At 68.7% G+C, this 55102-nt stretch carries 68 protein-coding genes (1 of these 68 cut by a window edge); 8 read left to right on the forward strand and 60 right to left on the reverse strand.

Annotation, left to right across the window (positions count from 1 at the left end; translation table 11 throughout):
- The 3 genes from IT182_09150 to IT182_09160 all read right to left on the reverse strand — a co-directional run.
- A partial coding sequence (locus IT182_09150) for a UbiD family decarboxylase (protein ID MCC6163501.1) occupies nt 1–618 on the reverse strand: 618 nt, incomplete at its 3' end.
- Nucleotides 619–620: 2 nt separating this feature from the next.
- On the reverse strand, nt 621–1262 hold the full coding sequence (locus tag IT182_09155) for an RNA polymerase sigma factor (GenBank protein MCC6163502.1): 642 nt from the start codon (nt 1260–1262) through the stop codon (nt 621–623).
- A 4-nt stretch (nt 1263–1266) separates the two neighbouring features.
- The gene (locus IT182_09160; GenBank protein MCC6163503.1) at nt 1267–1752 is read right to left on the reverse strand and encodes a GNAT family N-acetyltransferase; all 486 of its coding nucleotides are present in this window, start codon (nt 1750–1752) and stop codon (nt 1267–1269) included.
- Between the two features lie 126 nt (nt 1753–1878).
- On the opposite strand from IT182_09160, the gene apaG reads away from it, so the two are divergent.
- The gene (gene apaG, locus IT182_09165) at nt 1879–2268 is read left to right on the forward strand and encodes a Co2+/Mg2+ efflux protein ApaG (protein MCC6163504.1); all 390 of its coding nucleotides are present in this window, start codon (nt 1879–1881) and stop codon (nt 2266–2268) included.
- Here the strand turns inward: apaG and IT182_09170 are convergent.
- The gene (locus IT182_09170; GenBank protein MCC6163505.1) at nt 2262–2645 is read right to left on the reverse strand and encodes a (2Fe-2S) ferredoxin domain-containing protein; all 384 of its coding nucleotides are present in this window, start codon (nt 2643–2645) and stop codon (nt 2262–2264) included. The genes apaG and IT182_09170 overlap by 7 nt on opposite strands.
- Before the next feature lie 41 nt (nt 2646–2686).
- Complete coding sequence (locus IT182_09175; GenBank protein ID MCC6163506.1) at nt 2687–3115, reverse strand: DUF4920 domain-containing protein; 429 nt, start codon at nt 3113–3115, stop codon at nt 2687–2689.
- Nucleotides 3116–3467: 352 nt separating this feature from the next.
- Between IT182_09175 and IT182_09180 the strand changes: the two genes are divergently transcribed.
- Entirely contained in the window at nt 3468–3998 is a 531-nt protein-coding gene (locus tag IT182_09180) for a hypothetical protein (protein ID MCC6163507.1), read from the forward strand.
- A 14-nt stretch (nt 3999–4012) separates the two neighbouring features.
- Here the strand turns inward: IT182_09180 and IT182_09185 are convergent, their stop codons facing one another.
- From IT182_09185 to IT182_09260, 16 genes are all read right to left on the reverse strand, one after another.
- Entirely contained in the window at nt 4013–4375 is a 363-nt protein-coding gene (locus IT182_09185) for an Hpt domain-containing protein (GenBank protein MCC6163508.1), read from the reverse strand.
- 20 nt (nt 4376–4395) lie between these two features.
- Nucleotides 4396–5781, reverse strand: a complete 1386-nt coding sequence (locus tag IT182_09190) for a response regulator (GenBank protein ID MCC6163509.1) — start codon at nt 5779–5781, stop codon at nt 4396–4398.
- Nucleotides 5782–5813: 32 nt separating this feature from the next.
- Nucleotides 5814–6680, reverse strand: coding sequence for an OmpA family protein (locus tag IT182_09195; protein ID MCC6163510.1), 867 nt, complete (start codon nt 6678–6680; stop codon nt 5814–5816).
- 10 nt (nt 6681–6690) lie between these two features.
- On the reverse strand, nt 6691–7560 hold the full coding sequence (gene motA, locus IT182_09200; protein MCC6163511.1) for a flagellar motor stator protein MotA: 870 nt from the start codon (nt 7558–7560) through the stop codon (nt 6691–6693).
- Between the two features lie 12 nt (nt 7561–7572).
- On the reverse strand, nt 7573–8262 hold the full coding sequence (locus IT182_09205) for a hypothetical protein (protein ID MCC6163512.1): 690 nt from the start codon (nt 8260–8262) through the stop codon (nt 7573–7575).
- A gap of 86 nt (nt 8263–8348) precedes the next feature.
- Nucleotides 8349–9977 (reverse strand): NAD+ synthase, encoded by a 1629-nt coding sequence (locus tag IT182_09210; protein MCC6163513.1) that lies wholly within the window; start codon nt 9975–9977, stop codon nt 8349–8351.
- A gap of 40 nt (nt 9978–10017) precedes the next feature.
- Entirely contained in the window at nt 10018–10821 is an 804-nt protein-coding gene (locus tag IT182_09215) for an OmpA family protein (protein MCC6163514.1), read from the reverse strand.
- Nucleotides 10818–11561 (reverse strand): flagellar motor protein, encoded by a 744-nt coding sequence (locus tag IT182_09220; GenBank protein ID MCC6163515.1) that lies wholly within the window; start codon nt 11559–11561, stop codon nt 10818–10820. Before IT182_09220 ends, IT182_09215 begins: the two co-directional genes overlap by 4 nt.
- Before the next feature lie 69 nt (nt 11562–11630).
- Complete coding sequence (locus IT182_09225) at nt 11631–11864, reverse strand: flagellar FlbD family protein (protein ID MCC6163516.1); 234 nt, start codon at nt 11862–11864, stop codon at nt 11631–11633.
- Nucleotides 11861–12565 carry an NTP transferase domain-containing protein gene (locus tag IT182_09230; GenBank protein ID MCC6163517.1) on the reverse strand — a complete coding sequence of 235 codons (705 nt, stop codon included), beginning with the start codon at nt 12563–12565 and terminating at the stop codon, nt 11861–11863. Before IT182_09230 ends, IT182_09225 begins: the two co-directional genes overlap by 4 nt.
- A 1-nt stretch (nt 12566) precedes the next feature.
- Nucleotides 12567–13583 carry an ATP-grasp domain-containing protein gene (locus IT182_09235; GenBank protein ID MCC6163518.1) on the reverse strand — a complete coding sequence of 339 codons (1017 nt, stop codon included), beginning with the start codon at nt 13581–13583 and terminating at the stop codon, nt 12567–12569.
- A complete protein-coding gene (locus IT182_09240; protein ID MCC6163519.1) occupies nt 13580–14638 on the reverse strand; it encodes an N-acetylneuraminate synthase family protein in 1059 nt (352 codons plus the stop codon). Before IT182_09240 ends, IT182_09235 begins: the two co-directional genes overlap by 4 nt.
- Nucleotides 14622–15311 (reverse strand): HAD-IA family hydrolase, encoded by a 690-nt coding sequence (locus IT182_09245; protein MCC6163520.1) that lies wholly within the window; start codon nt 15309–15311, stop codon nt 14622–14624. Before IT182_09245 ends, IT182_09240 begins: the two co-directional genes overlap by 17 nt.
- Nucleotides 15304–16287 (reverse strand): hypothetical protein, encoded by a 984-nt coding sequence (locus IT182_09250; GenBank protein MCC6163521.1) that lies wholly within the window; start codon nt 16285–16287, stop codon nt 15304–15306. The genes IT182_09245 and IT182_09250 overlap by 8 nt, the downstream gene beginning before the upstream one ends.
- Nucleotide 16288: 1 nt before the next feature.
- Entirely contained in the window at nt 16289–17470 is a 1182-nt protein-coding gene (locus IT182_09255; GenBank protein ID MCC6163522.1) for a DegT/DnrJ/EryC1/StrS family aminotransferase, read from the reverse strand.
- A gap of 11 nt (nt 17471–17481) precedes the next feature.
- Entirely contained in the window at nt 17482–18069 is a 588-nt protein-coding gene (locus IT182_09260) for a hypothetical protein (GenBank protein MCC6163523.1), read from the reverse strand.
- 244 nt (nt 18070–18313) lie between these two features.
- On the opposite strand from IT182_09260, the gene IT182_09265 reads away from it, so the two are divergent.
- From IT182_09265 to IT182_09285, 5 genes are all read left to right on the forward strand, one after another.
- Entirely contained in the window at nt 18314–19129 is an 816-nt protein-coding gene (locus IT182_09265; protein MCC6163524.1) for a flagellin FliC, read from the forward strand.
- 210 nt (nt 19130–19339) lie between these two features.
- On the forward strand, nt 19340–20143 hold the full coding sequence (locus IT182_09270) for a flagellin FliC (protein ID MCC6163525.1): 804 nt from the start codon (nt 19340–19342) through the stop codon (nt 20141–20143).
- Between the two features lie 167 nt (nt 20144–20310).
- Complete coding sequence (fliD, locus tag IT182_09275) at nt 20311–21645, forward strand: flagellar filament capping protein FliD (GenBank protein MCC6163526.1); 1335 nt, start codon at nt 20311–20313, stop codon at nt 21643–21645.
- A gap of 19 nt (nt 21646–21664) precedes the next feature.
- Nucleotides 21665–22099, forward strand: a complete 435-nt coding sequence (gene fliS, locus IT182_09280) for a flagellar export chaperone FliS (protein ID MCC6163527.1) — start codon at nt 21665–21667, stop codon at nt 22097–22099.
- An 18-nt stretch (nt 22100–22117) separates the two neighbouring features.
- Nucleotides 22118–22588, forward strand: coding sequence for a hypothetical protein (locus IT182_09285; protein MCC6163528.1), 471 nt, complete (start codon nt 22118–22120; stop codon nt 22586–22588).
- 4 nt (nt 22589–22592) lie between these two features.
- Here the strand turns inward: IT182_09285 and IT182_09290 are convergent, their stop codons facing one another.
- From IT182_09290 to IT182_09480, 39 genes are all read right to left on the reverse strand, one after another.
- The gene (locus IT182_09290) at nt 22593–23540 is read right to left on the reverse strand and encodes a GNAT family N-acetyltransferase (protein MCC6163529.1); all 948 of its coding nucleotides are present in this window, start codon (nt 23538–23540) and stop codon (nt 22593–22595) included.
- Nucleotides 23537–23776 (reverse strand): carbon storage regulator CsrA, encoded by a 240-nt coding sequence (gene csrA, locus IT182_09295; protein ID MCC6163530.1) that lies wholly within the window; start codon nt 23774–23776, stop codon nt 23537–23539. Before csrA ends, IT182_09290 begins: the two co-directional genes overlap by 4 nt.
- A gap of 15 nt (nt 23777–23791) precedes the next feature.
- Entirely contained in the window at nt 23792–24241 is a 450-nt protein-coding gene (gene fliW, locus IT182_09300; GenBank protein ID MCC6163531.1) for a flagellar assembly protein FliW, read from the reverse strand.
- A complete protein-coding gene (locus tag IT182_09305; GenBank protein ID MCC6163532.1) occupies nt 24238–25134 on the reverse strand; it encodes a hypothetical protein in 897 nt (298 codons plus the stop codon). Before IT182_09305 ends, fliW begins: the two co-directional genes overlap by 4 nt.
- Nucleotides 25135–25143: 9 nt before the next feature.
- Nucleotides 25144–26508, reverse strand: coding sequence for a flagellar hook-associated protein FlgK (flgK, locus tag IT182_09310; protein ID MCC6163533.1), 1365 nt, complete (start codon nt 26506–26508; stop codon nt 25144–25146).
- A complete protein-coding gene (locus IT182_09315) occupies nt 26508–26870 on the reverse strand; it encodes a hypothetical protein (GenBank protein MCC6163534.1) in 363 nt (120 codons plus the stop codon). Before IT182_09315 ends, flgK begins: the two co-directional genes overlap by 1 nt.
- Before the next feature lie 32 nt (nt 26871–26902).
- Entirely contained in the window at nt 26903–27196 is a 294-nt protein-coding gene (gene flgM, locus IT182_09320; protein MCC6163535.1) for a flagellar biosynthesis anti-sigma factor FlgM, read from the reverse strand.
- 60 nt (nt 27197–27256) lie between these two features.
- On the reverse strand, nt 27257–28126 hold the full coding sequence (locus IT182_09325) for a peptidoglycan DD-metalloendopeptidase family protein (GenBank protein ID MCC6163536.1): 870 nt from the start codon (nt 28124–28126) through the stop codon (nt 27257–27259).
- Between the two features lie 18 nt (nt 28127–28144).
- On the reverse strand, nt 28145–29251 hold the full coding sequence (locus tag IT182_09330; GenBank protein MCC6163537.1) for a flagellar basal body P-ring protein FlgI: 1107 nt from the start codon (nt 29249–29251) through the stop codon (nt 28145–28147).
- 114 nt (nt 29252–29365) lie between these two features.
- Complete coding sequence (locus IT182_09335; protein ID MCC6163538.1) at nt 29366–30064, reverse strand: flagellar basal body L-ring protein FlgH; 699 nt, start codon at nt 30062–30064, stop codon at nt 29366–29368.
- Complete coding sequence (gene flgA, locus IT182_09340; protein MCC6163539.1) at nt 30054–30755, reverse strand: flagellar basal body P-ring formation protein FlgA; 702 nt, start codon at nt 30753–30755, stop codon at nt 30054–30056. Before flgA ends, IT182_09335 begins: the two co-directional genes overlap by 11 nt.
- Entirely contained in the window at nt 30745–31533 is a 789-nt protein-coding gene (gene flgG / locus IT182_09345) for a flagellar basal-body rod protein FlgG (GenBank protein MCC6163540.1), read from the reverse strand. Before flgG ends, flgA begins: the two co-directional genes overlap by 11 nt.
- Nucleotides 31534–31626: 93 nt before the next feature.
- Nucleotides 31627–32373: a flagellar hook basal-body protein gene (locus tag IT182_09350; protein ID MCC6163541.1), complete on the reverse strand. Its 747-nt coding sequence runs from the start codon at nt 32371–32373 to the stop codon at nt 31627–31629.
- Between the two features lie 15 nt (nt 32374–32388).
- Nucleotides 32389–33165: a hypothetical protein gene (locus IT182_09355; GenBank protein MCC6163542.1), complete on the reverse strand. Its 777-nt coding sequence runs from the start codon at nt 33163–33165 to the stop codon at nt 32389–32391.
- A gap of 38 nt (nt 33166–33203) precedes the next feature.
- On the reverse strand, nt 33204–33503 hold the full coding sequence (locus tag IT182_09360; protein ID MCC6163543.1) for a hypothetical protein: 300 nt from the start codon (nt 33501–33503) through the stop codon (nt 33204–33206).
- A gap of 13 nt (nt 33504–33516) precedes the next feature.
- Nucleotides 33517–34308 (reverse strand): FliM/FliN family flagellar motor switch protein, encoded by a 792-nt coding sequence (locus IT182_09365; GenBank protein MCC6163544.1) that lies wholly within the window; start codon nt 34306–34308, stop codon nt 33517–33519.
- Nucleotides 34301–35305, reverse strand: coding sequence for a flagellar motor switch protein FliM (gene fliM, locus IT182_09370; GenBank protein ID MCC6163545.1), 1005 nt, complete (start codon nt 35303–35305; stop codon nt 34301–34303). The genes IT182_09365 and fliM overlap by 8 nt, the downstream gene beginning before the upstream one ends.
- The gene (locus IT182_09375; protein MCC6163546.1) at nt 35302–36048 is read right to left on the reverse strand and encodes a FliA/WhiG family RNA polymerase sigma factor; all 747 of its coding nucleotides are present in this window, start codon (nt 36046–36048) and stop codon (nt 35302–35304) included. The genes fliM and IT182_09375 overlap by 4 nt, the downstream gene beginning before the upstream one ends.
- A 38-nt stretch (nt 36049–36086) precedes the next feature.
- The gene (locus IT182_09380; protein ID MCC6163547.1) at nt 36087–37040 is read right to left on the reverse strand and encodes a hypothetical protein; all 954 of its coding nucleotides are present in this window, start codon (nt 37038–37040) and stop codon (nt 36087–36089) included.
- Nucleotides 37041–37092: 52 nt separating this feature from the next.
- Nucleotides 37093–39135 (reverse strand): flagellar biosynthesis protein FlhA, encoded by a 2043-nt coding sequence (gene flhA / locus IT182_09385; GenBank protein ID MCC6163548.1) that lies wholly within the window; start codon nt 39133–39135, stop codon nt 37093–37095.
- Between the two features lie 16 nt (nt 39136–39151).
- Nucleotides 39152–40213: a flagellar biosynthesis protein FlhB gene (gene flhB, locus IT182_09390; GenBank protein MCC6163549.1), complete on the reverse strand. Its 1062-nt coding sequence runs from the start codon at nt 40211–40213 to the stop codon at nt 39152–39154.
- A gap of 1 nt (nt 40214) precedes the next feature.
- Nucleotides 40215–40970: a flagellar biosynthetic protein FliR gene (locus tag IT182_09395; GenBank protein ID MCC6163550.1), complete on the reverse strand. Its 756-nt coding sequence runs from the start codon at nt 40968–40970 to the stop codon at nt 40215–40217.
- Complete coding sequence (locus tag IT182_09400; GenBank protein ID MCC6163551.1) at nt 40971–41240, reverse strand: flagellar biosynthetic protein FliQ; 270 nt, start codon at nt 41238–41240, stop codon at nt 40971–40973. It lies immediately after the preceding gene.
- Nucleotides 41241–41247: 7 nt separating this feature from the next.
- Nucleotides 41248–41988: a flagellar type III secretion system pore protein FliP gene (gene fliP, locus IT182_09405; protein MCC6163552.1), complete on the reverse strand. Its 741-nt coding sequence runs from the start codon at nt 41986–41988 to the stop codon at nt 41248–41250.
- Nucleotides 41988–42398 carry a flagellar biosynthetic protein FliO gene (locus IT182_09410; GenBank protein ID MCC6163553.1) on the reverse strand — a complete coding sequence of 137 codons (411 nt, stop codon included), beginning with the start codon at nt 42396–42398 and terminating at the stop codon, nt 41988–41990. Before IT182_09410 ends, fliP begins: the two co-directional genes overlap by 1 nt.
- Nucleotides 42395–42697, reverse strand: coding sequence for a FliM/FliN family flagellar motor switch protein (locus IT182_09415; protein ID MCC6163554.1), 303 nt, complete (start codon nt 42695–42697; stop codon nt 42395–42397). The genes IT182_09410 and IT182_09415 overlap by 4 nt, the downstream gene beginning before the upstream one ends.
- On the reverse strand, nt 42663–43190 hold the full coding sequence (locus tag IT182_09420; protein MCC6163555.1) for a flagellar basal body-associated FliL family protein: 528 nt from the start codon (nt 43188–43190) through the stop codon (nt 42663–42665). Before IT182_09420 ends, IT182_09415 begins: the two co-directional genes overlap by 35 nt.
- Before the next feature lie 234 nt (nt 43191–43424).
- A complete protein-coding gene (locus tag IT182_09425; GenBank protein ID MCC6163556.1) occupies nt 43425–45185 on the reverse strand; it encodes a flagellar hook-length control protein FliK in 1761 nt (586 codons plus the stop codon).
- Nucleotides 45186–45191: 6 nt separating this feature from the next.
- Nucleotides 45192–46451 carry a flagellar hook protein FlgE gene (locus tag IT182_09430; GenBank protein MCC6163557.1) on the reverse strand — a complete coding sequence of 420 codons (1260 nt, stop codon included), beginning with the start codon at nt 46449–46451 and terminating at the stop codon, nt 45192–45194.
- Nucleotide 46452: 1 nt separating this feature from the next.
- A complete protein-coding gene (gene flgD, locus IT182_09435) occupies nt 46453–46782 on the reverse strand; it encodes a flagellar hook assembly protein FlgD (protein ID MCC6163558.1) in 330 nt (109 codons plus the stop codon).
- A gap of 11 nt (nt 46783–46793) precedes the next feature.
- Nucleotides 46794–47249 carry a flagellar FliJ family protein gene (locus tag IT182_09440; protein MCC6163559.1) on the reverse strand — a complete coding sequence of 152 codons (456 nt, stop codon included), beginning with the start codon at nt 47247–47249 and terminating at the stop codon, nt 46794–46796.
- Nucleotides 47250–47330: 81 nt separating this feature from the next.
- Nucleotides 47331–48659, reverse strand: a complete 1329-nt coding sequence (locus tag IT182_09445) for a FliI/YscN family ATPase (GenBank protein MCC6163560.1) — start codon at nt 48657–48659, stop codon at nt 47331–47333.
- Nucleotides 48659–49405: a hypothetical protein gene (locus IT182_09450; GenBank protein ID MCC6163561.1), complete on the reverse strand. Its 747-nt coding sequence runs from the start codon at nt 49403–49405 to the stop codon at nt 48659–48661. Before IT182_09450 ends, IT182_09445 begins: the two co-directional genes overlap by 1 nt.
- A complete protein-coding gene (fliG, locus tag IT182_09455) occupies nt 49395–50432 on the reverse strand; it encodes a flagellar motor switch protein FliG (GenBank protein ID MCC6163562.1) in 1038 nt (345 codons plus the stop codon). Before fliG ends, IT182_09450 begins: the two co-directional genes overlap by 11 nt.
- Before the next feature lie 3 nt (nt 50433–50435).
- Nucleotides 50436–52100 (reverse strand): flagellar M-ring protein FliF, encoded by a 1665-nt coding sequence (gene fliF / locus IT182_09460; GenBank protein MCC6163563.1) that lies wholly within the window; start codon nt 52098–52100, stop codon nt 50436–50438.
- Nucleotides 52101–52137: 37 nt separating this feature from the next.
- Entirely contained in the window at nt 52138–52458 is a 321-nt protein-coding gene (gene fliE, locus IT182_09465) for a flagellar hook-basal body complex protein FliE (GenBank protein ID MCC6163564.1), read from the reverse strand.
- A 3-nt stretch (nt 52459–52461) separates the two neighbouring features.
- Nucleotides 52462–52893, reverse strand: a complete 432-nt coding sequence (flgC, locus tag IT182_09470) for a flagellar basal body rod protein FlgC (protein MCC6163565.1) — start codon at nt 52891–52893, stop codon at nt 52462–52464.
- Between the two features lie 11 nt (nt 52894–52904).
- A complete protein-coding gene (gene flgB / locus IT182_09475) occupies nt 52905–53312 on the reverse strand; it encodes a flagellar basal body rod protein FlgB (protein MCC6163566.1) in 408 nt (135 codons plus the stop codon).
- Nucleotides 53313–53497: 185 nt separating this feature from the next.
- Nucleotides 53498–54025 (reverse strand): response regulator, encoded by a 528-nt coding sequence (locus tag IT182_09480; protein MCC6163567.1) that lies wholly within the window; start codon nt 54023–54025, stop codon nt 53498–53500.
- Nucleotides 54026–54244: 219 nt separating this feature from the next.
- On the opposite strand from IT182_09480, the gene IT182_09485 reads away from it, so the two are divergent.
- A protein-coding gene (locus IT182_09485) for a sigma-54-dependent Fis family transcriptional regulator (protein MCC6163568.1) crosses the window boundary here: on the forward strand, nt 54245–55102 show its 5' portion. The gene runs 558 nt beyond the window's last position; 858 of the gene's 1416 nt are visible here — the first part of the coding sequence; its start codon is at nt 54245–54247; its stop codon lies beyond the right edge, outside the window.

Below are 55102 nucleotides of genomic sequence, written 5' to 3' on the forward strand. Positions count from 1 at the left end.
CGGAAGCGCGTGACCGCGCTCCTCCGCCACGCGATAGTGGAAGCCGCCGCCTTTCCCGATCTGCCAGTGCATGCCCGTACGCGACGGCCCATGGATCTGCAGGCGATACATGCCGAGGTTGTGCCCGTGCCCTTCGGGATGCTCGGTGTGGACGAGCGGCAGCGTGATGAACCGCCCACCGTCTTCCGGCCACAACTGCAGCGCTGGCAACGTATCGATCCGCACCTCGGAGGTCATCACCTCCGTGACGGGACCGCGCGCCACGCTGCGCAGGCCCACGTGCGCCGCCGACGACACGAGATCGCGCGCCTGCCACAGCTTCGTGGGCGTGGGCGGCATGTCCTGCACCAGTCGCACGACATCCCTGATGACCGCGAACGGACGATCCCCGAATGCCTGCTCGGCGCGCGATGCCGTCCCGAACAGGTTGGTCACGAGCGGGAATGCCGCGCCCTTCACGTTCGTGAAGAGCAGCGCCGGACCATCGGCCGCGATCACGCGGCGATGGATCTCGGCGACTTCCAGCCGCGCGTCGACCGGCGCGGTGACGATCGCCAGATCGCCGTCGCCCTTGAGGCGGCGCAGAAAGCTGCGGAGGTCGCGATGCGGTTCAGACACGCTCAGCGGGGCTCGCCTGGCGGAGTCGACGCCTTGCCCATCTCCTGGGCGAGCTTGACCAGTGCGCGCGCGACCGCCATGCGCGCGGCGTCGGGGGAACTCTTGCCGAGCGCCTGCGCGACCTCGGCGTACGAGAGGCCGAGCTCGACGCGCGCCACGACGGCCTGACGATCCTCTTCGCGCAGACGCGACAGCGCGCCTTCGTAGCGCTCGACGGCCTGCGATCCGATCGCCGATTCGAGCGGCGACGCCGTGTTGTCGGTGTGCTGATCGGCATCGAGTTCGTCGGGCGGCGGACGACGCTGCGCGCGGCGCACCTCGTCACGGATTCGGTTGATCACGGCCTGACGCAGGTACGCGTGCAGCGCGCCGTCGTGGCGCATCTCGAAGCCCTTGAGGCGCCGGAATGCGTGTACGAGCGTTTCCTGCACCAGGTCTTCCGTTTCGAGCAGATCTCTCGCGTATTGCGGCAGCCGTCCGCGCGCCCACCGCCGGAGGGGCGGCAGGTATCGGCTGAAGAGCAGGTCGACGGCTTCCGCGTCGCCCTGCTGGGCGCGGGTCAACAACTCGACCGTGGCGTCAAGCGCCGGGTCGTTGTCGAAGGCCTCATCGTCGGTCGGGGGGGTACCGGGCGAATCAGTCATGGGGCTAAGAGGGTGGACCGCCGGCCGCGAGGGCGCGGATGCCTTCCCGATCTAGTCGGTAGGTCTGCCATTCGTCAAGGGGAAACGCTCCGAGCTGACGATAGATCCTGATGGCGGGCTCATTCCACGTGAGCACGGCCCACTCGAGCCGCCCGCAGTTGCGCGCTTCGGCAATCGTGGCGAGCACCTGGAGCAGCGTGCGGCCCACGCCCTGGCCACGCGCGGCGGGGACGACGAACAGGTCCTCCAGATGGATGCCGGGACGCGCGAGGAACGTGGAATACGTCTGGAAGTAGAGCGCGAACCCGACGTCGGCGCCGCCCTGCGAGGCGATGAGCACCTCGGCGGCAGGATGCGTCCCGAAGAGCGTCTTCTCGATCGCCGGTGCCGTGGCCTCCACTTCGTGACGCAACCGTTCGTAGTCGGCCAGTTGTTCGATGAAGCCGAGGATGACGGGCACGTCGGCCTTCGTCGCGGTGCGGATACGCAAATCGGAGGGCGAGGACGAGTCTGTCACGGCGGTACGTTGGAATCGGAAGGCAGGCAGAGCCCGCGCGTCGCGGGCACCATACTACAATCCGGCCATGAGCGCGGCCTGCACGATCGGACTGACGCGATGAGCACGTCGACGGCCACCACACGCGGCATACGCGTCAGCGTCGACGCACGCTTCTCGCCCGAGCACTCGACGCCCGAGCGTCAGCACTGGTTCTTCCTCTACACGATCCGGATCGAGAACGTCGGCGATCTCACCGTCCAGTTGCAGCGGCGCCACTGGATCATCACCGACGGCGAGGGGCATGTGGAGGAAGTGCGCGGTCCTGGCGTGGTCGGCGAGCAGCCCGTGTTGATGCCCGGCGATGCGTTCGAGTACACGTCGGGGTGTCCGCTCACCACGCCCATCGGATCGATGGCGGGGACCTACCAGATGGCCACGCCCACCGGCGAGTCGTTCGACGTCGAGATCGCGAAGTTCGACCTGCGCGGGCCCTTCACGGTTCACTGAGTGGTCAGGCCGATGGTGTCGGGCACCAGCGGATGTACCGCGATGGCGTATTCCTCGACCACGCGGCCTCCGATGAGATGTTCCTGGATGATGCGTTCCAGGACAGGCGGGTCGCAGGCGGCGTACCACACGCCTTCGGGATAGACGACGGCCACGGGACCGCCCACGCAGATCCGCAGGCAGCTCGCCTTCGTGCGCGCCACGCCACCCTGGTCGGCCAGGCCCAGTTCCACGAGACGCCGCTTGAGATAGTCCCACGCGACGATCGAGCGCTCCCTGTCGCAGCACTTCGGCTTGGCCGCGTCGGTGCACAGGAGAATGTGCCGCCGCGTGGCCGGCAGGCCGATCGCGTCGGCCTTGTGGCGCTGCGCCTCCAGGACGCTCGTGGGTACGCCGGCCGCCTCGGGCCAGTACGTCATCAGTGCAGCACGGCGCCCGTGACGCGCACCCAGTAGATCTTCTCCGTGGGCGTTGCGGCGGCGGGCTTGCCGATGCTGTCGTCGGACTTGCCGTGCGCGGCGTGGGTGGCCCCTTCGATCGGCTCGAACCGGCCCTGCGCCGACACCTTGCGGCCCGGGGCGTCCTTCGGGAACACGATGACACCATCTTCTGCCTTGAAGCGGACGCCGCGACCGATCGCCGGGTCGGCGATTTCGATCCAGCAGCCCATCATCTGGCAGACCTTGGTGACCACCCCGTCGACGCGGACGGTCTTGCCGGCGTGGGTGTCCGGTGCCTCGAGCAGCGAGGCGATCGGCACGGCGCGCGTCAGCGTCACGCCGTCGCCGTATGTCTTCTCTTCGGCGCGAGCCAGCCCGCCAGTCAACATGACCCCGAGACCCAGCATGAGTGCGAGAGAACGATACGCGTTCGTCATCCTGCGATCTTTCGCCTGCGCGCAGGTATCGTCAATCGAAATCCGCGAAGCTGCCGTTCAGTCGTACGTGGCTGTCGGAACGTCGACACGTCGCGCAGCCGAGTCCTCGCCGGGAGGGCCGGGTCTCCGAGTCCGGCCGCTTCGCGAATCGCCATGAGCCTTGCCGCCTGACGTCCTGTTCTGCCCGATACGGCTTCAATCGGCCGATCGGCGCGGGGCCTGAATCTCGCGCCACACCGACTCTGGCCGGTCTGGCACCGGCCTTGCTCCTGTGACTGGCAGTCACATTGGGGGCCGGCGCTCCCGGGAGGCATGGAAGACCATGAGTACAGTGCAGGCCACGTCGGCCACCGCAGTCCAGGATCTGGCGTCGAGCCTGATCAAGTCATTCGACGCCAACGGCGACGGGCAGCTTGCGCAGGACGAGTTCGGCGCGTTCCTGTCGCAGTTGATGAACGGCATCCAGACCGCGAGCGGCACGCTGGCGGCCTCGACGCAGACGGGTGGCGGGCTGCAGACCCTCTCGAAGGGGACGCTGCGGCGCGAGCTCTTCGAGGGCTTCAACTTCGATCGCGAACAGAACGTCGAGAAGTCGGCCAAGGACGCGTTTGCCAGCATCGCGAGCGGCGTGGGCAGCGTGCCGTCGACCAAGGCGGAGGCCGAGAGCTGGTTCAACGCCAACATCAAGTCGGGCATGGAAGCCCTCGGCCACAAGATCGACTGGGTGCAGGGCGACAAGTTCCAGTTCACCAACTGGCAGGGCTCGTGGGTGGTGGACTTCGTGCGCGGCGCCGACGGTCCGAACCCCGCGCTCTCGTGGCTGGCCGATCCGGCCGGGGCCCAGTTCACGTAGGCGACGTCGTCAGCCTATTCTCTGAGATCCAGCATCTCGCGCAGGCAGACCGCGGCGCGGGCGTACTCCTCGAACACGGCATCGGCCAGCGCCTCGAGCGTCTCGGCCGAAGCGCCGTCATGGCCCGCCGCTTCGAGCGCGGCGGCCTGTGCCTGCAGTGCCACGGCGCCGATGTTGCCTGCACTCCCCTTCACCGTGTGTGCCGCGCGCACCGCGTCTGCGGCGTCGATTGGACGTGTCTCGAGCACGCGGAGCCGCTCCGGCGTGTCGCGCAGGAACAGCTCCACGAGTTCCGACACGAGATCCGGTTCGCCTGGCGCCTGCAACTCGGCGAGCATCTCCAGTACGTCCTTGTCGATTGGTGAGGCGAACGGCAAGGGGTCTGTCCTCGACAATCTTATGCCGCGAGGCGCGACGCCCGCACGTCACGCAGATGGCGTTCGACCCGCCGGAACTCGGCGTCGACGTCAGCCACGAGCGTGCGCAGGGTGTCACCAACCTGCCCTTCCTGAGCAGCGGTCTCCAGACGCGCGGCGAGTGCCTGCAGGCCTGACGCACCGAGGTTCCCCGCACTGCCCTTGATCGAGTGCGCGACACGCGCCGTCGAGGGCGCGTCGGTCGGTTCGCCTGCCAGATCGGCCAGGCGTGCGGACGTCTCCTGCAGGAACAGGGTGATGAGCTCGACGAGCAGGTCAGGCTCCCCGTCTTCCTGCAGCGACGCGAGCATCTCGAGTACGAGTGGGTCCACGGGCTGGACCGTGGCTGACGTCGATTCCATTTGAACCGCTCCTTCCCGGTCGCCGCCGACAGGTGTCGGGCGTACCTCGGGCGTCTCGCGCGGCGTCTCATGCGACACGGCGCACAGGCGTGCCGTGACATGGACGCCACCGGTGTCCGATGTGAACGACACATGAAGGCCGCCGGGGGTGTTGTCGGCCTCGACGTCGTGCGTGACCACGACCTGGTCCAGTTGGACGACCTCGTGACGCTCCCGCAACGTCGACTGGAGCCGCCGCGCAACGGCGGTGACCATCGTGCCGAGTGCCGCAGCCACGTCTGCGTCGGTGACCGCCAGACCCGCATGGAGATACGGAGCCGTCATCCTTGCACTGACCGGACGCGCGGCAGCGATCGCGATCTCGAAGTTCGACCGACCGCGCGGAACTCGCAACACCACGCGCGCCACATCGGACCGGATCGCCTCCCTCATGCCCTCGACGGCGCTCAGGCTGAAGCCGAACGTCATGGCGAGGCATTGTTGCGTGGCCTTGACCAGTTGCGCCCGCAACTCGGGAGGTGCGGTGAGCGCCTGATCCAGCGCCCCTCTGTCGCCCGTGCCCGTGCCCGTGCCGAACGACTCGACGGACAGCGTGTCGAGGATGTGCTGGACGCGCTCGGCAACGTCGTACGGACGTTGCGGTTTGGCGAGATACGCGGCGATGCCGTGGCACGCGAGTTGCCTGATCTTCTGCTCGTCGCGCACGGCAGACAGCACCACGACGCCCAGGTGCTGGCACTGTGGCAGGCGGCGCAGCGCGTCGAGCATCTCGATGCCGTTCATGACCGGCATCAACACGTCGAGGATCACGAGATGGAACGGGTGGCGACCGAGCAGGTGCAGGGCTTCGAGTCCGTTGGTGGCCTCGAACACCGAGCAGCCGACGTGCTTGCGAAGCACGGTCGACAGCGGCAGGCGGACGTCGGCCTGATCGTCGACGACCAGCACCTTCATGCCCGCGTAGCGTTCGCGCGTTCCGGGCCGCGACACCCCGTCGGTGGTCACGGATACGAAATCGGCATGCCGCGAAACGACCTTCAATGCGTGGCTGACGAGGTCGCGGCGGCTGTTTCCGGCCGCGCGGCGGCCTGCCTTTGAGATGGCATACCTCCGGGGACGGCTGTCGTGTCGGCGGCCGCCTTCACGGGCGTGCGGTTCTGCACGACAATCGACACGCGCCTGTTGCGCGGATTGGCCGGCGTCTCCGGCGTCCTGAGGATCGTGTCTGCAAAGCCGCGTACGGCCTTCACGTGCGCGGGCGGCAGTCCCGCCTCCTCCATGATGCGGCGGGCGGCGTTGGCGCGATCGGCCGAGAGCTCCCAGTTGGTGTAGGACCTGTCGCGCCCGTACGGCGTGGCATCCGTGTGGCCCTCGACGGCGATCGACTGCGGCAACGGGGCCAGTTCCCTCGCGATCACCTGCAGCACCTGACGCGTGGGTCCCTTGACGTGCGCGCTGCCTGAGTCGAAGAACGTCTCCTGCCCGCCTTCCTGCAACTCGATGCGCAGGCCTTCGGCGGTCACCGTCACCTCGATCTGCCCCTCGAGGTTCTTGAAGCCCGGAATCGTCTTGAGCTGTTCCCTGATGCGTTCGGCCGCGCGTTCGAGCGCAGCCGTCGCAGACGACACGTCGGTGGTCTGCGTCGTCCCGGCACCCATCACGCCGGCGCCACCGACGATCGGCGATCGTCCGCCTTCATGCGTGAAAATCCCGGGGTCCTTGAAGTAGGCCGCCACGGCGTCCTTCACCTCCTGCGGCTGGTTGACGAGCCACATCACGAGGAAGAACGCCATCATGGCGGTCACAAAGTCGGCGTACGCCACCTTCCAGGCGCCGCCATGGTGGCCGCCGTGGCCGCCCTTCTTCTTCTTGACGATGATGACCGGCGCGTGTTCGTGAGCCATCGTCAGGTCCCTAGGCCGCCGCCGCGTCGGACTTCTGGCCCTTGCAGGCCTGCTCCGTCTCGGTGAACGTCGGTCGTACGTCCTCGGGCAGCGTACGGCGCGCGAACTCCACGGCGATGGCCGGCGGGAACCCCTTGTACACCGCGAGCAGGCCGGCCTTGATGCACCTCAGGTAGCGGCCCTCCGCCTCCACCATGTGTTCCATGCTCGATGCCATCGGCTGCACGAACCCGTACGACGCGAGAATGCCGAGGAACGTGCCCACGAGCGCGGCAGCCACGCTGTGCCCGATCTCTTCCGGCGGACCGCCGATCGCCTGCATCGTGATGACGATGCCCAGCACGGCGGCCACGATCCCGAGGCCGGGAAGCGCGTCGGCGACCTTTGCGAGCGTCTGCGCGGGCTTGAGACTCTCGTGATGGTGGACCTCCAGGTCCTCGTCCATCAATGCTTCGAGATCGTGCGGCGTCACGCCGCCGAGAATGATCACGCGCACCGAATCGGAGAGGAACGACACGGCATGGTGATTGGCCAGGAACGTCGGGAACTTGCTGAAGATGGCGCTCTTGTCCGGCTCCTCGACGTGCGCTTCGAGCGCCATCACGCCTGACTGCTGCGTGAGGCGATAGAGCTGATACTGCAGCGAGAGCAGATCGAGGTACACGTCCCTGCCTGGAGGGCTCTTGAAGAACCCGCCCATTCGCGCCAGGAGCTGCTTGATGAGCGGCATCGGCGTGCCGATGACCAGTGCGCCTACCGCCGCGCCGCCGATGATGATCAGCTCGTTCAACTGCCACAGCGCGCCGAGCACGCCTCCGTGCATCAGGTATCCCCCGGCGACGGAAGCCAGGACGATGACCGCGCCGATGATGAGCAACATGATCCGGAACCCTCAGCCTGCCAGAGGCACGTCGATCGCGACCTGTCGGTCGAGGACGCGCAACCACGTGTGAACGAGAGCGGGGTCGATGGTCTGCCCCGCCAGTGAGACCAGGCTTGCGCACGCGTGGGCGCCCACCACAGGCGGCTGCCCGGGCCACCAGCCGTGACTCGCGCGATCGAAGTCCCGCACCAGACGCGCGATGCGCGCCGCCAGTGGAATCTCTTCGCCGCGCAGGCCCATCGGCAGCCCGTCGCCGTCGAAGCGCTCGCTCACCGACAGGATGGCGGGCGCCAGGTGCGCCAGCGAGGGCACGGCGTGGGCAAGGTCGTGGGATGCCCGCCGGCGTTGCCATTCGAGCCACGGGTTGTCACGCGACGGGGCGACGGCGAGTTGCCCGATGTCGGCCAGCAGGGCGACGTCGTGCGCCTCGCGTACCAGATGCGGGAGGCCCAGCGACTCTGCCAGCAGGCGCGCCCATTCAGCCGTCCGCCGCGCGCGCGCGGCCGTGGCGCGATCGTGACGGGCCAGCGCCGACAGGAGCAGCGACGTGGGCGAGACGCCCGCTGCGGCGGCGACCATCAGCAGGCCGTTGACTCGGTGGAGAACGCCCGTCGGGTCTTCGGCCGCACGACTGCGATCGGCCGCGGGCGGCGGCGACACGAGGGCCAGCAAGGACGAGGCGTCAGGAAGACCGTACATGCACGCTCCGGAACTGGGGATCGAACCGTCGATCCGTCCGGACGGGCAATCGGCCGCGCCGAGCCGGCCCTTCAATCGCGTGCGCGTCAGCGGCGCGCGATGGGCATGCGCCACCCCGTCCCGAAGGCGCGCGGCGTCACCTTCAGCACGGGCGCCGCCTGCTTGCGCTTGAACTCGGAGATGCGCACCAGGTGCAGCACGCGCGCCACGACGCCCGGATCGAATCCTTCCGCCGTGAGCGTGTGCGCATCCGCGCACTGTTCGACGTGGCGCTCCAGGATGGCGTCGAGGAGCGCATACGGCGGCAGGCTGTCCTGGTCGGTCTGGTTCGGGCGCAGTTCCGCCGAGGGCGCCTTGACGACTGACGACGCCGGAATGACCGTGCCGCCGCGGTTCACCCATCGGGCGATGCGATAGACGAGCGTCTTGTAGACGTCGGCGATGACGGCCAGCGCGCCGTTCATGTCGCCGTAGAGCGTGCAGTACCCGGTCGCCAGTTCCGACTTGTTGCCCGTCGTGAGCAGCAGCGCGCCCGTCTTGTTGGAGAGGGCCATGAGCAGCGCCCCTCTGATGCGCGCCTGAAGATTTTCCTCCGTGACGTCCGGTGCCAGGCCGGCGAACGGCGTCGCAAGGACGTCGTCGAAGGCCGACATCACCGATGCGATGGGCAGCGTGTGCGTGGCGATGCCGAGCGTCGTGGCCAGGGCTTGCGCGTCGATCAGACTGCCCTCGCTCGAATACGGCGATGGCATCAGGACGCCCGTCACGCGATCGCGTCCGAGCGCCTCGACGGCGATCACGGCCGTCAGCGCGGAGTCGATGCCACCGGACAGCCCGAGCACGGCGCGGCTGAACCCGCACTTGCGTGCGTAGTCGCGCACGCCGAGCACCAGCGCGTCGAACACCTCCTGTTCGACAGGCGCATCCCAGGGAGCGACAGGCGCGACAGGCAGCATGGTGTCGACGATCACCATGTCCTCGGCGAATGCCGCGCCACGCGCCACACACGTGCCGTCGGGCGCGAACGCCAGGCTCCTGCCATCGAACACCAGGTCGTCGTTGGCGCCCACCTGGTTGGCGTACAGCGCCCAGACGCCGTACTTCCGCGTCAGGTGCGTGAGCAGCGTCTCCCGTTGTGCGAGCTTGCCCTGTGCGTAAGGCGATGCGGACATGTTCAGCATCACGGCCGTGCCGCTGCCGCGCAGCACCGCCATCGGATCGCCCTCGTAGCGGCGCGTGGCCCAGACGTCGGGGTCGTTCCACACGTCTTCGCAGATGCTCACCGCGGCGCGCTCGCCGCCAATCGTCACGGTCCCGACGCGTGGGCCCGGTTCGAAGTAGCGGTCCTCGTCGAAGACGTCGTAGGTCGGCAGCAGCGTCTTCGCGAAGCGCTCCCCCACCCGGCCGCCGGACAGGTGAACCGCGGCGTTCAGGAGCGGGCGCCCGGCTTCGACACCAGACGGGACAGGCATGCCGAGCAGCACGTCGGGCCCGTCGGCGAGTGTCGTCGCGAGTCGTTCGGCAATCGTCTGCGCCTGCGCGATGAATCCGGGGAACAACAAGAGGTCGCGCGGCGGATAGCCGGTCAGCGCCATCTCCGGCGTGACGCACACGTCGACCGTGCCGCGCACGGTCTTGACCACCGCCTCGATCCGCGAGGCGTTGGCCTCGAGGGCCCCGACCGTAGGATTCAACTGCAGCAGCGCAATCCGCATGCAACGGAGGAGTGTATCGTCCCCGGCCCGTGAGGCGCCTTCAGCCCGCGAAGACGCGGCCTGTGGGCATGCCTGTGGGACCTGGGCGGGCGCCTGGCGCGGACGGGGTGCGGGGTGCGGGCTCTTCGGTGGCCGCCGTTTCTTCGTTCAGAATGACGATGTCGACGCGACGGTTGGTGGCACGGTCGGCGTCGGTGAGGTTCTGGACCCGAGGATGGAACTCGGCGTAGCCGGCGGCAGACAGGCGGCGCGGCTCCATGGCGGCCTCCTGGACGAGGAACGCCACCACCGACGTCGCCCGCGCGGTCGACAACTCCCAGTTGGACGCGAACCGTCCGCCCCTGATCGGCACGTCGTCGGTATGCCCTTCCACGCGCAGCGGCATCGCGGCGCCGGTACCCAGTGCATCGACGAGATCGCGCAGGACGCGTCGCGCCTGCTCGGAGAGATCCGCCCTGCCCGTGGAGAAGCTTCCCGCCTCGCGGAGCGAGACGACGACGCCGCGGTGGTCGATGGCGACGTCGACCGCCGCACTGGACAGCCGCGTGCGCAGGTGGTCCGCGAGCTGCCGCTCCGTGTCGACCAGCGGCGCGGGAGCTGCGGGCGTTGATGGCGGCATCACCGGTGAGCCACTCCCCCCCGCCGTCTGGCGCGACGCGAACGCGGTCTGCATCGAATCCACGACCGTGGCGAGCTTGCGCGCGTCCACTGTGGAAATCGCGTACATCGTCGTGAAGAACGCGAACAGCAGCGTGATGAAATCCGCGTAGGAGACCAGCCAGCGTTCGTGATTCGGCGCGTGTGCCGCATCGGCCCGCCGGCGCCGCGACCGGCGCTCCGTCATGCCGCCCTCCGCCTGACACCGGGCGCGGGCATCGCGTCTTCAGCGGTCAGGAGTCCCCGCAACTTCTGGTCGATGACGCGCGGGTTCTGCCCTTCCTGGATGGCGAGCACGCCTTCGAGAATCATCTCCCGTCGGCGCGCGCGCTTGATCGCACGCGCCCGCAACTTGGCCGCGATGGGCAGCAGGACGAGATTGGCCGACCCCACGCCGTAGACGGTGGCCACGAACGCCACGGCGATGCCGGCGCCGAGCTTGCCGGGATCGCTGAGGTTCTCCATCACGTGGATGAGTCCCAGTACCGCGCCGAGAATGCCCACCGTGGGTGCGTAACCGCCAGCCGCCTCGTAGACGCGCGCGGGTGCGGACTCGTATTCCTCGCGGCCGTCGTTCTCGGCCTCGAGCATGTGGCGCAGCGTGGTGGGGTTGGTGCCGTCGACGGCCAGGCGCAATCCGCGCTTCAGGAACGGGTCCGACAGCGTGTCGAGGTCATCGTCCAGCGAGAGGATGCCTTCCCTGCGCGCCTTGATCGACAGGCGGCCAATCGTGTCGAGCAGCTGTCCCGGCCCTGGCAGATCGTCGACGAAGACGTAGCGCAGGCTGCGCCACGCCTGTTTGACGTCGGCCAGGGTATGGCTCAGAAACACGGCGCCGAGAGTGCCGCCGAACACGATGATCGCCGCCGCACCCTGGAGCAGGGAGCCGATCTGGCCACTCTCCATGACGTGGCCCCCCGCGATCATCGCGACGCCGAGTGGCAGCCCGATCAGCGAAAGCGCGTCGTACGCGCGTCCCTTCCGCGCCGCCACGACTCACTCCACGGCGCGCAGCGCCGTGACCTCCGCACGCTTCTCGCGCAGAGGTGCCGCGAAGAGGCTGCGCTTGAATTCCTTGACGCGCGTGACGATGTCGTCAGGTGCGTCACGCACGATCAGCTTCTCGCCGTTGACGAGTGCGATCACGGTGTCCGGGTGGAATTCGATCCACGTGACCTGATCGATATTGACGAACAGGCTGGTGCCATCGAGCCGCGTGACGCGAATCACGCGCTCGCTCCGCCAGAGAGTCGTCGCGCGAGTGCGATGACGTCGCGCAAGGGGGCAAGACGCGGATCGATCCCGGCCTCGGCGAGACCCTCGGCGATCAGTCTGACGCATGCGAGATCCGCCGGGGTATCCACCGTCAGCCGCAGGTCCGCCGCACGCACGTCGGCCGGCGCGAGCGGCTGCGCGCGGACGACATCCGCGTGCTGCCGTGCCCACGGCGTCACGTGCTCCCTGTCATATGGCGACGTGGCCTGCCGCTGTGCGCGCAGCAGTACATCGCGTCGAATGCCTTCAACGGCGGCGCCCATCGGCAGCCCCTCCTCGACGGCGTAATCGGCACCGGCGGAAAGGGCCTTGAGCACGCGCGTCGGGGCATCGATGTCGACGAAGGGGTTGTCAGCTGTCGCACGAATGACGTACGTGGCCTCACGGTGTCGTTCGGCCACCGCGGCGAATCGCGCCAGCACATCGTGGGAGGGGCCGCCGAACGCCTCGACGCCCATGTCGATCGCCAGATCGACGAGAACACCATCGTCGGCCTGCGTCGTGGTCGCGAGGACGACAGGGCCCACGTCAGCGGCGAGGAGGCGCAGCAGGCAGTACTCGACGAGTGGATGGCCGGCCAGGGCGGCCATCACCTTTCCCGGCAGTCGCTGCGACCCCATGCGGGCCTGCAGGACCACCACGGCACGGCCCGTCATGTCACACACGCGCGGGGACGAGCGTCTGCTCCGGCGTCGCGAGCACGCCCGCATCGGCGTCGGTGAGGAACAGCGAGGCTTCGTAGCTGCTCATGCGCAGTCCGTCGGTGAACGCGCCGATGCGCGGGGTGAGCCTCTCTCCCCGCGCCGCGCGCACCGTCCATTCCGCGAAGTCGGCACCTGCGGCGAGCGTGAGCTGGATGCCGCCGCTGAAGCGGGGATTGATCTCGAACACCACCGGGACGCCCGCAACCACGCGACACTGCACGTTCACGGCCCCGCGGAACCGCAGCGCGCTCGCACACTCGAGCGCGAGATCGATGAGCGCCGCATCGCGCACGGTTCGCCCGCGGTCGGTCACCCCCGATCGAATCACCTGCCGTTCACGCGGCACGGCGGCGATCGGTGTCCCAGTCATGTCGCAAAACAGGTCGATGGTGTACTCGGGCCCATCGAGAAATTCCTGCACGACGGGATCCGGCACGTACGCGAGGAAGAAGCGCAGGTGCTCCTCTGTGTGGACCGGGAACGCCGCCACGCTGCCCCGCCCGCGTCTGGGCTTGATGAAGAGCGGCACGCGCGGGTGCCGCGCGCGCGCCTCGGCAGGGGTCCACGTGGCCGCCGCGCGAATGCCGTGCTGCTGGAGGTGCGCCGCCGTGGCGCGCTTGTCACGGCAGATGCGGGCCGTCTCCACGGGCGGCCCCATCACGGTGACGCCTGCCGCAGCGAAGCGCGGGGCTGCTGCTGCGATCGTCTCCAGTTCGTCGTCGATCGTCGGTACCAGGACGCCCGCGTCGTGCGCGTTGCAGACGGCGATGAGCGCGTCCACGTACTCGGGATGGTCACTGCGCGGCACCGCCTGCGCGACATCGGCGACGTGCACGGCCGGCGAGAACGGATCGATGTCGGTCGCGATCACGCGGCCGCGCGGTGACACCCGAGTGAGCGCCTGCTGCAGTGCGTGCACCAGCGCGACGCGGCGCGACGCGGCCGTCACCACGACGTTCGGTGCCGTCATGCCGTCTGCTCCACGTCGACGAGTCCGAGATCGCATGGCTCGAATGGCGCGCCGGCCGGAATCGGCCGGGTGGCCCGACAGCCAATCAGCGCGCGCGCGTATTCGGCGCCGAGCGACCCGGCAGGCCGCAATGCGGCGAGATCGCCGACGCGGATGATCGCGCCCCGGCGGATCGCGCGACGCGCATAGAGACCGCGACGGCTTGGCACGATGTTGGGGCGCTCGGCGGGCATGGGCTTCCGCCGCCCATCCCCCATCGCCTCGTGCGCGCGGGCGAGACGCGACACGATGTCTGCGAGTTCGGCCGGTGTCGACGAGACAGGCGCGTCGATCGCATGGGTATCGGGCAGGTGGACGTGGCGCTCGTACAGCGCCCCGCCCTGTGCGTACACGAGCAGCGCGGCGTCTGCCCCCATACCATGATCCGACAGCCCGACCGGAAGCCTGTAGTCGAGCGCCAGCGTTCTCACGGCACGAAGGTTCTGCTGTGCGTCCGGCGTGGGGTACGCGGACACGCAGTGCAGCAGCGCCAGCGAACGTGCCCCGGCGCCCACGGCCCAGTCGACGGCGTTCCACACGTCGTTCTCGGTGCTCATGCCCGTGGAAAGAATCAGCGGACGCCCCGTACGCGCCACCTGTTCGATCAGCAACTGGTGGGTCAGGTCGCCGCTTGCCACCTTGAACGCGTCGACACCGATGGCGTCGAGCATCTCCACGGCGGCGCTGTCGAAGGCCGTGGCGATGAACACCAGGCCGCGTTCACGTGCCCGTGCGGCAAGCGATCGGTACACGGCCTCCTGCAACTCGAAGCGTGCGAAGAAGTCGCGGAGCGACGCGGCGTGCAGGTGGGCGGGCGCGGGTGCGTCGGACACGAGCAGCTCGTCGGCATCGAATACCTGCAGCTTCACGGCCCAGACGCCTGCGTCGGCGCAGGCGTCGATCAGACGTCGCGCGACGTCGGGATCGCCATCGTGATTGAGTCCGATCTCGGCGATGACCCGCATCGGTGCGCCAGCACCGATGCCATGGCCGGCGATGTCAACAGGCAGCGACATGCTGTGCCTCCAGGAGATGAGCGACGAGTGCCGGCACCTCGGCGAGCGCCGTGGCGTACGCACAGGCAACGGCCGGTGCCGGCACGAGCCGCGCGCCGGGCAGCCAGATGGCATGCAACCCCGCGGCCGTCGCACCGTCGATGTCCTTGACGGGGTGATCGCCGACGAACACCGTGTGCGCGGCCTCGACATCAAGACGCTCGCGCGCGACGGCGAAACATACGGGGGCGGGTTTGCCGTCCGGCGCATGGTGCTGCGCGTAGACCACGGTGTCGACGAGCGCCTCGATACCGAGTGCGGCGACCTTGCGCGCCTGAATCTCCGGCAGGCCGTTGGTGACGATGCCCAGACGATGTCCGTGGGCGCGGAGCGCGACGAGCACGTCGCGAGACCGACGCGGCAGCGTGAGGCGCGGGCGATGCGCGCGGAGCACGTCGACGAGACTCGGAATGTCACGCGCCGGCAACGCGAACGCCGCGCAGAGTGCCTGGAGCAGCCCTTCGCGACCGTGTCTGCGGAAGCGCGACGCCAGAAAGCGATAGAGCGTGGCGGCCGGAATCCCTGTGCGCCGCGCGACGTGGTGCGCCACGGCCGCGTAGCCACCGAGCGCGAACCGGCGTTCTCGATACAGCGTGTCGTCGAGGTCGAACACCACCGCCGTCCGTTCACGCACGACCCGTCTCCCCGACCAGCCTGACGATCGCGCGTGCGACGCGAGAGGCCCCGTACCCGTCGATCGCCTGCGGACCTGCACGCCGCACGTGGCGGCGCCATGCCAGATCCCGAATCGCCTCGTCCACGCCATCGGCGACCCGGTGCGCCACGTCCTTCTGCGTGCGTGCACGCCCGGCGCCGTCGCGCGCAAGACCCGCGGCGGCGAATCCGCGGATCGTCGGGCGCTGCGACGCGACGATGGCCACGGCGACTGTCGGTACGCCCGCGGCAATCGCTTCGTAGAGGGAGATGCCTCCGCCCAGGATCGCCAGATCGGCATGCGCGAGCGTCGGCGCAAGGCCGTTCGGCAGCACCACGGACGTCACGCGCGACGCGCCTGGCGTCCCGGCGATCCCCGGCTGCGTGACGACGATCTCGATCTCCGGATGCCGTCGAGCCACTTCACGAACGATCGCGCGCGTGAGCGCGACGCGTGGCCCGCCACCAAGGGAGACGAGCAGGCGCCGGACGGCGCCGACGTGTCGCGTCAGCATCGGCTGACGAATCACCGCGTACGGCAGTCCGCGCAGGACCGCGTCAGACGGCCACCCACGCGCGGGACTGCTGACGCTCCCGTCAACGGCCAGCATCGACGGGATGCGCGCGAGCCCGAGGTCGTGCACGCTCACGACGGGCACCGCGTGTCGCAGTGCGGCATCCGCCCACACGCGGCTCGCCTTCGCCCGCGGATCGTCGATCACGACGACGGCAGGAGCGAGTCGACGAAGCGTCCGAATGGCGCTCTGCCCTTCGACCACGGGAAGTGTCGTCGGCGCACGGCACGCCCCACGCAGACTCAGCGCGGCCGGCTGCCCGAGAGCGGCTGCCAACGCCTCGGCGCGCCGCAGATGGCCATGGCCGATCCGCGGTCCGGCCGCCACGCGAAACAGGACCGGGCCGGGCCGCAGTTCCCGAGAGATCCGGATGCGACGCACGTCAGGCACCCCTGGTGAGCAGCCGCTCGAGTGTCTCGACCACGCGGTCGACGTCTCGCATCGCCATGCCTCCCCAGAACGGCAGCGACAACGACGTGTCGCTGTGGTACTCCGCGTTGGGGAACATGCCGCGCGCGAGCGAGAAGCGCTCGGCGTAGTACGTGTGGAGGTGCAGCGCGCGGAAGTGCACGCTGGTGCCGATACCCTCGCGGCCGAGCGCGGCCTGCAGGTCGTCGCGCGTCCAACCGCACCGCTCCGGCACCACGTGAACCGTGTAGAGATGACGTGCGTGCGTCCATCCCGCCGGGACCGCTGCCGCGCGCACGAGCGGCAGGTCGGCGAGGCCTTCCTCGTAGCGCGCCCACAGGCGTTCCCGATGCGCCTGCATCGTCTCGAGTCTGTCGAGCTGCGCGAGGCCCAGCGCCGCCTGGAGGTCCATCATGTTGTACTTCCAGCCCGCCATCACGACGTCGTAGTGCGCTGGAGCGCCAGGCGCGTAGCGCGCCCACGCGTCGCGCGACAGGCCGTGCAGGGCGGCCACGCGCATCCAGTCGGCATCCTCTGCCGACGCGGTCGTGACCATCCCGCCCTCCCCGGTCGCGAGATTCTTGGTGGAATAGAAGCTGAACGCCGTGAAGTCGGCGATGGTGCCGATGCGCCGCCCATGCACCGACGCATCGACGCAGTGCGCGGCGTCCTCGACCAGGCGGGCGCCGTGCCTGTCTGCCAGGGCGCGAAACGCCAACGGATCGGCGGGCCGTCCCGCGTAGTGGACCGGCATGATCGCGCGCGTGCGCGGCGTCAGCGCCGCGCGCGTGGCATCGACGCTCATCGTGCCGGTCGCCTTGTCGACGTCGACGAAGACCGGGGTCCCGCCGGCGTGCAGCACGGTGTTGGCCGTGGCGCAGAACGTGAGCGGCGACGTGATCACCTCGTCGCCGGCGCCCACGCCCGATGCCAGCAGCGCGAGGTGCAGACCGGCTGTGCACGAGTTGACTGCCACGGCTTCCGCGGCGCCGATGTGCCGCGCGAACGCCGCCTCGAATGCCTTCACGCGGGGTCCCGTCGTGAGCCATCCCGACTCGACCACGTCGGTGACGGCCATGATCTCCGCATCGCCCATGGTGGGACGCGCGAACGGCACGAAGGCCGGGCCCGTCTGTCTGAGGTGCCCTGTCGACATTGCCGCGGTGTTCAGACGGTGACGAGTTGGCCGAGAGCCAGCACCTGCGCGCGACCGGCGGCCAGGCGACCACCCCACGCATCGAGCGCCGCCGCCATGTCGCGTTCGAGCGCGTCCGACGCACGCACCCAGTCCTCGTTGACGGTCGCGCGCTCGATCGCACCGGCGGCCTGCTCCACGGCGACGATGTCTTCGCCGAGCCAGTCGTGTCCGGCGAGTCCTGCCTGCCGGGCCCACAGGTCTGCCGTGTGAACGAGCGCCGCCATGAGCGCGAGATTGTCGGCCAGTCCGCCGATGCCCGCGCAATGCGGGGCGACGTCGGCACCGCGGAGCCCGCGCGCCAGGGCGCGCGCCTGGTCGCCGAGTTCGGGCAGGAACCTGATGGCGTCGTCGAGTGCCTGTGTCGCCAGGTCGCCGACGGGCGTCGTGACGAGGTCCACATCGTCGGTGGCCAGCAGGTCCAGGGCGAGGACGTCAGGCTCCCGGAATGCCGGCTGGTCGACACCATTGATGCGGAGACCCGTCACTATTCGCCCCGTCCGGGACAGAATCGGTTCCGCCGCAGACAGCAGCGCATCGACGGTAATCGGCGCAATCACGCCCGGGATTAACGAGGAATCTACGCGAAGTGTGAGCATCGAAGTCTCCCTACGCTCTGGGAACAGAGCAAAGGCGGGGCCAGCTTTCGCGACGAGGCCGGACCGGGCACGGAAGTTGGATTGTCGAGACACGGCAGGGCGGATGGTGGTGTGCGGCCTGTGTGCGGATACGCACTCAAGACCCGCACACGACGGCCGATTCCCCTCGTGAGCCCACTGGCTCGCAACCCGGAGGAGTGAAAAGATGGCGTCGTTCTCAGTCGTGACAAACGTGGCCTCGGTCAACGCCCAGGCCAACCTGTACCAGACCAACATCGGTCTCCGTCAGGCCCTCACCCGCGTCTCGAGCGGGTATCGCATCAACTATTCCGGCGACGATGCGGCCGGCCTGGCGGTTGCCAACAAGTACCGCTCGGACGTCGCGATCCTGCAGCAGGGCATCCGGAACGCCAACGACGGCCTGTCCGATCTGCAGATCAAGGACGGCGCGCTCGACAACATCTCGAAACTGCTCGATCGCCTGGCGGTCCTCGGCACCCAGGCGGCGTCTGGCCAGACCACCAACGTGTCCCGCGCGACGCTCGACGCGGAATTCCAGGACGTGATGAACGAGATCACGCGCGAAGCCAACGTGGCGCTTCTGAACGTGGCCGGCACCAACCAGGGCTTCTCGGTCTTTGTGAGCAGCAACGGTGTGGACGGCGTTGTCGCGGGCGCGATCGGCGACGTCGACCTGACGGCGCTCGGCCTCACAGGCCTCAACATCCTGGACCAGAACGACGCTCAGACGGCCGTGGCGACGATCTCCACGGCGATCACCAACCTCGGTGCTGTCCAGGGGCAGGTCGGCCAGCTCCAGAACCGTCTCAGTCACGCGATCAGCCTCGCGCAGAGCCAGGTGGTGAACACGAGAGCCGCCGAGAGCCGCATCCGCGATGCAAACGTGGCCGAGGAGTCGGCCAACCTCACGCGCTACTCGATCCTGAACCAGTCAGGCATCGCCGCCCTGGCACAGGCCAATCAGTCGACGACGGCGGTCCTGTCGCTGCTCCGCGGCTAGTCCGCGGCTCGTCTGGGCGCACGTCCTCCTCCGGCAGGGTCCGTCATCGCCACGTGGCGGGCCCGCTTCCGAACGGCACTTGACCGCGCGTCGCGGCGTGCCGGTTAAAGCCGGCACCATGCCGTCCGATTACCTCCGCGACACACGACCCAATCACGGGTCGCTCGAGTTCGCAAGGATGCGAACTCCATACGGTCAAGGAGGATCGTCATGGCAAGTTTCTCGGTCATCACCAACGTCGCCGCCAACAACGCGCAGGCCAACCTGTACTCGACCAACATCGGTCTGCGTCAGGCCCTCACGCGCGTCTCCAGCGGCTTCCGCATCAACAGCTCCGGTGACGACGCCGCGGGTCTCGCGGTGGCCAACAGCTACCGTTCGACGGTGGCCGTGCTCAACCAGGGCGTTCGCAACGCCAACGACGGCCTGTCGGACCTGCAGATCAAGGATGGCGCGCTCGACAACATGTCGAAGCTGATCGACCGTCTCGCGACGCTCGCCACGCAGGCGGCGTCGGGTCACACGACCAACGCGTCGCGTACGACGCTCCAGGCGGAGTTCGCCGACGTGTTGTCAGAGATCAACCGTGAAGCCGGCGTGGCGAAGCTCGACGTGGCCAACGGCTTCTCCGTGTTCGTGAGCAGCGACGGCGCCAACGGTGTCGTGGGCGGCTCGGTCAATGCGGTGACGACCACGTCGCTCGGCATCGCGGCCAGCAACATCAGCACGCAGAGTGGCGCGGCTACTGCCGTGGCGGCCCTCTCGACCGCGGTGTCGACGCTCGGTACGGTCCAGGGCCAGGTCGGTACGATTCAGAACCGCCTGAGCTACGCGATCAGCCTCGCGCAGAGCCAGATCGTCAACAACCGCGCGGCCGAGTCGCGGATCCGCGACGCCAACATCGCCGAGGAGTCGGCCAACCTGACCCGCTTCTCGATCCTGAACCAGTCCGGCATCGCCGCCCTGGCGCAGGCCAACGGCCAGACCTCGGCCGTGCTCTCGCTGCTGCGCTAGGGCGCAGCCGCTCGCGCCGATCGGGGACCTCCGGCCCCGGTCGGCGCGCCTTTCGTTTTGTCGCGATCGGTCAGTCGGTCGAAACACCGCTCCCCTCACTACAGCTTCCCGCTGGACTGCCGATTTCAGGGACAGGCCCCTGAGACTCAGGGGCGGAGGTGTGTGCCATGAGTTCGCCAATCACGATGAGCGGGTTCAACGACATCGACTTCAATTCGGTGCTCGAAGCCCTGATGGCGCAGGAGCGCCGTCCCGTCGATCAGCTGACGACGCAGCAGGCCGAACTGCGCGCGCAGCGCACGGCGTTCGGCACCTTGGCGACGCGGCTCGGCGCGTTCGAATCAGCCAGCCAGAATCTCGCCTCGGCTACGGCGTTCAGCGCCACCAAGGCCACGTCCTCGAACGAGGCCGTGGCGCGCGTGTCGTCGGCCAGCACGGCACCGACGGGTTCGTACGCCCTCGCCGTCTCGCAGCTCGCGCGGTCGCAGGTCACCGTCACCAACGGCACCATCCCCGACAGCAACACGACCATCGTCGCCACTGGCGGCAGCCTGACCATCGGCGGCACGGCGGTGGCGATCACCGAAGACGTCACGCTGGAAGGTCTGGCGTCGGCCATCAACGCCACAGACGGGATCGGCGTCAACGCGTCCGTCGTGCGATCCACGGGCGGCGCGTACCAGTTGGTCCTCACCAGCAAGGAGACGGGTGCGGCGGCGGCCTTCGGCACGCCGACCAGCACACTCACGGGCGGTGCGGGCCTCAGCTTCGATCCCGTGAACGCGCAGGACGCGCAGGATGCGCACCTCACGATCAACAACGTCGCGGTGGTGAGCGCCAGCAACACCGTCGAGGGGGCGGTCCCCGGAACGACGCTCACGCTGCAGCAGGCGACCGAGAACCCCGTGACGATCACGATCACGGGCGACCTGTCGTCGGTGGAAGAGCTCGTCAAGAAGTTCACGAGCGCCTACAACGATCTCGTCTCGTTTCTCGACCAGCAGACGAAGGCGTACGGCAACAAGGAGCGCGACAACATCGGCGGCGATCCGCTGGTGCGCCAGCTGCGCAGCAGCCTGAGCCGCGTGGTGACGGGAGAGGTCGCCACGGGCGGCGCCTATACGTCGCTCGCGCAGGTCGGCCTGACCTTCAACAGGACAGGCCAGCTCGAGTTCCGCAACGCCGACCTCCAGTCGGCGCTGACGTCGAATCTGGCCGCCGTCAAGTCGCTCTTCCAGGGCGGAACCGGATTCACCGGCGCGTTCGGCAACGTCAAGGCGGCCATCGAGAACTACACGTCGAGCGGCGGCCTGATCCCCACGGCGCAGACGCGCCTCGGCGATCAGGTGTCCAAGATCACGTCCCGGATCGACGAGATGGAACGCCGGCTCCTCATCCGCCGCGAGGCGATGCAGAAAGAGTTCATGGCTGCCGATTTGGCCATCGCGCAGCTCAACGCGTCGAAGTCCCAGTTGGGCGGCCTCTCGTCATCGCTGTTCTGAGTCAGTCGCACACGCTCTCATGTCCACGCTTCTGGCGTACACGCAGCAGTCCGTTCCGAACCCGGCCCTGTCCACCAAGGGAGCCCAGGCGTACCTCCAGACACAGGTGCAATCGCGAACGCCCGTCGAACTCGTGGTGATGCTCTACGACGGCGCGCTGAGGTTCCTCGGACAGGCTCGCGACGCGATGGCCGCGGGCGACATGCGCGTCAAGCGCGACGCGCTCTCGCGCGGCCTGGCCATCGTGCAGGAACTGCAGAACATGCTGGACATGGACGCCGGCGGCGAGATTGCCGCGCGCCTCGACGGCCTCTACACTTATGTCCAGGGTCGCTGCTACGACGCGAATGCGCAGCGCGACCCGGCCGGCATCGAGGAGGCGATCGGCCTGCTCACCACGCTGCGTGACGCCTGGGGCACGATCGCCACGCAAGGCCCCGCACCGGCGGCGTGATCGCCCTGGAGGTCTGACGTGACTGCTGCTCCTGAGACGGTGCTGGCCGACTACCGCACCGGCCTCGACGCGGAACTGGCGGTGCTGGCCGACATAGAGGCCCTCGCCACGCGTCAGCGTACGCTTCCCCACCCCGTCGACGCCGACCTGCTCGCCGCGCTCGCGCGCGAGCGTGAACGACAGCTGGCCGCACTTGCCGCCCTCGAGCTGCGCGTGCTCCCGCTGCGGCAGCACATCGCCGCCAATCTGTCTCGCTTCAGGACGATGCCCGGGTTTGCCGGCGTGGCAGACAGGCACCAGCGTGCCAGCGACGCGATCGTCCGGATCGGGCGCCTCGACGACGAGAGCCTCGCGATCCTGCGTCGAGACGACGCCGATCGTCGCGCGGCGGCGCACAACCTGGAGACAGGTGAAGCCACGCTCGCGGCGTATCGGAAGGTGATCGATCAGTCGCCGGATCCCGCCGGCTTCTTCGCCGAGCGCGGGTAGCGCGTCACGCGCTCGCGGCGGCTGCCGGCGAGAGGACGCGTCGGCCGAGGGGCCGCGACGCGTGCAGGAAGTAGCCGGTCTGCACGAACCCGCGGGAATCGTACAGCGCCCGTGCGTGCGCGTTCTGCTCGCTCACGAGCAGCGTGGCCACGGCCCGCCCGTTGGTCGCACCCCATGCCAACGCCCTGTCGAGCAACCGGGTGGCGAGCCGCTGGCGACGCGCGCGGGGATCCACGACGAGTTGCGCGAGATGGATGGTGCAGTCCGACAGCGCCGTGACGAGCGACGCGGCTGCCAGCGGTGAATGGGCGGGACCATCGACAACGGAGCTGGCGCCCGCTTGGAAACGTCCGAGCGCCGTGCCACGCGTGAGCTGGCCGAGGTACTGGGCCCACTCGTCCAGTCGGCCGTGCGGAGCGAAGCACCGCGCGCCGGGCACGCCGGCGTACGCGCGCGCGAACAACCGGACGAGATCGGGTCCGTCGCTGTCGCGCAACGCGCGGACGGTGTCGTCTCCCGCCGCGGCGCTCTGGCGGTCGAGCGTGCGGCGAAGGTACCAGTAGCGCGTGACATCGAAGCGCCGCCGCTGCAGCGCGCTCTCGCAGGCAGGGCTGTCAGGATACACAAACAGCAGCAGTTCCTGCGCGAGCGAGGCTTCAGGCGTCTTGAAGATCGCGTCGAGCAACAGGCGCACGCCGTCGGCGGTTCGCGCATGGAGCGCGCCCACCTGCAGCATGCCGTTGTGCACGAGGAAGTACGACCAGCCGACCACGCTGTGGCCGGGCCCCCGGATCACGAGCCCCGCAAGCGTTCCCTCGCGGCGCGCCGCTTCGATCGCGCGAAGCGACGGCGCGAGATCCCATTGCAGCCCGTTGGCCCATCGCGCGCGTTCGCGCTCGTAGATGGGCGCCAGCGCGGTGTCCGGCAGGTTGCGCCAGTCGTCGAGTCTCACGAGGCCCCGTCGGTCGCCCTGACCAGGTGCGCCAGCCCCGCGGGAAGTTCGGCGGGCCCTGCGGCGCGCCGGTTCTCCTCGCGAATCTGGTCGTAGATTTCCTGACGATGGACGGGCACGCTCGGCGGCGCCGTGACGCCCAGGCGGACCCCATCCTTGCTGATCCGCAGGACGCGAATCGTGATGCCATCGGCCACGATGATGGCTTCGTTGCGGCGACGCGTGAACACCAGCACGACGGGGTTCCTCGCTCAGGCCGAAGGTGTCAACTCGTACCGCAGCGGGTACAAGCTGTTGGACGGCATCAACTGGTAGCCCAGCATCCGCGCGGAGTTGACCACCACGGGCGCGCGCAGATTCACCATGGTGCGCTCGTCGAGGATGGTGACGACGGCCAGCCACACGAGCGCGCCGTCATCGGGATCGCCGAGCCGTGCGCGATCGGCATCGCTCAGCGCGCAGCGGTAGTCGGGCTGCACGCGTCGAGGGTCGATGGCGAGGAACGACGCCGATGGGCCTTCCACCGATTGCAGGCACTGGAACGGATCGAGCTCCCGGGACGACAGCACCACGAACCGGCGGCACTCCTCGAATCCGGGCAACCCGGCCGGGAACGTGATGACCTGATCCGCGGCGACGCCGAACGTGCCGAATGCGGTCTCGACGCGCGTGGAAGCGGCCGGTGTGGCCTGACTGCTCATCGGAGGTAGTCCATCAGCGTACTGCGCTGCGTCGTTCCGGCGGCGGCAATCGCCACCTCCTGTGCCTGCTGCGCACGGGTCATTTCGGAAATCGCCTCGGCGAGATTGATCTCCTCGGCACTCGCCCGACGCGTGTTGCTGGCGTTCCGCATCTCGTCGAGACGGGCCTTCTCGGTCGGCAGGGCGCTCAGCGTGGCGCCGACGCGACTCTGGGCGCTGACGGCGCGGTCGAACGCGCCGCCGAGCTCGGTGATCGCGCCGTCGATCCCCGTCATGTCGCCCGTCCGGACGGCGGCAGCAAGGGCGTCAAGCGTCTGGAACAGGTCGTTGGCGGCACTCCCCTGCATCACGCTGCTTCCGTCAACGGTGACCGCCGCCGCTGACGACCGCGAGATGTCCACCTGGACGACGTTGGCATCCCCCTGATACGCAGACACCGTGGCACCGGTCTTCGTGTACGGTGCGGTGGTACTCGCGGCACCGGAGAAGAGATGGACGCCGCGGTAGCTGGTGTTCACCGCCGTGAACAACGCATCGCGCGCCCCTTCGATCTCGAGCGCGATCGCCTCGCGCTGTGCAGACGACAGCACGGTGCTGCGACCGGCCGCACCCTGCGTCTGTGCACGCGTGATGCTGGAGATCATGTCGCTCAACACGGCATCGGTGACGCGCAGGCGGGAGTCCACCGAGTCGTTCGCGTCGCGATACCTGTCGAGCGCGTTGATCTCCGCGCGCTCGCGCATCGCGATCGCGGCTGCGGCCGGGTTGTCGCTCGCCTGCTGGTAGCGCATGCCCGATCCCGCCTGTTGGCGCGCTTTGGCGAACGCCGTGGCGGTGTTCTGGATGTCGCGCAGCGAGTTCCTGTAGATCGTGTTCTCGGTGACCCGGAGCATGTGCCTCGCCTACCGCTTGATGGACAGCAACGTGGTGATCGTTTCATCGATCACGGTGAAGAATTGCGCGTTGGCCTGATAAGCCCTCTGGAACCGCAACATCATCGCGGCTTCTTCGTCGATCGACACGCCGGAGACGCTGTCGCGCAGCTGTTCGATCTGCTCGAGGATGTCCGCACGGTTGGCCTGCTCCACGCGTGCGCGGTTGACGTCGCGTCCCACGGTGTACGCCAGGCCGGACCATGCCTGGTCGGGTGTCTGGCCACCCACGATGGCCGCATCGCGCAGGTCGGCGAGCTGACGCGCGATGACGTTGTCTCCAGCCACCGCCACGCCGGCTGCCGCGATGCGCTCGGGATGACCGGCGATGGCGGCATCGAGTGAGAGTGAAGCGGCCGCGCCGGCGACCGTCGCGGGCGTCGTGAAGAAGTTCCCACCCACCGCGCCGTTCTTGTCGTAACCCGTCGTGTGGAGTGCGTTGACCGCGTTGGCGACGTCGTAGGCGATCTGGTCGAGCTGCGCCATGTAGGCCGGTATCGACTGATCGCGCGCCTGGATGGCGCCGGCCACGCGTCCGTCGGTGATCTCGGCGGTGATGTCCACGCCGGCGGCCTGGATGCGCGCGTATCCGTACGGAGGCGTGCTCACCGCCTCCACCGCGTACGCGTCGTTGCCCACCACCAGGGGACGCCCTGTGCGCGTCTGCACCTGCATCGTGCCGTCGGCCAGCTCGATCACTTGCGTACCGATGATGCCCGACAACTCCTTGATGGCCTCCATCTGCTCGTCACGCAGGTGCAGGGTCTGGGACGTGGGCGCCGAGCCGATCGCCTTGTTGAGCACGGCGATCCGATCGGTGAGCTGATTGATCTGGATGACGTCCTGCCGGACGCGCACGTCGGCGGCGTTCGCGGCGTCCGTCAATCGCGACGACATGCCGTTGAATGCCGCCGCGAGTCCGGCACCTTCCGACAGCACCTGCTGCCGCGCCGTGGGCGACGTGGGTGCGTCGGCCAGTTGCGCGAACGCGTCGAAGAACTGGGCCAGGTCCGAATCGAGCGAACTGCCAGGCGTGCCGAGCGCGACTTCCGCGAGTCCGAGCGTGTCTGCCAGCGCCGCCTGCTTCCGCTCCATCGGCGCCTCGTCGAACAGGCGCTGATCGAACAGGCGGTCGCGCAGCGACCGCACGCCGAGCACCTGCGCGCCGTTGCCCGCCGAGAACCTGTCGTGCGGGGCCACGGTGCCGAGATCGGCGACACGCCGGGTATAGCCGGGTGTATTGATGTTGGCCAGGTTGTTGCCAACGACGTCGAGGCCGAAGCGCTGGACGTCGAGCGCCCGCGAGGCGCTGCCGAGCATGCCGAACAGGGACATCAGCCTCTCGCCGTCAGATACGCGCCGCCGTCGACGGACGCGTGCAACTGCCCCACGGGCGTGTAGCCGCCAGGGGCATCGAAGGACGCGGGAGCGCCCGTCAACTGCAGCAGCGACCCGCCAAGACGACGACACCGCGCCATGGCGGTCACGAGCGACTCGGCGTCGATCGACGACAGGGACTCGCCCGCCGACAGCGCGTCGGCAGCAGCGGTCTTGAAGGCCTGGACGCGCATGTGCAACGCCGTCTCGCTGTTGGCCATGACGTCGTAGTCGACGCGGGTCAGGGCGTCGGCGAGCCCCGTGAGGGCCGTTTCGAGCGCCCGCGCCGTGTGCGTCAGTCGTGACGGATGCTTCGCCACCGGTGCTCCCTCATCTGGCCGGGGTCGCCGGCCTACTTGGACAGCAGGCTGTCGATCAGGCGGTCTGCCAGACGCTCCGCGTCGTTGCCGATCTCGCCGGCGGCCAGCTTCGCCTTGGCGCGCTCGACCACGTCCTGCCGGATTTCGGGTGTCTTCGACGCGGCGTCGAGTGCCTTCCCGAGCAGCATGGCGTCGGCAGACACGTCCACGCGATCGCCACCGGCGCTCTCGCGCGCCTGCTGGGCCCGCTCCTGCGCTGCGCGGTCCACCTGCCTGGTCTGCCCCGCGTCGTGTACGCCCGATGGGCGCTCGCCCTCAATCTTCATCGTCTACTCCTGTCGCGTCCGGCGAGAAGCCGGCGCGTACCCACAGGAATCGGCAGTCCTTCACTGACCTTTAATGTCACCTGTCAAATTCCTGACGAATTGCGCCGGGTCCACCCGCCGACCTGCTTGCGTCACCTCGAAATGCAGGTGCGGACCCGTGGATCGGCCCGTGCTGCCCACGCGTCCCAGCTGCTGACCCTGCGCGACGGTCTGGCCCGGCCGCACGTCGAACGACGACAAGTGCGCGTATCGCGATTCGAAGCCGTTCTGGTGCCTGATGACAACGGTGAGGCCGTACCCACCCTGCTCCTCCGCCGTCACCACCGTGCCGTGAGCCGCTGCCGGCACGGGGGCACCGTATCCGGCTGCAAGGTCGATGCCGCCATGGAACCTGGCACGACCGCTGAACGGATCGCCACGCCATCCGTAGGCGGAACTGACACGTCCGGCCATTTCGAGCGACACGGCCGATGTCTCGCGAGACGGATTCGCGGCTGTGACTGGACTCGCGTGTCGGTGCACCGACATTGTCTCCGCGGCTGCTGTAGCGTCAGTCGCACGAGGTGCCACGTCGAAGGCCCTCGGTTCGGTGTCGGTGATCGAACCCGGTGCGACAGCCGACTGCTGGCGGGTCCAGGCGTCGACCATGGTGGGCGTGAGTCCCAGCCCGCCGGCCCTCGCGAGGTGGAGCGCGAGTTCGCTGTCGATGGTCGACGAGTACGTCTCCTTGCCAAGCCCCTCACCCGCGGCCTCCTCGTCGAGCAGCGACTTGCGCATCTGCTTGATCATCTCGAGCATCAGCATCGACTCGAACTGCGCCGCGAGTTCGCCGAGCGTGACCGCTTCTGCCGCGGGATTCGCGCGGTCCGCGAGCCGGGTTCCGGCGTCGGACGGCGATACGGCGGCTGGAGTCGAGAGATCGCGAGTCATGGCAGCGAGCGCCGGGCGCTAGATGACGACGATCTCCGCGCGGAGGGCGCCGGCGGCCTTGAGCGCCTGCACGATGGCGATGATGTCGCGCGGCGTCACGCCGAGCGCATTGAGCGCGCGCACGACGGCGTCGAGCGTCACGCCTTCCTCCAGCGCGACGAGTCGCGATTCGGTCTCCTTCACATCCACGTCCTGGTTCGGCACGACGACGGTCTCCGCCCGCCCCGGCGCGAACGACGCGTTGGGCTGCGACACCTCGTACCTGGTGCTGATCCTGACGGCGAGCGATCCGTGCGCGACGGCCGCCGCCCCGAGTGTGACGAGCGAACCGACGACCACCGTGCCCGTCCGTTCGTTGATCACCACGCGAGCGGGCACGTCGGATTCGACGGGCAACGCCTCGATGCGCGCCATCAACGCCGGCACGTTCCCGCGCAGATCCGCCGGCACGGCGATCGCCACCGTCGCGGGATCGATCGCGCGCGCCACGCCGGTACCAAGCGCGCTGTCGACGGCCGCCGCGAGACGCGCCGCCGTCGAGAAGTCGGGCGTGTTGAGCGCGAGCATCACGCGATCGCCGTCGGGCACCTCGCCGCGCGGCTGCACCTGCACGAGACCGCCGCCGGGCACGCGTCCGGCTGTCAGGTGGTTGACCTGGACCTTGTTGCCGCCGCTCCCGGCGCCGAAGCCGCCGAGCGTCAGCGCACCCTGCGCGAGCGCCACGACCTCGCCGTCCATGCCGCGCAGCGGCGTGGGCACGAGCGTGCCGCCCTGCAGGCTGCGCGCGTCGCCGATCGACGACACGATCACGTCGAGCCGGACGCCCGGTCGCGCAAACGGCGGGAGTTCGGCGCTGACCATCACGGCGGCCACGTTCTCGACCTTCATCATCTCCGGCGTCACGATCACGCCGAAGCGCTCGAGCGTGTTGGCCATCGAGAGATTGGTGAACAGCGTCTGACGCTTGTCGCCGGTCCGGTTGAGGCCGATCACCAGGCCGTACCCGATGAGCGGCGACGGCCGCACGCCGACCAGCGACGCCACGTCCTTCACCCGCGTCGTCGCACCACTGCGCGCGCCGACCGGCACCGTCACGACCAGTACGGCCGCCGCGGCAGCAGCCATCCACCCCGCCCACCGTCCCACGCCCGACCTCCTCGTCTCAGTCATCGATGTACTCCACCACTCAGTGCCTGCCTCGTGCCATCCGGTTGCCCGTTGCCGATTGCCGGTTGCCTGCTAGAAGATCTTGTTGATGATCCGGAGCAGGAATCCCGGCTTCAGGTTGTCGCGCATCAGGCCGCGGCCGTAGTACTGGATGCGGAGTTGCGCGATCTGCGTCGACAGGATCTGGTTGCTGCGGCGCACGTCCTGCGCACGCACCACGCCCGTCAGCACCACGACCTGGCGCTCGCCGTTCAGATCGAGTTCGCGCACGCCCTCCAGCACGAGATCTCCATTGGGCAGGACTTCGCTCACGCGCGCCGTCATCGTCGCCGTCAGCATGCTGGTGCGTGACGTCGTCCCGCCGCCCTTGAACGCGGTCTCGGTGCTCGCGCTCGCCAGAGACGAGGGATCGATCATCGAGGGCATCTTGGTCTCGAGGCCGAACAGCGTCGGCACGCCTGCCGATCCCTTGCTCTTCTTGTCGAGCCGCGAGTCGGCCGTCGCCGCCGACTCGATGTTCTCCACCACGCGTACGGTGATGATGTCGTTCACCCGGCTCGCGCGCCGGTCCGACGTGAGGCCGGTGATCCAGTCGAGCGAGGGTTCGTCGGCCGGTGCGGCCGACGCGCGCGCGAGCAATCGCGCGGTTTCCAGGTGCCGCTGGATGGCGGCGTCATACGTATCCTTCGGCATCGGGTTCGCCGTCTGGGCGATCGCCATCTGCGCGACAACGAGGCTGCCGAGAACGGCGCCGAGGCTGCTACGAACCATGCATCACCTCCACGAGCGCCTGGCCACGTACGCGGCCGTGCAGGCGCCGACGGCTGTCCGGGTTCACCACGATCACCGGATCGCCGAGACCGGCGGCCTGTGCCGCGATGGCGCGTCCGCGGATTTCGAGGCCACCGATCCGCGCCACGGTGACCACTTCGTCGCCCGAGGCCACGAGCGGACGTGCGACGAGCGCGGTGTGCGTCACCACGTCGCCATCCCTGAATGACTTGCGCGACGTGGCGCCAATCACGGCGGCGAGGGTCGGCAGCGGCGCCAGGAGCTGGCGCCCGATGTCCTCGCGCACCTCGATGACCGACGTCTCGGTGAACGCCGATCGCGGACGGAGCGCGCCGACGGCGCGGACGTGGCGGGCGCTGACGCGGACGCGCGCCGTGAGCCGGCCCACGCGAACGTCACGCGACGCCGACGGCCCGTACAGGACGAAGCGCACCGGTCCTGCCGTTCGGCTCGAGGGTTCGGGGACGGCCCGCGTCACTCGCGACGTCCGTGGCAGGACGTGCAGCACCGGCGCGTCGAGCGTCACCTCCGCGTCTACGCCGAACGTGTCGCGTACGGCGTCGGTCGCGCGCGCGAGTGCCTCGTCGAGCACCGTGGGCACCTGCGCACGCGCCTGCACCGCGATGCACGCCAGGGCAAGCCCCGCCAGGAGCATGCGGCTAGCGCGCAAGCCCGTTCACCTGCTGGAGCATCTCGTCCGCCGTGCGAATCACCTTCGAATTCGCCTCGTACGCGCGCTGGCCGAGGATCATGTTCACCATCTCCTCGACGATGCTGACGTTGGACTCTTCGAGGAATCCCTGCTGCAACGTACCGAGGCCGTCGGTCCCGGGCAGACCCGTGATCGCATCGCCCGATGCGGTGGTCACGGTGAACAGGTTGCTGCCCATCGCGTGCAGTCCCGCGGGATTCTGGAACGCGGCCAGTTCGATCGTGCCCACCTGCTGCGCGGCGCTCTCTCCGGCCACCGTCGCCGAGACGATGCCATCGCGCGAGATGCTCACGGACACGGCGTTGGCCGGGATCGTGATCGACGGTTCCACCACGTATCCCTCGTTGGTCACGAGCGTGCCTTCCTGATTCACGTGCAGGTTGCCCGAGCGCGTATACGCCGTCTGACCGTCGGGCAACGTGATCTGGAGGAAGCCGCGCCCTTCGATCGCGAGGTCGTACGGTGCGTTGGTGGCGCGCAGGTTGCCGCTGCCGAAGTCACGCGAGATCGCCACGGGCTTGGCGCCGAGGCCGAGTTCCATGCCCACGGGCGATTCGGCAGTCGCGTCAGTGGCGCTGCCTGCCGCCGTGATCTGCTGGTAGACCAGGTCCTCGAACTCGACGCGGCTCTTCTTGAAGCCCGACGTGTTCACGTTGGCCAGGTTGTGCGCGATGTTGTCGATGTTGGCCTGCTGCGCGTTCATGCCGCTCGCGGCGGTGTACATCGCTCGAATCATGTTCGTCCTCTGACTGCCGATTGACGGTGCGGGCCATTCCGTGGCCGTGTATGCGCACCGTGCGAAAACGTCCGATGGCGCGGGCGCTCCGCCCTACCGCCTGCCCAGTTCCGAGATGGCGCGTCCGTCGAGTTCCGTGTGCAGGATGTTGAGTCCGCGCTGGAGTGCTTCGAAACCGCGCGCGACTTCCGTGAGCGCCACCATGCGATCCACCACCGAGACGTTCGACGCCTCGAGCAGACCCGATCGCACCTCGGCGTTGCTCGACTCTTCTGGCGTCAGGGAGGCGGGTGCGCGAAACCGCCCGAGCTCTTCACGCTCGAGCGTCGAGTAGTCATCGAAGTCCACCACGCGAAGACGGCCCATCGTCTGCGAGCCCGCGCTGACGGTACCGTCGCCGGCAACGCTGAGGGGGCCGCTCGTGGCGTCGACCTTCAGGGTGCGGTCTGTCGTCCCTTGGGGGGCCACCGCCTGCAGCGGGTGCCCATCGGCCGTGACCAGCGTGCCGTCGGTCGCGATCGACAAATGGCCGTTGCGCGTGTAGCGCGGCCCATTGGGGGTGTCCACCACGAAGAAGCCGCGGCCTTCGATCGCGAAATCGAGGTCGCGCCCCGTGCGCTCCATCGAGCCCGGACGGAAATCGAGGTACCCCGTGGCGGGCGTAACGTCCACGGCCGCCTGGAGCACCCGATCGAAATCAGGGCGCTCGGCGGCCTGCGTGGTCACGCGCTCGGACTTGTAGCCTGCTGTCTTGGCATTGGCGATGTCGCCGGCGAGCCTGTCCAACTGCTCCATCCGACTCCGCAACCCGCTCAACGCCGCGTATGCGCCGCCTGCCATCTCTGCTCCATCTCCTCAGGGCGCCACGATCAGGTCCTGGCGACCCGCCGCGCCGTCGATGCGTATCCATGCAAATCCCGGGCCCCATGTGTGCTGCCATGACGCCGCGGTCCCGTCGAGGGCGCCGTCGACAATCCGTCGCGCCGCTTGCGCGGCTGACAGGCGGCCGACACCCGCAGGCACGCGCAGCACGTCGGCCTCTCCGTAGGCATCGAGGAGCGACACGAGTACCCCGTCGCTCACCAGATAGGGCCGCACGCGTCGTCCAGTGCCCGTCTGGAGTGCGGCGATGGCCATGCGAGGCAATGGCGCCGTCACGGCGGTGCGCAACGTGCCATCGCGCTCGATGCACAGCGGGACGATCCCGAGGGCATGTACGACGGTTCGCGACAGGTCCGCCACGGGACGACGCACCGAGGCGACATCCACGCGGGCGAGGAATCCGACGCCGCACTGGCGCGCCAGCGCGTGCGTGAGAGGGGTCTCGTCGATCGCGCGCATCTCGAGCAGTTGCGCGCCGAGGCGCTGGCCCGTCACCCGTTGCGCGTCCAGCGCCGCGTGCAACGTCTCGGCACTGATCGCACGCGCCGCCACGAGCGACGCGCCGAGTCGCACCGGCGGCATGGGAGATACCAGCGGACATGCGGGCGGCTTCAGCGACGCGAGGCGACGTGTGGTGGCGTCGGCCAGGCACGCCGCCGTGCAGAACCACTCGCCGTCGAAGTGCAGACCGCGACGCACCAGTGCCAGCAGGCGGCCGGCGCGGCACTCGCTATGCGCGCAGCGCCGCATGTCCTGCCTCCGGATTGATGCGCGCCAGCCGGGTGGCGTCAGTGTCGGCTGCCACGGTCGTCTTCGCTGTGGTGCCACGACGAACCCGCCTGCTCCCACCGACGCCACGCCGTGGAGTCTGGCCCCGTGGAGATCCGTTCGATCTCGGTGGCCATCTCGCGGAAGCCCGTTTCGGCGGTTTCGGTGAGCAGGTTGAGCGCTTCATGGAGGCGCGCCACCCGCGTCTCGAGCGCAAGCGTGCGCCGCGGCGCCTGACGCATCAGGCGCACGGCGACGACAAGCAGTGTGCCCGGCGTCAGGATCAGGATGGACGACAGGACGAACAGCAATACGGTCATCACGGCAGGACCCTCAGAGTTCGAGGCTTCGCAGACGATCGGCGGTGCTCACCACTTCGCTCACGCGCAGGCCATAGCAACCAGACACGACCACCACCTGGCCGCGGGCCACGAGCCGTCCGTTGACGAGCAGGTCCACGGGGTCGTCAGGCGATCGCGCGAGATCGATCATCGATCCCGGTCCGAGGCGCGCCAGGTTCTCGAGCGTCATCTGCGTCTCGCCGAACCTGACCGTGATGGGCAGTTCGATATCGAGCACGACATCGAGGTTGCGCGGGACCACCGCTGCGTCGACCGGCACGCGAACGTGATCGACGCTCAGGGGGGGCGCGGCAGGCCGCGCGGGCTCCACGGCCCTGGCGGCGACCGGAGCCAGATCCGCCCAGAACGTCAGGCGCACGGGCTCGTCGGTCCCCAGCATCATGTCGAAGGACACGGCCTGGGGCGGCGCCGGAGTGCCAGACATGGCCGGCGTCTCGACGTCGAGCGTCGGGCCATTGTCCGTCCCGTACGCGTACGCGGCGGCCGCCTGTCCGAGCAACTCACGCAACGTGTCGACAATGTCGGTATCCGCCACATCGGCCGCGTGCCCGACGATGGCCGTGACGATGCGGACCGCGCCCTCTCTGGACAGTGCGAGGGTCGCGGTGCCGCTGCGCGTGCCACCGACGCGAATCGGCACCTGCCAGTCGGCAACCGTATCGCCCGCGGTCGGCAACACACGGATCGTGATACCCGTCATCGCGCCGAGCACGTCGCCGAGCTTGACGGCGAGCGCTTCGAGGATCGCCGCGCCTTCAACCATGGACCACCTCCGGCAGGGCGTGGTTCGCGGTGGGGCTCGACACGGTGTTGAGCAGCCGGACGCCCGCACGACCTGCCTCGCTCACGGGATGCGCCTCGAACTTCACCGTGTCGTGGATGCGGACCTGCAACGGATCACTGAGCCGATGCCCGAGCGCGATCACGTCGCCCGGTGCGAACTCGAGGACGTCACGCGCCAGCATCGTCGTCTCCACCGTCGCTGCCACGCCCACGGGCAGGTGACCCAACGTGCGCCAGAACTGTTCCCTGTCGGCGACCGTCGGCTCGCGATGCGAGCGGTACCAGGTATGCGTGAACGAATCGCCGACGCTCTCGATGACGGTCGCTGGCAGACAGAAGTGCAGCATGCCGCGCGTGTCGCCCACCTTGATGTCGAAGCCCACCAGGACAACGACCTCGTTTGGTGCGGCCACCTGCAGCATCTGCGGCCGCGTCTCCCTGCCGTTGACGCGGAACCTGACTTCGACGATGTTGCGCCACGTCTCGGTGAGATGCTCGAGGATCAGCTTCACCACTCCGTCGATCACCGTGTGCTCGATCTCGGTGAGGCCGCGCGTCGGGGCCATCCCCCTGCCAGTGCCGCCGAGCATGCGGTCGATCATCGAGAACGCGACGGCGGGATTGAGTTCGAGGGCCGCCAGGCCTTCGATCGGCGACAGCGAGATCGCGTAGAACGCCGTCGGGTCCGGCAGCGACATCAGGAACTCGGAGTACGTGAACTGCTCGACCGACGTGACGTTGACGTCGGTGACCGTCCGCAGGTACGCCGAGAGCGACGTGGAGATGTTGCGCGCGAAGCGGTCGTGCAGGAACTGCAGCGAGCGGATCTGCTCCCGATTGACCCTGTCAGGCCGCCGGAAGTTGTAAACGACGACGGAACCATCGTCGAGGGGCCGGCCGCCGGGTGCGCGCGGCTCCTGACTGGCTGTCGACGTCAACAGGGCGTCGATCTCGTCCTGCGAGAGGATCTTGCTCACGCGCGGGCCTCGGGCTTCTGCAGGCGGGCCTTCAGGTTGCTGCGCAGGCGCGAGAGGGCGAGCGAACGCAGCTGCGAGACGCGCGATTCACACACGCCGATGACGGCGCCGATTTCGGCCATCGTCATCTCTTCCTCGTAGTAGAGGGCGAGAATCTGTCGCTCGCGCTCGGGCAGTTCGAGGATCGCCCTGGCGAGCAGCGCGCGCAGTTCCTTGCGTTCGAGCTGCGCGTCAGGCCCCTCGTCTGCGTCGATGCACAGTTCCAGGAGCGGCTGCCCATCCTCGCCCGTCGCGTCGAGCTGGCGGACGGCGCCGACGTCGAGCGTCCGCACCTGGTCCATCGCCTTGTCGTACTCGGCCGGCGACATCTGCATCTGACCGGCGACCTCGTCTTCGGTCGGCTCGCGCTTGAGCTCCGACCGCAGCTTGGCGACGGCGCCGTCGAGCTCGCGACGCATGCGGCGCAGCGATCGCGGGGCCCAATCCAGGTCGCGCAGCGCGTCGAGCATGGCGCCCTGGACGCGACGGCGGGCGAAGGCGTCGAACGGCACACCCATCGACGGCCTGTAACGGCCCGCGGCGTCGATGAGTCCCATCACGCCCACGCTGATGAGATCGGTCATCTCCACCTGGGCCGGCAGCCGCTGCGCCAGCCGGTGGGCCAGCGCCTTCACGAGCCCGACGTGCGCGATCACCAGCTGATCGCGGTCCAGATAGCTCGCCTGAGGGGTCAGTACCGGCACGGCCTTCTCTCCTGTCCAGCGCCCACGCGACGGGGCGTTCATGCGTGCACCATGGGCACCTGCCCGAGCAGGCACGCGGCAATCAACTCCGGGGCGGCAGTCACGAGGTCTTCGGGGACCTGCTGCCCGAGACCGATGAGCGAAACGGGAATCTCTCGTTCACGGAGGACGCGCACGAGCGGCATCACCGACTCGGCTTCGTCCACCTTCGACATCACCACGCGATCCGGGGTTGCGGCGGCGAACCGTTCCCAGAGGCGCTCGAAGTCGCGCGGCGACGTGGTGCCGGGCACCACCAGGTGTGTCCGCACATCAGGGATGGCGCCGAGGGCGGCAAAGAACGCCGCGGCCTCCTCGTTGGCGGGAGACAGGCCCGGCGTGTCGATGAGCGTCGGCAGCGCGCTGGCCTCCACCGCCGCAACCGCCTCCTTCGGCGTCCGCGCCACGACGCAGGGGCTGCCGATGATGTCGGCGTACATGCACAACTGCTCGACGGCACCGACGCGATAGCCGTCGGCTGCGACGAGGCGGAACCGCCGCTCGCCGCGTGCGCGCGCCTGCGCCGCCACCTTGGCGATGGTCGTGGTCTTGCCCACGCCCGGAGGTCCGACGAACATGTTCATCGCACCGAGCGGCTGCGCGCAGGCGAGCGGCGTCAGGCAGTCGGCCAGCGCATCGCGCAACTGCCCCTGCGTGACGTCGCGGCGGGTGCGCGCCGGCATCGCCGAGACGACCTGCTCGGCCAGGTCCCTGTCGAGCCCGGTCGCAATCAACCTGGCCACCAGGCCGTCTGTCACCGGTCCGTCGGCGACCGAAGGCGCGGCACGCTCCGCCACGGGTGCGTGGTCAGACTGTCGTCCTTTCGACACCTCAGATGACGGGAATGCCGAGACTTCGACTTCCCTGCCACCCAGCCAGCCGCGCCAGCCGGACGCCGGAACGAGCCGCGTGCCCAGGACGAGTGCCGTCGGCCCGAGGCTCTGGCGGGCCATCGCAAGGGCCTCACGAACATTGGAACTGCGAAAACGCTGAGGAGTCATGGCGTCAATCGAGTACGGCCACAGGGGCGACCTTCACGTGCGTCGGGATCTCGCTGTGCGAGAGCACCCCCATCTGCGGCAGCACCCTGGTGAATAGTCGCCAGAGATGTGGACGCAGTGCCGGCGAACACAAAAGCACAGGCTGTGCCACCGCCGTTTCGAGCGCACGCGCGATGCGAGAAGCCATGTTCTGCGCGTCATTCGGGTCGATGGCCAGCACCACGCCCTGCTCGGTCCTGACGATGGCCTGCATCAGGCGCTCTTCGAGTGACGGCGCCAGGTTGATGGTCGGCAGGTCGCCCTGCTCGGTCTGGTGCTGACGGCAGATCGCGCGGCCGAGCGCCTGCCGCACGGCCTCGTTCAACTGGTCCGGATCCTTGGTCTGCGACGCCGCGTCGGCCAGCGCCTCGAGGATCGTGGTGAGGTCCTTGATAGGCACGCGCTCGCGCAGGAGCTGGCGCAGCACGCGCTGCACGTCGCCGAGACCGAGCAGCTTCGGGATCAGGTCGTCGACCAGGCGCGGCGAGTGCTGGGCCACGCGGTCGACCATCTCCTTGGTGTCCTGGCGCGTCAGCAGGTCGGCGAGGAAGGTGCGGATGATCTCCGACAGGTGCGTCGACAGCGCGGTGGTCGGATCGACAACGGTGTAGCCCGCCGCCGTCGCCGCATCGCGCTGTTCGGTGCGGATCCAGAGCGCGGGCAGGCCGAACGCGGGCTCGCGCGCGGTGGTGCCCTCGATGGTGCCCGTGGCGGTTCCCGGGTTGATGGCCAGCAGGCGATCGGGCATCAGCTCCGCCCGCGCCACTTCCACACCCTTCACGAGCAGTGCATACGTTCGCGGTCCGAGTTTGAGGTTGTCTGCCACATGGACCGGCGGCACGATCATCCCGGTTTCACTGGCGATCTGGCGGCGGATCGACTTCACCCGCTGCAGCAGCGTGCCGCCCTGCCGTTCGTCGACGAGCGCGATCAGCGCGTAGCCGACTTCCACACTGAGCGGCTCCACCGATGCCAGGGTCTCGACGCTCGGTTCCGGTGCCGTCACGGTTCCGGCGTCGGGCGCGCGATCCGTCTCGACGTCGCCGGCGACCTGCCTGTTCAGGTACGCGGCCGCCGCGAAGGCGATCGCCACACTGAAGAACGCAAGTTTCGGCAGGCCAGGCACCAGGCCCATGAGGAACAGCACGCCGGCGCCGATGGCCAGCGGCTGCATCTTCGAGAGCAGCTGGGTCGACACGTCCTCGCCGAGCGACGACTCCGACGAGGCGCGCGTGGTGATGAGGCCGCCGGACATGGACACGAGCAGCGCGGGAATAGCGGTGACCAGGCCCTCGCCCACCGTCAGCAGCGTGAACGTGTGCGCCGCGTCGGCCACGTCCATGTCGTACTGCATGACGCCGATGATGAGTCCCGCGATGATGTTGACGCCGGTGATGAGGAGCGCCGCCAGCGAGTCGCGCTGCGTGAAGCGGATCGCGCCGTCCATCGCACCGTAGAACTCCGCTTCCTTGCGGACGTTCTCGCGACGGCGGCGGGCTTCCTTCTCGTCGATCGTGCCGGCGTTGAGGTCGGCGTCGATCGACATCTGCTTGCCGGGCATCGCGTCGAGGGTGAACCGGGCCGTGACCTCCGAGATGCGCACCGCGCCGTGGTTGATGACCACGTACTGGATGGCGATGAGCACCAGGAACACCACCACGCCCACCACGAAGTTGCCGCCCACCACGAATTGACCGAACGACATGATCACGTGCCCCGCCGCATCGATGCCCTCCGCGCCGTGCAGCAGGATGAGTCGCGTGCCGGCGACGTTGAGCGACAGGCGAAGCAGCGTGAGGAGGAGCAGCAGCGACGGGAAGACCGAGAACTCGATCGGGTCCTTCACGTAGACGGCCGTCAGCAGCAGCACCACCGACAACGCGATGTCGACAGACAGGAGCAGGTCGAGGATCAGCGGCGGTAGCGGCAACACCATGAGCGCCAGCACCAGGATCACCACGCCCGGCACCAGCAACTGCGCCGCCCCGAACGGCTTGGACGATGACATCAGCGGAGCTCCCTTCTCACAGCACCACCTGCTTCATGCGAATCAGGTACGCGAGCACCTCGGCCACCGCCTCGAACAGATCGCCCGGGATGAACTCCCCCACGTCGACTTGCTTGTAGATGGCGCGCGCCAGCGGCGGGTTCTCGACGATCGGAACGCCGTGCTCGCGTGCGATGCTGCGGATCTTCAGCGCGAGGGCGTCGGCGCCCTTCGCAACGACTTCCGGGGCCGCCTGTCCGCGCTGGTATTGCAGGGCGACGGCGAAGTGCGTGGGGTTGGTCACCACCACGGTGGCCTTCGGGACGGCCGCCAGCATGCGCCGACGCACCATCTCCCGCTGGACGCGGCGCACGCGCGCCTTGATCTGCGGGTTGCCCTCGGCCATCTTCATGTCGTCCTTGACTTCCTGCTTGGTCATGCGCAGCGACTGCGTCGTGCGGTACGTCTGCAGGCCGAAGTCGAGGGCCGCCAGCGCGATGAGCGTGATCGCCGCCCGCTCGAGGAACGCGAAGAGCCCCTCCCACGCGGAGACGACGGAGCCGCCGGGTGTGAGCAACGCGAGACGCGGGGCGTCTCCGATGGTGGCGTGTACCGCCGACCATGCGACGGCGCCGACGATCGTTGCGGCAATCAGCGTCTTGAGGAGGTTCACGCCCGCCTGCGACGGCAGCAGCCGCTTCAGGCCGGCCGACGGATTCAGACGCTTGAAGTCGACGGTGAGCGCTTCTGACGCGAAGATGAATCCGCCCTGCGCCTGCGTCGAGGCCGCCGTGGCGACGACAGCCGCCACAGCCATGGGGGCGACCAGCCACGCGAGCTGCCCGATGCCCTGCACCGCGAGATTGACGACCTCGCCGCTGGTGATGGCGTGGTGACGTGCGTCGCCGATACGGCCGAAGCCGATCGCGACGATCCGCTGCATCCCGCCGATCATCGTGGGCCCCCAGTACGCGAGCACGAGGAGCGCCGCGCCGAGGTGGAACGCGTCGTTGAGATCGCGGCTTCGCGCCACCTGCCCGCGCTTGCGCGCATCGGTACGGCGTCGTTCTGTGGGCTTCTCTGTGCGGTCCGACGACATGTCAGTGCACCGCCGCGGCCACGCGCCCGCCGAGCGTGAGGGCCTGCGGGAAGACGCGCGTGACGAGATCGGGAAGCACGCGCACCGTGAGCGCGAGCACGAGCCAACCGACGAGCAGGCGGACCGGCGCGGCGGTGACCATCAGGTTGAGCGTCGGCGCGACGCGCGCCATCACGCCGAGCGCTACCTCGACGAGCAGCAACGTGATGACGAGCGGCGCGGCGAGGCGCACGCCGAGCGTGAACATGAGGCCGAACATGCGCGCCACGAGCTCGCCAAGCCCCGCCGAGATCGCGCCCGCGCCGATGGGCAGCGCCTCGTACGACGCCGCGAGTGCGCGCAGCAGATCGTGATGGCCGTTGGTGAGCAGCAGGATGACGGTGGCGAACGAGCCGTAGAGCACGGCGAGCACGTTGTTGCGCACGCCGCTCTGCGGATCGACCAGCGCGGCGTACGACAGGCCCATCTGGAAGCCGGCCAGATAGCCACCGAGCTCGGCGCCGGCAATCACGAGACGTACGGCGAACCCGAGTGCCAGGCCGATCAGGACCTCGCGCAGAACCACGGCAAGCAGCGCGCCAGCCTCGATGTTCCGCGGCACGCCGATGATCGGTGCCATGAAGGCGGCGAGGATCACGATCAGGCCGACGCGTACCATGGGCGGCGCGAACGTCCCGCCGAACACCGGCGTGCCGACCACGAGGACGCTGGGGCGGATCAGCGCGAGGGCGAACACGAGGATGGGCGACAGATCCATCTACCGCACCAGCTCCGGAAGTCGCGCGATCATCTGCCGCGCGAAGCCGGACATCAGCCTCAGCATCCACGGGAATGTGAGCGCGAAGGTCACGAAGATGGCCGCGGCACGCGGAATGAACGCCAGGACGTTGTCCTGGATGCTCGTCACGGTCTGGAACACGCTCACGAGCACGCCGGCGATGAGACCCGCCATCAGCATGGGCAGGCTCACCAGGATGGCCAGTTCGATGGTCTGTCGGACGATGCCGACCACGAGCGCTTCCGACATCGCGACCTCAGAGGAAACTGCGCACGAGCGACGACACGAGCAGGTTCCAGCCGTCGATCATCACGAACAACATCACTTTGAACGGGAGCGAGATCATCGCCGGCGGGAGTTGCATCATGCCCATCGACAACAGCGTGGTCGACACGACCAGATCGATGAGCAGGAACGGCACGAACAGGTAGAACCCCATCTGGAAGCCCGTCTTGATTTCCGACAGGATGAACGCCGGGATCACTACGCGCATCGGCAGCGCATCGGCCGTCTCCGGACGCGGCATCCGCCCCATTTCCACGAACAGCGCGAGGTCCGGTTCACGCGTCTGTTTCAACATGAAGGTGCGCAGCGGCGGCGCGCCCCGTTCGAGCGCTTCGGTCACGGTGATCTCGTTGCGCAGCACCGGCTGCACGGCCTGTGCGTTGACCTGCTCCCCCACCGGGGCCATCACGAACGCGGTCAGGAACAGGGCCAGACCGATCAGAATCTGGTTCGAGGGCGCTTCCTGGGTGCCGAGCGCCTGCCGCACGAAGTGGAAGACGATGACGATCCGCGTGAACGCGGTCATCGTCATGAGGATGGCCGGGATGAAGCTGAGGAGCGTCAGCAGCAGCACGACCTGCAGCGGGGCCGAGATCGCCCCGATGCCGTCGATGTCGATGCGCGCGGCGTTGTCAGCCTGTGCGAGCACCGGCGCGGACATCGCCAGCCACAGCGCGCCCGTCGTGGCGGCCAGACCGAGTGCGCGGCGCATCAGCGGGTTTCCTCGTCGCGCGGCGCGGGGTCGGTCGTCGCCGATTCGAGGGGCGTCGTGCCTGGCAGGCGCACGGCGAGCGCGTCGGCAAACGTCGGCCCTGCCGCCGCCAGTTCGGTGACGAGCGCCACCTGCATCGGCGTGACGCCGAGCAGGAGCCGTCGTCCCTCGACGGCCACGATCACGAGCTGACGACGATCGCCGAGCCCGACGGCCGTTTCGATCTGGACGGCGCGTGTGTCCTTCCGGCCGCCCTGCCATCCGCCGCGCTTCACGAGCCACAGGCAGCCGGCCATCAGGCCGAGCACCACGATCAGCGAGAGCGCCGTACGGACCACGCCAGGACCGTCGGACCACCCTGCGGGCGTCGACGCCATCTGCGCCTGCGCCAGCACGAACACGTGGGTCACGCCAGCGCCTCCGTGGCCGACTTCTGCTTGAACTCGGTGAGGCGCAACGACACGCTGTCATCGATGATCACGACCTCGCCGCGCGCCACCGGCACGTCGTTGACGAGGACGAAGAGGTCATGCCCGGCCGACTGCGCGAGACGTACGATGCTGCCCCGCTGCAGGCCAAGGCACGCGCGCAGCGTCATCGATCCGCGGCCGAGAATCACGTCCACGCGCATGCGCACGTCGCCGAATCCACTGAGCGACGGCGGCAGCGAGAGGTCAGTACTGAATGACGAAGTCTGAGAAGAGGACATCGAGGACCTCGTGGTGCAACACCGGGGATGTCTTCTCGGCAATCGCCTTCTTGAGGGCGTCCTTGCCCTCGGCCGTGGCAATGACCGACGCGGTCTGCGACGCGAGGAGGTCGAGTACCGCCGATCGCGCGCGCGCCACAGGCAGCTTCTCTTCGAGCAGTTCCTTGACGACGTGTGCGTCGCCGTCGATTACGAGTTGGACGTTGGTGCGCAGGAAGCGCTGCGCCTGCTGGTCGGCCAGGTTGACGGTGAAGACGTCGAGCGGCAGGAGCGCACCGGAGGCCGCGTCCTTGCCCGTGCCCTTGTGCGCCTTTTCGGCAGGCGCCTCGTGGTCGTCGGTGGCCTCGTGACCCGCGGCTTCCGCCTTCTGCTTCGAGAGGTACCAGTAGCCGCCTCCGCCGCCGCCCGCGAGCAGCGCGACGAGACCGACGATGAGGGGCAGCTTGCTCTTCTTCTTGGCGGGGGCGTCCCCCGGCTTGGCGGCGTTGCTCATGGCTCTCCTGCGGGCCGCGTCAGGCGGCCGCAGCGAGAGAGAGCAAGGGCGATGCCGGTCCCTCGCCGGCAGGCGCGCCGGCGCGAGGAGTGAAGTTGCCCGGGAATCGGCCGATTTCGCTGGAGCCGGCACAGGCCGGCGGCCGCCACGCCGCCGTCAACCCGGCCACGCCGACGGGCCACCGACACCCGCCTTCCCGGCGCTTGGCCGCCGCGGCATTGCAGCCGCCACCCTTCAGAGCAGCTGTTCGAACCGGGTCCCCGTGGTGGACGTTCCTCGTGCCGCTTGCCGGCGGCGCGGCTCCTGCTCGGGGTCGGGCTGGTGGTCCCGCCGCCCGCGGTCGTCTGGCGACACCACCAGTCCGTCGAGGTGGAGTCCCGACGCTTCCAGTTGCTGGCGGAGGCTCTCCTGGTTCTTGAGGATCCACTCCTGGACCTGCGCGGACTCGGCACGGACCACCGCCGTGACGGCGCCGGCCTCCACACGCAGCGCCACTGTGACGGTCCCAATCGCATCGGGCCGCAACTGGAGCTTCGCCTCCCCGATTCCATCCCTCCACTGCATACGGACCGCCGTGACGACCTGGTCGACCACGTGCTCGGCAGACGCGCCAGGCACGACAACCGGCGGCACAACCGCAATCATCCTGCCCATGGGCGGTGCCGGCAGGGGGACGCCCCCCCCGCTGACGACATCGACCGAGTGACCCGGTCCCTCGCGGCGGCCCCGCGCCTCTCCCTCGCCCGCGACCAGAGTCTGACCCGGAGCGACGCCCCTCCCTGGCGGCGCGGTGGGTCGGGCCAGCACGGCCTGTGAGCCGTCGCCGGCGTCCACGGCCCGGGCTCCCACTGTCGCCTCGCGAGTTTCGGTGGACAGGGACCCCGCCCGCGGCCCATCACCTGGAGACGGGGGCCGGACTTCCGCCTTCACCTGACGGGCTTCGATGGACAGATGCCCGGCCCGCGCGGTGACGGCAGGCGTGTCGAGCGCGTCTCCGACGGTCGGGCCCGCCGAGCCGCCGACACCAGGCGCCGCGGTGGCTACGGTCGGCTCTCTGAGCCCGGCCTGTGACCTATCCTCGGCGTCCACGGGTCTGGCACCTGTCCACCGAAGCTCGCGAGGCGACGGTGGAAGCCCCGCCCCTACCTCATCCTGCGGATACGGGCGCTCGGTCCATGGCGCATCACCGGCTTCCATGGTCGGGCCCTGATGGCCGACTCTCTCTGGCGACGAGGTGGGTCTGGCTGGCTCTCCGAGCCCGGCCTGTGACGCCACGCCAGGCTCATCGGGTGCCGCATCGGCCTGGCTTCCGGCGTACCGCGACGCTCCCGGTTCCATGAACAGCGCGATCTGCTGGGGCGATGCCGCCACGAGAGACGACTCACAGCCCTGGACGTTACCGGCGGGCGAGAACGCCGGGATGCGCACACCATCCCTCCATGACAGGGGCGGCGCACCGGATGAGTCCTCGGCCTGCCCCGTGGCGTCCAGCGCGATGGCGCAGGCAGCCTCCTGATCGCCCGCATCGTCGGACCATGTGAACGACGCGCTGCCGAGTGCGAGCAGCAGCCATGGCGTCTGTACCGCCGCACTCGCCATGATTCCTCCGTCCGACCACACGGGCACATGGCCCTCCGCGTCCGCGCGCTCCCGGCCATCGGGGCCCGACCGCGGCCCCCCCGTCCGCTCGGCATCCCGCCAGGGTCTGCCCTCCGAGCCCGACCGCCCGGCGTCGTCCCCCCCAGCGGCGTCGCGGCAAGGGCCGTTCCTGGCGTGCGACCGCTCTCCCTGGATGGTGGCCAGCACGCTGGCAAACGCGGGACGTGGCTGCGACCGGGTGCGCGCCGCCAGGGACACCTGCGCTTCCTGCGGCGCGACGGCGGCCGGCCCCAACGATGTGCCTGAAGGTCGTGGCACCACGCCGGCCGCGGACGCACTGCTCCGCTCGCCGGTGCCCGACGTCGGGTGCCCGACGGTGACGACGGAAGGGCCCATGACGCGTTACCGCTTCATCTGCAGCGTTTCGACCAGCAACTCGTCGGACACGGTGATTGTGCGCGAGTTGGCCTGGTATCCCCGCTGCGCGAGGATCATCTGCGTGAACTCCGTTGCGATGTCGACGTTGGACTGCTCGATCGAACTGCCCATCAGCGTGCCGCGGCCACCGGTGCCCGCCGTGCCGATGTTGGGGATGCCGCCAGCCTGGCTTTCGCCGTAGCGATTGGCTCCCAGCTTCACGAGTCCTTTCGGGTTGTTGAAGTTCGCGAGCGCGATCTGCCCGACGGCCACGGTCTGGCCCGCACCGAACATCGCGATGATGCGGCCTTCGGCATCGACCGACAGACTGCTGATCTCACCAGCCTCCGCCCCGTTCTGCATGATCGACGACGTGCCGGACGCCGATGCATAGCTCGTGATGGACGGCGAATCGGTCGGCGGGGGCGTGATGTCCCAGGTGATGTTGGTCCCCACCGCACCGTTGGCCCACGTCGGTGGCGCCGTGAACGTGATGTCGGCGGTCGGTGCCGTCAACCGGCCCGTGCCGTCGAAGCTGAGCGTACCGGTGGCGAGCTGGAACTCACCCGTGCCGCCGTTGACGTCGGCTTCCGGCACCGTCGCCGTGTACGTCCACGCGCCTGGCGCCGTCTTCTCGAACGAGACGGTCACCACGTGCGCGGCGCCGACGGCGTCGTAGATCTTGATGGGGGTGGTGAAGTTCACGTCGCCCGTCACCAGCGCATCGCGATCGAGGTTGATCAGCGTCCGCACATTCGTCGTCGCTTCCGGCGCACGCAGCACGCCCGGCGGCACGATGATGTCTCCCGGCATGCCCGTCGTGATGATGTCTCCCGTCACCGGGTCGCGTCCGGTGTATCCCTGCACGCGCCACCCGTCTGGCGTCACGAGTTCGCCATCCGCGTTGAACGAGAAGTTGCCCGCGCGGGTGTACGCGCTGCCCTCGCCGTTGTTGACGATGAAGAAGCCGCTGCCCTGGATGGCGACGTTGGTGGACTCGCGCGTGCTTTCGATCGGCCCCTGGCTGAAGACCGGCGAGATGGAGCTGGTCACGGTGCCGAGCCCCACCTGCATGGGGTTCATGCTCATGCCGCCGACGGTCTGGCTCACGAGATCGGCGAAGCTCACCGCACTGCTCTTGTAGCCGATCGTGTTGATGTTGGCGAGGTTGTTGCCAATGACGCTGAGGTACGTCTGGTTGGCGCTCAGGCCGGACAATCCGGCGGAAAAGGATCCGACTGCCATCTCACTTGCCTCCGTTGGTGGCGCCATCGGCGCCTGTCGTGCTGCGTGTCGTTGCGGCATCGCCGCCGTCGCTCGACGAGCCGGTGAGCGTCACGCCGAGTGCCGTCCCGATCTGATCGAGCTTGGCCGAGATCGCGGTGAGCTTCTCGAGTGAGCTGAATGTGGCGAGTTGCGCGATGAACTCGCCGTTGTCCTGCGGTTTGGTGGGGTCCTGGTGCTGCAACTGCGTGGTCAGCAGCTTGAGAAAGGCGTCCTGCCCGAGGTCGCGCGTCCCCGTCGTGGTGGACGCGTGCGTGGCGGGCGTCGAGCCCGTCTGGGTGGTACTGCCGATCGCCGGTGTGCTCACTGGAACGCTCCTGAACGACGCGCCGCCCTGATCGTGGACAGTTCGTCGATGGTCTGCATCTCGCGCCGCGCGGCTTCCCGGTCGAAGTCCTCCCGCGCGCGATCCCTGAATCGCTCGAGCACGCGCCGCGCCTTGCGGGCCTCCTGCGCCTGCCGGAGGCGCATGTCGCGAGTCTCGAGCCTGTCGCGCACCTCGAGGCGGCTCGCCTCGACGTCGCGCGCCTTCACGACAATCCAATTTCGATGCCACGTCAGGAGCACGACGTCGGCGCCGTCGCGCTCCGACGCGTGCGCTGACGCGTAAGCACCTGTCAACCTCTGCTCGGTCGCCGCGAGCGAGGCCTCGGCGTCGTGCAGTTGGCGTTCGGCCCGCGCGAGCGCCTGTTCGGCCCGTTCTTCCGCGCGCTGGCGCATCTGCAGCACCGGCTCGAGCCTAAAGCGGAAGCGCGCCATGCCGATGATGTCGAGTGACGCGGTCTGTCATGACCTGCGCGAAGTGTCGGACGAACGACAGATGGAGACGGGTCGCCACGACTAGAGAGCGGTGAGCGCCTCGACGGCGCTGTCGTAGTCGACCAGATCGCCGGCCGGCTGTCTGAGGAACGCGTCGACCGTCTCACGATGCGCGAGCGCATCGTCGATGCGCGCGCTGGAACCCGCCACGTACGCACCGACGGACACGAGGTCTTCGTTCTCGCGCACCAGCGACAGCCAGTCACGCACCGTCCCTGCCTTCAGTCGATGTTCTGCCGTCGTGACGTCGGGCATCGTCCGGCTCACGCTGGAGAGGATGTCGATCGCCGGGTAGTGATTGCGCGCGCCGAGCGCACGCGAGAGGACCACGTGCCCATCGAGGATGCCGCGCACGCTGTCGGCCACCGGTTCGTTGGTGTCGTCGCCTTCGACGAGCACGGTGTAGATGCCCGTGATCGACCCCTTGCCCTGCACGTTGCCCGCCCGCTCCAGCAGTCCGGGCAGCAGGCCGAACACCGATGGCGGATAGCCCTTGGCCGTCGGCGGTTCGCCGGCGGCCAGACCCACTTCACGCTGCGCCATCGCGAACCGCGTGACCGAATCCATCATCAGGAGCACGTTCTTGCCCTGATCCCTGAACCACTCGGCCATCGCCGTCGCGGCATACGCGGCGCGCATGCGCACGAGCGGAGGGTTGTCGGAGGTCGAGACGACCACCACCGAGCGCCGCCGTCCGTCGGGACCGAGATCGTGTTCGAGGAAGCTGCGCACTTCGCGCCCGCGCTCGCCGACAAGGGCGATCACCGCCACGTCGGCGCCGGTGCCGCGCGCCATCATGCCGAGCAGCGTGCTCTTGCCGACGCCGCTCCCGCCGAACAAGCCCACGCGCTGCCCGCGCCCCATCGTCAGCAACGCGTCGAGCGCTCGCACGCCAGTGCCGATGGGCCTGTCGACAGGCTGCCTGGCCAGCGGATTGAGCGGCGGCGGGTGTAATGGCCCCACATCGCTGGTGAGCAGGGGGCCCAGGTCGTCGAGCGGACGGCACAGGCCGTCGACGACCCGCCCGAGCAGGGCATCGCCCACGGGCACCGCCGCCGGGCGTCCACGCGAGACGATGCGATCGCCAGGCCTGATGCCCGTGGTGCTACCGAGTGGGACCGACTGGAGCAGCGAATCGCGGAAGCCGACGACTTCCAGCAGGAGGGGTGGCGCACCGTCGCGCGAAACGATCTCGCACAACTCGCCCACGCGGACGCGAGGGCCACGCGACTCGACGAGCAGACCGACGCTCCGCACCACCTGCCCGACCATGGGGAGGGGATCGGTCGCGTCGATCTGATCACGATACCGGCCGAGCGAGAAGCTGGCGGAGAAGTCGAGCACCGACATCAGGCCACGCCTCGCCGTGCCGGCAGCGAGACCACCCCATCACCAAGCACCGCGCGTGCAATCTCGTCGACCTGCGCGTCCACCGACGCGTCGATCGTCCCGAACTCGGACTCCACGAGGCAGCCGCCACGCGCGACGCCCGGATCCGGCACCACCTCCACCTGACGCCCGGACAACGGGGCCGTCTGCCCTCCCGTCACGGTGGCGTAATCGTCAGGGTGCAGACGCACGGTCGCCGGTGTGGCGCCACCGAGCCGCTCGAGCGCGATGTGCGCGAGCGCCGCCGTCAGCTCCTGATCGACGCTGACCTCACGGTGCAGGACACGTCGTGCGATCGCGATCGCGAGCTGCACGAGTTCGCGCTCCGTCTGCCGCACCATGCTCTCGCGCAGGCTCGACAACTCTTCGAGCGTCTGCGCCAGGCGCCGCAGCATCGCTTCCGCACGCTTGCCCCCGGCTTCGAGGCCCGCGCGCTCGCCCTGCGCGTACCCCTTCGTGAACGCATCACGTTCGAGCGCGGCAAGATGCGCTTGTTGTTCGGGGGTCGGGGTCGACGGGTCGCCGTTCGGCGAGACGACGGCAGCGCCAGCATGCACGCCTGCCGCAAGGTCACCAGCGTCGACAGGCGTCCAGATGTCGGCCGCCCGTGGCGTGACCGGCAGGCGTTCGCCCGTCTCGATGGGACTCCACGCAAAGCGCTCGACGAGCGCCAGATCCGGTGCCAGCCGACGCGCCTTAGGTGACATAGGGCTCTCCCGCGGCGGCGCCCGTCTGCAGCAGGCCCTCTTCCTCCAGCTTGCGTGCGATGCCGACGACGTCCTGCTGGGCCTTCTCCACTTCCCGCAGACGCACCGCACCGAGGAGTTCGATCTCCTCGCGAATCATGTCCACCGCGCGCTTGGACATGTTCTGGAAGAACCTGTTGCGCATCTCCTCCGAGGTGCCCTTGAGCGCCACGGTGAGCACCTTCTTGTCCGCGCGCTGGACGATCTCGCGCAACGCGTTGTCGTCCACGTGGAGCAGGTCGTCGAAGACGAACATCAGGTGACGGATGGAGACCGCCAGGTCCGGCGTCTGCGTCTCGATGACCTCGAGCACCGACTGGCTGATGCTGCGATCGATGTGGTTGAGCAGTTCCGCCACCGCACGGATGCCGCCATACGACTCGTGCGACGGCGTGCCGCCGAGGGACTTCAGCCGCTGTTCGATGACGGCGGAGATCCGCGAGATGACGTCCGGCGAGATCTCCTCGAGGTTCGCCATGCGGGTCACCACCTCGACGCGGAGCTCCTCGGGCAGGCTCTGCATCAATTGCGACGCGGCGACGGGCTTGAGGTGCGCCAGGATCAGCGCCACCGTCTGCGGATGCTCGCTCTGGATGAACTTGGACAACTGCTGCGGATCGGCGCGTTCGAGGCCCGTGAACGCGCGCGTGGACTTGACGTTCTTCACGACCTGGTCGAGCACACGCTTGGCCAGGTCCGCACCGAGCGACTGGGAGAGCAACTTCGACGCGTAGTCGACGCCGCCCTTGGTCACGTACTCGGCGGCGCGCCACATCTGGTGGAACTCCTCGAGCACGTCGGTCGCCGTGGCGGCAGACACGGGGCCGAGCAGCGCGATCTCGCGAGCGATGGCCTCGATCTCTTCCTCGTTCAGGTGCTTGAACAGCGCGCCGGACGCTTCTTCGCCGATGAGTACGGTGAGGATGGCCGCCTTGCGGATGCCGTTGAGATCGCCTGCCCCCGTGCGGGGCGCCAGTGCCGTGGCCATCGATCAGCCTCGCTCGCCTTCCGCCAGCCAGCCCCGAACGAGCTTGGCCGCGCTCTCCGGTTCGCTGTTGGCGAGGTTCACCATCCGCCGCGTCAACACGGGCTGGCGGCGGTCGCCATCGTTGGGCGCCGCGTCGAGCTGCGCCTCGATCTCGCTCTCGATTTCCTCGATCGTGCGCGGCAACTGATGCGGCATGCCGATCGTGGCCTGCGAGCCTGTCGCCGTCGGCATGGTGAGCAGTCTCCCGAGCACGGGCCTCACGAACAGCAACAGGACCATCGTCACGATGAGTACGGCGGCAACGCCCTTGACCGCGCCACCACCCTGCTCACCCACGCGCTGCCACCACGTCGGCGGGGCCACAGGTTCCGCGACGGGGCTTTCGAACGTCACGTTCTCGACCGTGAGCTGGTCGCCACGCTCGGTGTCGATCCCGAGCGAGGCAGACACCAGGTTCTGCAGCTTCTGCATCGCGGCGGGGTCGCGCGGCTTGCGCCGCGTGCTCACCGCACCGTCCTGCCCCGCGCTCGTGACGTGCTCGTCGTCGACCAGAACCGCGACAGACACCTTCGCCACTTCCCCGCGTGGACGGATGGTGTGGGTCACCGTCTTGCCCACTTCGTAGTTGGCGACCTTGCTGCTGCGCGTGACACCGCGTGACGCCGACGCTGTCGCCACTGGTGTGGGAACCGGCGTGCCGTCCGGCCGCAGGGTGGCCGGCAGGTTCGCCTGCGAGCCCGCGATGCCGCCGACGTTGTCCGTGGTGCCGCCCTCCGTGGTGCTCTGCTCGCTGCGCAGGACGGTGGTCGGGTCGTACTCCTCGCGCGTCTGCTCCTGTGACGCGCCGTGCAGTTGCACGGACACGTTGGCGCGCACGCGCTCGACGCCCACCACGGGTTCGAGCAGGGCGACCACCTTCATCGCCATGTCGCGTTCGTACTTCTGCTGGCGCTCCAGATCGACGCCCGCCATCGCGCCATCGTCGTGTCCGCCGGCGCCACGCGCGAGCGAGCGGCCGTAGCTGTCGATGATGACGACCTGCTCGGGCCGCAGCCCCTCCACGCTCGCGGCGACGAGGTTGGTGATCGACGATGCCGCCTGCGGGGCGAGTCCGCGCGTGCCCTTCAGCGTGAGCGTGACCGACGCCTTGGCCGGCTGTTCCTTCGCGCCGAAGAGCGATTCCTTCTGCATCGCGATGTGGACGCGCGCCGCCTGGACTTCCGAGAGCGTGGAGATGGTGCGCGCCAGCTCGCCTTCGAGCGCCCGGCGGTAGTTCACGTGCTCGAGGAACTCCGTCTGGCCGAACGCCACCTTGTCGAAGATCTCGAACCCGATGCGGCCGCTCGTCGGCATTCCCTCGCCGGCGAATCGCAGACGCAGGGTGTCGGTGCTCCCTGCCGGCACGAGTACCGTCCGTCCACCGTCCTGGAGCCGGTACGTGACGTTCTCGGCGGTGAGACGATCCACCACGCGCGCGGCTTCCTCGCCATTCAGGTCGCTGAAGAGCACACGGTAGTCGGGACGATTCACGTACCAGGTCGTGCCGATCATCAGCGCCATCACGCCGACGAACACGGCGGCGAGCGACACGAGTCTGGCAGTGCCGAGGGAGGCGTGGACAGCCTTGCCCCTCTCGACGAGGGCCTGCATCTGCATGGGTAGAGCCACGGCGGAGTCGAATCCTCGATGCGGTGGTGGGCGCGCCCTAGACGGGCATGCGCATGATTTCCTGGTACGCGCCAACCAGCTTGTTGCGCACCTGCACGCCGAACTGCAGCGTGAGGTCGGCCCGCTGGAGGGCGATCATCGCGTCGTGGACGTCGAGTTGACCGCGGAGCATGCCGGTGACGGCGCTGTTGGCGCTGTCGTGGCCTTCTTCGATCGTCGAGACGAGGCGCGCGAGCGAAGCGCCGAACCCCGACTCCCCGTCGCTTCCGGCCGCCGATGGCGTCGCGATGCCGCCCTTGGTCGCACCTGTCGTCGCGACGCCGGTGATGACCTTTGCTGTGATGGCGTCAACGGCCATGGACTAGCCCCGTCCCAGTTCGAGCGCCCGGCTGACCAGGTCGCGAATCAGGTTGATGGCCGTGAGATTGGCCTGGTAGGCGCGCGACGCGCCCACCATGTCCACCATCTCCTCGGCGGGATTGATGTTCGGCAGTTCCACGAACCCCTCCGCGTCCGCGTCTGGGTGCGACGGGTCGTACCGGCGGCGCGCGGCGGTCTGGTCCTCGACGATCGCCGCCACCTTGACGCCCGTCGCCGCCGCGGCCCCGAGGGCGGTGTCGAAGCTCTGGACCGTGTCGGTGGTCAACACCACGTCGCGCCGGCGATACGGCCGGCCGTCGGGGCCGCGAGACGACTCCGCGTTGGCGAGATTGGAGACCGCCACTTCGATCCGCGTCCGCTCCGCGGTCAGGGCGCTGGCGGCCACACTCACCGCTGTGTTCAGCGTGGACATGAGGCTCTTCCCTACCGCGACTCGTTGATGGCGTAGCGCACGAGCCGGAACTTGGCGGCCAGCGCCGTCTGGGCACGGGCGAACTCGCCGGCCGAGCGCGTCATGTTGAGCAGTTCACGGTCGACCTGGACGGTATTGCCGTCGCGCCGGGCCGCAGCCCCGTCCGTTTCACGCGTGCCGTGACCGCCAATCGCATCGGGCGTCGTCGCGATGTGCCGGCTGTTGGTCACGGCAAGACCGCCCCCCTGCACCTGGGCATCGAGGGCGGTGTCGAAATCGACCTCCCGCGCCTTGTACCCGGGCGTGTTGAGGTTGGCCAGGTTGCTCGACGACACCACCTGCCTGGCAGCAGCCAGGCTGAGGGTCCGTCGCAACTCGCTCATCGTCTGGGCGTCGGAGGTGATGGGAGAGATCGGCATGGCGTCGTTGACGATTCATGTGACGCCGCCGTGTGCCGATTACCGGTTCGGTGGCGTCTGCCAGTGCCTGAGCAAGAAGGACGCCAGCCGGCTGATACGCGTGTTCGCTGAGAAAATCGCGGAAGCGGGGATGCGCGCGTGTGACGGCGCACCGGAGGGATTGTCGGGAGTCCGACGATCGCCGATCAGTGCCTGGCGCGGAGGGCGGCTTCGATCCGGCCCAGACGCGTCTCGATGCCTTCGAGTCGCAGCAACAGGGCCTGCCGCAGGTCGACCGCGTCCTTCTGGGAGACGGCCTTGCTCAGGCGTCGATTCTCCGCGTGCAGGCCTTCGATCGCGTGAATGCGCTGCAACACGACATCGATCTGGCCGAGAGAAAACGGCTTGGTGAGATAGTCATACGCGCCGAGTCGCACGGCCTGAATCGCTGAATCGAGCGAGGCGAACCCGGTGACGATCACCACATACGCGTCGGGGTTTCGCGTCCGCGCTTCCTGGAGCACCGCCAGACCGTCGGCGCCAGGCAAGTGGAGATCCGTAATCACCAGGGAGAACCGGCCGGCATCGCGCTCGAGGGCGCGAAGCGCCGCAGGGCCATCGGCGGCACCGACAACTTCGTAATCGCGTGCACGGAAATACTCCGAGAGGAGCTCACGGATATCTCCCTCGTCCTCGACGACCAGCACTGCCCGCCGTTCCTGCCCCAGCGCCACGCGTTCTCCTCGTTCGACAGCATCCTACTTGAAGCACTGCCCTGACGACTCATCGACCGACGCGGCGCGATCATAAAGTCCAGGTGTCGGACGACCGACAATCGTGTTTGACATGTACGACACCTCGGTTCGATACTTCGTCTCTCGACAGTCCGCGAGACGCTCCCTGCCGCAACTGTCGTCGCCGCGCGTGTTGGCGTCTTCCGCCCGGAGGCCTCAGTGAGCACTCGTCCGCAGCCGTCCGTCCTCGTGGTCGAAGACGAAGCCGAGCTTCGCCAGACCATCGCAGAGTCGCTCACCGAGCAGGGGTTCATCGTCGCCCAGAGCCCAGACGGCGCCGATGCGCTCGAGCGGCTCAAGGGCTTCGCGTACGACGCCATCGTCATCGACCTCCGACTGCCCGACGCCGACGGTCTGGACGTGCTCGACGCCGCCGTCTCCCGCTACCCCGATATCCTGCCCGTGATGGTCACCGGATTCGGTGGAGTCACCGAGGCGGTGTCGGCCATGCGCCGCGGGGCCATCGACTTCCTGATCAAGCCGTTCCAGTTGTCCCAGCTCGCCCGCGTCCTGGCCACCGCGCTCGAACAGCGCCGACTGCGCGAGGAGAACGCGGATCTGCGCGCCCAGTTGCGCGATCGCTACAGGTTCGACAGTGTCATCGGCCACAGCTCGGCGATGCGGCAGGTCTTCTCCACGCTCGAGCTCGTGGCACCCATGAACAGCACGGTCCTCATCCAGGGTGAGACGGGGACCGGCAAGGAACTCATCGCGCGGACGATCCACCACAACAGTCCGCGGGCGGACCAGCGCTTCGTTGCGTTCAACGCGGCAGCGATTCCCGAGCCGCTGGCCGAGGCCGAGCTCTTCGGTCACGCCAAAGGTGCGTTCACGGGAGCGGTGCAGGCCCGGATTGGCCGTTTCGAGCTCGCGCATCGCGGCACGCTGTTCATCGACGAAGTCGCGCTGATGACGCTACCGATGCAGGCCAAGCTGCTGCGTGCGCTGCAGGAGAAGGAAATCGAGCGCGTCGGCGAGAGCCGGTCGATCAAGTTCGACGCCCGGATCGTCGCGGCG

It is taken from the genome of Acidobacteriota bacterium (assembly GCA_020845575.1).
Classification (GTDB): Bacteria; Acidobacteriota; Vicinamibacteria; order Vicinamibacterales; family Vicinamibacteraceae; genus Luteitalea.

Excerpts from the sequence above, each read along its gene's own strand:
- IT182_09180 (MCC6163507.1), top strand. The coding sequence starts at position 3,468 with ATGAGTACAGTGCAGGCCACGTCGGCCACCGCAGTCCAGGATCTGGCG.
- apaG (MCC6163504.1), top strand. The coding sequence starts at position 1,879 with ATGAGCACGTCGACGGCCACCACACGCGGCATACGCGTCAGCGTCGAC.
- fliG (MCC6163562.1), bottom strand. The coding sequence starts at position 50,432 with ATGGCCACGGCACTGGCGCCCCGCACGGGGGCAGGCGATCTCAACGGC.
- motA (MCC6163511.1), bottom strand. The coding sequence starts at position 7,560 with ATGTTGCTCATCATCGGCGCGGTCATCGTCCTGGCTTCCGTCGCCGGG.
- IT182_09350 (MCC6163541.1), bottom strand. The coding sequence starts at position 32,373 with ATGGCAGGCGGCGCATACGCGGCGTTGAGCGGGTTGCGGAGTCGGATG.
- fliS (MCC6163527.1), top strand. The coding sequence starts at position 21,665 with ATGTCCACGCTTCTGGCGTACACGCAGCAGTCCGTTCCGAACCCGGCC.
- flgM (MCC6163535.1), bottom strand. The coding sequence starts at position 27,196 with ATGAAGATTGAGGGCGAGCGCCCATCGGGCGTACACGACGCGGGGCAG.
- IT182_09215 (MCC6163514.1), bottom strand. The coding sequence starts at position 10,821 with ATGACGGAGCGCCGGTCGCGGCGCCGGCGGGCCGATGCGGCACACGCG.
- IT182_09210 (MCC6163513.1), bottom strand. The coding sequence starts at position 9,977 with ATGCGGATTGCGCTGCTGCAGTTGAATCCTACGGTCGGGGCCCTCGAG.
- IT182_09400 (MCC6163551.1), bottom strand. The coding sequence starts at position 41,240 with ATGTCGGAAGCGCTCGTGGTCGGCATCGTCCGACAGACCATCGAACTG.
- IT182_09325 (MCC6163536.1), bottom strand. The coding sequence starts at position 28,126 with ATGACTCGCGATCTCTCGACTCCAGCCGCCGTATCGCCGTCCGACGCC.
- IT182_09420 (MCC6163555.1), bottom strand. The coding sequence starts at position 43,190 with ATGAGCAACGCCGCCAAGCCGGGGGACGCCCCCGCCAAGAAGAAGAGC.
- IT182_09240 (MCC6163519.1), bottom strand. The coding sequence starts at position 14,638 with ATGTCGCTGCCTGTTGACATCGCCGGCCATGGCATCGGTGCTGGCGCA.
- IT182_09195 (MCC6163510.1), bottom strand. The coding sequence starts at position 6,680 with ATGGCTCACGAACACGCGCCGGTCATCATCGTCAAGAAGAAGAAGGGC.
- fliW (MCC6163531.1), bottom strand. The coding sequence starts at position 24,241 with ATGAGCAGTCAGGCCACACCGGCCGCTTCCACGCGCGTCGAGACCGCA.
- IT182_09235 (MCC6163518.1), bottom strand. The coding sequence starts at position 13,583 with ATGACGGCACCGAACGTCGTGGTGACGGCCGCGTCGCGCCGCGTCGCG.
- IT182_09270 (MCC6163525.1), top strand. The coding sequence starts at position 19,340 with ATGGCAAGTTTCTCGGTCATCACCAACGTCGCCGCCAACAACGCGCAG.
- flgC (MCC6163565.1), bottom strand. The coding sequence starts at position 52,893 with ATGTCCACGCTGAACACAGCGGTGAGTGTGGCCGCCAGCGCCCTGACC.
- flhA (MCC6163548.1), bottom strand. The coding sequence starts at position 39,135 with ATGTCATCGTCCAAGCCGTTCGGGGCGGCGCAGTTGCTGGTGCCGGGC.
- IT182_09430 (MCC6163557.1), bottom strand. The coding sequence starts at position 46,451 with ATGGCAGTCGGATCCTTTTCCGCCGGATTGTCCGGCCTGAGCGCCAAC.
- IT182_09305 (MCC6163532.1), bottom strand. The coding sequence starts at position 25,134 with ATGCTCCGGGTCACCGAGAACACGATCTACAGGAACTCGCTGCGCGAC.
- IT182_09415 (MCC6163554.1), bottom strand. The coding sequence starts at position 42,697 with ATGTCCTCTTCTCAGACTTCGTCATTCAGTACTGACCTCTCGCTGCCG.
- IT182_09440 (MCC6163559.1), bottom strand. The coding sequence starts at position 47,249 with ATGGCGCGCTTCCGCTTTAGGCTCGAGCCGGTGCTGCAGATGCGCCAG.
- IT182_09335 (MCC6163538.1), bottom strand. The coding sequence starts at position 30,064 with ATGGTTCGTAGCAGCCTCGGCGCCGTTCTCGGCAGCCTCGTTGTCGCG.
- fliP (MCC6163552.1), bottom strand. The coding sequence starts at position 41,988 with ATGCGCCGCGCACTCGGTCTGGCCGCCACGACGGGCGCGCTGTGGCTG.
- IT182_09395 (MCC6163550.1), bottom strand. The coding sequence starts at position 40,970 with ATGGATCTGTCGCCCATCCTCGTGTTCGCCCTCGCGCTGATCCGCCCC.
- IT182_09255 (MCC6163522.1), bottom strand. The coding sequence starts at position 17,470 with ATGTCGACAGGGCACCTCAGACAGACGGGCCCGGCCTTCGTGCCGTTC.
- fliD (MCC6163526.1), top strand. The coding sequence starts at position 20,311 with ATGAGTTCGCCAATCACGATGAGCGGGTTCAACGACATCGACTTCAAT.
- IT182_09355 (MCC6163542.1), bottom strand. The coding sequence starts at position 33,165 with ATGCGGCGCTGCGCGCATAGCGAGTGCCGCGCCGGCCGCCTGCTGGCA.
- flgG (MCC6163540.1), bottom strand. The coding sequence starts at position 31,533 with ATGATTCGAGCGATGTACACCGCCGCGAGCGGCATGAACGCGCAGCAG.
- IT182_09155 (MCC6163502.1), bottom strand. The coding sequence starts at position 1,262 with ATGACTGATTCGCCCGGTACCCCCCCGACCGACGATGAGGCCTTCGAC.
- IT182_09380 (MCC6163547.1), bottom strand. The coding sequence starts at position 37,040 with ATGGCCCGCCAGAGCCTCGGGCCGACGGCACTCGTCCTGGGCACGCGG.
- IT182_09205 (MCC6163512.1), bottom strand. The coding sequence starts at position 8,262 with ATGTACGGTCTTCCTGACGCCTCGTCCTTGCTGGCCCTCGTGTCGCCG.
- IT182_09220 (MCC6163515.1), bottom strand. The coding sequence starts at position 11,561 with ATGATCGCGGGGGGCCACGTCATGGAGAGTGGCCAGATCGGCTCCCTG.
- fliE (MCC6163564.1), bottom strand. The coding sequence starts at position 52,458 with ATGGCCGTTGACGCCATCACAGCAAAGGTCATCACCGGCGTCGCGACG.
- IT182_09425 (MCC6163556.1), bottom strand. The coding sequence starts at position 45,185 with ATGGGCCCTTCCGTCGTCACCGTCGGGCACCCGACGTCGGGCACCGGC.
- IT182_09175 (MCC6163506.1), bottom strand. The coding sequence starts at position 3,115 with ATGCTGGGTCTCGGGGTCATGTTGACTGGCGGGCTGGCTCGCGCCGAA.
- IT182_09445 (MCC6163560.1), bottom strand. The coding sequence starts at position 48,659 with ATGTCGGTGCTCGACTTCTCCGCCAGCTTCTCGCTCGGCCGGTATCGT.
- IT182_09230 (MCC6163517.1), bottom strand. The coding sequence starts at position 12,565 with ATGACGGGCCGTGCCGTGGTGGTCCTGCAGGCCCGCATGGGGTCGCAG.
- flgB (MCC6163566.1), bottom strand. The coding sequence starts at position 53,312 with ATGCCGATCTCTCCCATCACCTCCGACGCCCAGACGATGAGCGAGTTG.
- IT182_09365 (MCC6163544.1), bottom strand. The coding sequence starts at position 34,308 with ATGGTTGAAGGCGCGGCGATCCTCGAAGCGCTCGCCGTCAAGCTCGGC.
- flgK (MCC6163533.1), bottom strand. The coding sequence starts at position 26,508 with ATGTCCCTGTTCGGCATGCTCGGCAGCGCCTCGCGGGCGCTCGACGTC.
- flhB (MCC6163549.1), bottom strand. The coding sequence starts at position 40,213 with ATGTCGTCGGACCGCACAGAGAAGCCCACAGAACGACGCCGTACCGAT.
- IT182_09450 (MCC6163561.1), bottom strand. The coding sequence starts at position 49,405 with ATGTCACCTAAGGCGCGTCGGCTGGCACCGGATCTGGCGCTCGTCGAG.
- IT182_09360 (MCC6163543.1), bottom strand. The coding sequence starts at position 33,503 with ATGACCGTATTGCTGTTCGTCCTGTCGTCCATCCTGATCCTGACGCCG.
- IT182_09265 (MCC6163524.1), top strand. The coding sequence starts at position 18,314 with ATGGCGTCGTTCTCAGTCGTGACAAACGTGGCCTCGGTCAACGCCCAG.
- IT182_09330 (MCC6163537.1), bottom strand. The coding sequence starts at position 29,251 with ATGGCTGCTGCCGCGGCGGCCGTACTGGTCGTGACGGTGCCGGTCGGC.